Below are 57,671 nucleotides of genomic sequence, written 5' to 3' on the forward strand. Positions count from 1 at the left end.
CGGCCCGGACCGAAAAAATTGTAATCTCTTACAGCTCTCGTCCCTCTAAAGGACTCCTGCTGCGCTACATGATCATATATCTTAAAGAACTTCTCTCGCCGCCGCTTCGCGCTTTGGCATTTATATCGATACAGCTAAACGCCGTATGGATCCTCTCTTTTTTTAACCCCTTTCGGGTTGGCAAAGGTAAGGAAGTTTCACGAAAACAAAAAATATTTTTCCCAAAATTTCCGCCCCGGGTAACCGGTTTGCCTGGCCTCCCTCGCGGAGTGGTGCAAAGGTAGAAACTTTACATATTCTATCCAAACGTCTTTCTATTTTTCACAACCTCAAATGCACAATTAACTGATTAACTGCAATATATTTTTTCAAAATATTACTGCAACATCCTTCGTTATATTACTTATTAAATACCCAATATTTTTGCATCAAAAAATTAAAGCCAAGCGACACAAAAATCTCTACTGCAATTTTCGAGTAATAGGGATTTGCGGAAAGATGACCTACCAAAAAAAATATACCTGTTGATTTCAGAAATATACTACCTATAACAACTACCACAAATTTTGCCAACTGCTTACCAACAGGTGCATTGGTCTTCTCAAAAGTCCAATACCTGTTAACTGTAAAATTGAGCACCGCCCCTAAAGAGCCACTAAGAATGTTCGATATATAAGGTGTAAAACCTAAGATTTGTATACCAAACGTGTAAATCGAAAAGTCGAATAGACCTCCAAGAAAAGCAGACACCTGCGCTTTCCCGAAGGAAAGAAAAAAGCCACATATTTTCGCGCTACGCTTCTTCCTCATTTAGAGAAACCTCCTTGTTCTTTTTTTCCGCCCAATCTCGCTCATCCCCCATATTCAACAATTTTTTGGTATCTACACAATTAATAACAAACAGCGCAATACAAATCATGATCACCAAATAATTAATGCTTCCGACAAAAAGAACTTCACTCAACAATACGGCGCATATAATAACACGAATCTCCGTGGGCCCCAATAATCCTGCATCAATAGTGTATTTATCCGTTATACGATACCGCAGTTGCGAAATAATCATTGCCCAGCCGTATAAAGCGACAAGCGCAAAACCTGAATACTTAAAATCGCCAGAAGCATAAAACACATATCCCAACCCTATCATCACGGTACTGATCCAGTCCATGACGATATCTAATGCGAAGCCATACCACTTACGCGATTTATTTCGATAGTACGCGATACGGCCATCCAACGAGTCTCCAAACCATTGTACAAAAAAACCTATAATTCCCAGCAGCAACCACGGACGAGCGACATATTCAGCCAACAGAAAACTTCCTAGTATCATAAATGATCCGAAGAGTCCGATGCCTGTTAAACCGTCTGACGAAATCCAATTTGGAACGCGTGGAACAAAATAAGAAATCAATTTTTGCTCCGAAGAGCTTAAAATATTTGTTCTCTTCCGATCTTGGAAAAGCTTTTTATTTATTTTTTGACTCATGTTGCCGTCTTTAAAACCAATTATTTTGTTTATACCACCGTAAACTATCCGTCAGCCCTCTATTCAAATCATATACCGGCCGGTAGCCCAACACTGTCTCCGCATGACTGATATCACAGGCCCAATTCTCTGCCGTCAACTCTCCCAGACGTTCCGGATAAATAACCGGTGTTTTCACAGAGTTGCTATATAACCACTGGGAGACATGTGCTACACTCTTGACTATAGCATAGGGAACGTGGACACGGACCAGCTTTTTACGAAATGTCTGCTTAAATATTTCCGCCATCTCGTAACGGGAATAAACATTTCCATCCGAAATATTAAAAATATCCAGTATTGTTTGCGAAGAAACGCAGGCTCGCAATAAAATCTCCACCAAATCTTTCACGTACACGAAAGAAAGCTTTTGTGGAGCTCTCCCAACATAGGCATCAATCCCCTTATTCATGGTATTGAAAAGAATAAACAAGTCTTTCTCTCGTGGACCGTAGACTGCCGTAGGACGAATAATAGAAATCGGTTTATCCGCAAACTTTCCACGGATCATCTTTTCTGCCTCCCGTTTACTACGACCATACATCGTCACGGGGCGATAAGGTGTGGATTCGGTTATCGGACCATCCAGGTAAGATACTGGTCCAATAGCGGCCAGACTGCTCACATACACCAGTCGTTGAGGAGGATTGGGAGATTGAAAGGCTGCTTGCAGTAGCCTTTCCGTTACACCTACGTTTGCATCCATCATTTCAACTTCTGATTTTGCCTTTGTCATTGCTGCTGCATGAATAACATAATCATACTTTTCAGAAGCGAATAATGTTGCCCACGAATTTATCTGATTAAAATCGGGATAAACGAATTTCCCAACAAAGGGGTTAATATCTGTAATCTGACTTGATCTCCGCACCGCAGCGTGAATTTCATAACCGGCTTCATATGCTGCCGACACTAAATGAAACCCCACAAAACCACTTGCTCCGGTTACTAAAATCTTTTTCATTACCTTATTTTATTCTATCGGCTAATGCGTGTCCAGTTGTGGGAACAACATATTCATGTCGATTTTTCATACAGACGATAGCGCTTATAGAAGTCTGCATTAATTTGCTCAATGGCATGGTTCATCATATAATTGTCGTCTAACATCCACGAACACTCTGCAGCTTCTATCCCCGATGGGATTGCATTTTTTATAATACGGCCATACAGGCAAGCTTCTATTCCCAATTTTCTATATCCTTCTATAACCCCTAGCATTAAAACCCGAATCATTTTGATCTTTTTCAGGCCAAAAAGCAATTTAAAGATACCAAATGGCAAGAGCCTACCCTTTTTTATACCAATCAAAATTTCGTTAATATTCGGAATCCCCAAAGCAAAACCGACAATCTCCTCTCCTCGTTCTGCTACAATACAATATTTGGGATCCACAATCATTTTCAACTCTTTAGCGGTATAATCAAACTCCTCATCCGTCATGGGAACAAAGCCCAAATTTTTGTCCCAAGCTTTATTATACACCGCTTTTATTTTCTTCGCCTCGTTCGCGAAATCTTTTAAATTGATTTGGCGCAACACAATGCCGGATCTCTTTAATCTTTCTTCTAATCTTTCCAAAAGAAGCACGGAACGTCGATTGGCTGTTTCGGTTCTTACAAGATAAGCACGTAAATCTACTTTCTTACTGTAACCAGCACGCTCCATCAGCTCTAAATAATACGGAGGGTTATAAGGCATCATGACCATAGGTGGTTTATCAAATCCATCCACCAGAAGCCCACAAGTGTCATTCGTTGTGAGATTAATGGGACCTACGATACGAGTACCTCCTTTGGATTTAACCCATTCAGCAGCCGTATCCAACAAATTATTCGCCACTTCTTGGTCATTAATGGATTCAAAGAAACCAAATTGCCCTTCCGTTACGTCATTGAATGTATTATGGTTGGTATTCCATATAGCCAAAACGCGACCAACCATCTGCCCGTCTTTATAGGCAAGAAAGGGTTGCGCAGAAGAATGCTTATAAAAAGGATGTTTATCTGGAGAGAGTATGTCCCGCTGTCCTAAAAACAACTCCGGTACGTAATTTGGATCATTTGCATACAAATTATGCGGCAAGTCGATAAATTGCGCAATTTGCTTTTTCGATTGGACAGGAACTATCTTTACCATTCCCTTAATTTATGAAAGACTCAACCTCTAGCGTCTTGAACACTTTAGACATCTTATCAACAGCCTCGTCAATTTGATCAAAAGTATGCGTCGCCATTAAGGAGAAACGTATAAGCGACTCCTCAGCAGGTACCGCCGGCGCAACAACCGGATTAACAAAGACACCATTATCCTGAAGTAATTTAGTCACATAGTACGTTTTATCATTGTTACGGATAAAAATCGGCAAAATCGGACTTTCAGTCTCTCCTAGATCGAAACCTTGGTCAAGCAAAAGTTGCTTTGCATACGCTGTATTTGCCCACAATCTTTCGATATGTTCAGGTTCTGTCTCGATAATTTCCAATGCTTTTAATGTAGATGCTACTGAAGCAGGTGTCATGCTGGCACTAAACATCAATGAACGTGCACGGTGCTTTAAATATTCAATAGTGTCCGCATCCGCAGCTACAAAACCACCCAATGACGCCAACGATTTACTGAATGTTCCCATAATCAGATCGACTTTGTCCGTCAAACCGAAATGAGATGCCGTACCTGCACCTCTCTCTCCTATCACCCCCAAGCTATGCGCATCATCACATAAAATAGCCGCATCAAACTCATCGGCCACAGCAACTAATTCGGGCAACTTTACAATATCTCCCTCCATACTGAAAATACCGTCTGTCGCAATTAGTTTGAAGCTGTCTTCCGGAAGTCTTGCGATCTTACCACGCAAATCCTCCATATCATTATGGGCATATTTAATAACTTTAGAAAACGACAACCTGCTTCCATCGATAATAGATGCATGATTTCTGTCATCCAATAATATATAATCATTCCGTCCCGTCAGACACGAGAGCGGTCCTAAATTAGATTGAAAGCCGGTGCTAAATAATATAGCTGCCTCCTTACCTACATAGGCTGCCAGTTTTTCCTCCAATTCCACGTGGATATCCAATGTTCCATTTAAAAAACGGGATCCAGCACAACCAGTGCCATATTTTTCCAACGCGTCCTGCGCAGCCTTTATGATCCTCGTATCTGTTGTCAACCCTAAATAAGAGTTTGAGCCGAACATCAACACACGTTTGCCATCAATCAAAACCTCTGTATCCTGTTTTGACTGAATCGGTCTAAAATAAGCATAGAGATTATTAGACTTAATGGGCTCTAGTTCACTTTTTAGGAACTTAGATGTTCTTTCACTTAACTTTCCCTTACTCATGTTGTAGGTGTTTGTATTATATGTGACATAATTTCTTAATCCAACCTAACTTACCTTTTGACTATTTATATTCAATCGTCAAAAATAAATTAAAAAAACGAAAATATACAATTTCCTTTCCAATCAAGCTGTTAACCACCATGTTATTAATTGGCACCCCCTTTCAGAATCTTTTTTGCATACTTTCCGTCCAAAAAAATCGGAGCAAACATACAAAATTCTCCCGATTCCCTACCATGGAAAAACCATATAAATATCATAAAATTAAATTATTGTTAAGATATTAGCAACAGTTTATCGCGAAAAGTTCTATAAACCTATAAAATCATTATTTTTGCGTCTAAATCAATTTGGAATGGCTATATCGGCAAATATAAATATCAAAAATAAACGCGCATCTTTCGAGTACCACTTATTAGATAAATATGTGGCCGGAATATGTTTATTGGGTACAGAAATTAAATCTATTCGAGAAGGCAAAGCGAATATCAACGATAGTTTCTGTTCTTTCTTCGAGGATGGTCTATACATTCGAAACATGCATATTGCCGAGTATTCGTTTGGTTCTTTCTATAATCACGAGGCAAAAAGAGATCGTCAGCTTTTGTTGAGTAAAAAGGAACTGAAAAAACTAAAAGAAAAAGGCGAGGAAAAAGGTTTCACCATCGTCCCCTTACGTATTTTTATCAACGAAAGGGGCTATGCAAAAGTAGAAATCGCTTTAGCGCAAGGTAAAAAAGATTTCGATAAACGGGAGACCATCAAAGAGCGTGAAAGCAAAAGGGAATTAGACCGTGCAATGAAAAGGTAATGAGATGTTGTTACTCCAAATCCAATCCTTGTACAACGGGAATAGGCTGTTTGTTATCGTCCAACGCCACAAGGGTAAACATTCCCTGAATAGCCAGTTCCCGACCTTCTTCATACATCTTTTCCAAAAAAACTTCTACTTTTACTTTGACACTTGTCCGCCCTACGCTATGTACACGTGCAATAGCCTCGATAATACTTCCGTTTGGTATAGCTTTCTCAAAGTCAATCCGATCCGTTGACACTGTCACCAGACGCTTGCGACAAAACCGCGTTGCCGCCATAAACGACACTTCATCCATAATCGCCATGGCCTTCCCGCCAAATAACGTATCGTGGTGATTTGTCAAAAAAGGAAACACAGTCGTACATAGCCGTGTTTCTGATTCTTCTATTCTTTCTTCTAATGTCATTTTTAGAGTGATTCGTACCTAGGATTCCACGTCAATTCCAATACCTTTCAGCAATAATGATGCATTGAAAATGGTACAGCGTCCATGTTTTAATTTATAATCAAAAAGCATTTCGCCTTCTTCTACACGAATATCAAAATGGTAGTTTTGTACCTTACCTACATTTTCCTCTTCCAATGACGCCAATTGTAAATCGTGCGTCGCCACCATTCCTTTACCTTCCATTGCAATCAATTTACGGATAATGGCTCGGGACCCAAGGTATTTATCCACCGAGTTAGTTCCACGCAACATCTCATCGATAAGAAAAAAGCTATTTTTATCCTCCTTCACAGTATCCAAAATAAACTTCATTCTATCCAATTCTGCTTTAAAAGTAGAAGTACTCTCATTTAAAGAATCTCTTATCCGCATATAGGAAATAAGGTTATATATAGGCAATTTAAATCTCGCGGCACATGTTACTGCTCCGGCGTAAGCCAAAACCGCGTTAATGCCGATGGTTCGAAGAAACGTACTTTTGCCTGCCATATTTGACCCCGTAATCAAAGCAATACGGTGGTGCGCGTTATTATAGTCATTCGCTATAGATTGGCCTGAGGGAATCAGAGGGTGTGAAATTTCCATTGCTAAAATTTTATCTGCTGCTGTATCGCTTAGCAATTCGGGGTTAGCCCAAGAAGGATGGTTACGCTTTAATATAGCCAATGAATTTAGCGCTTCAAATCCTGCAATAACATCAAAGGCTTCCAAAATATCTGCTTCGTATCTCGATTTCCATTGTACAATCTTCATGACATATTTAAAGTCCCACAGCAAGATTATATTGAGGATCGCACCCATGAGCATATTATTTCGCGCATCTAGATTATTGATGAGTGTTGACAGTTCCCGAAAGGCAGTAGAAAGCGGCTTGCCTCCAATACCTAATTGTTGTTGCAAACGTTGGTTTTCTGCCGCTTCAAATGTTTTTTCTTCAATCAATGTCAATCCTTCCGCATAGGCTGCCAAAATTTGTCCGACTTTATCTATCCTGCTAGAAAACAACCCGACTTTGCCAGCCAATCCCAGCGTCCAAAACAAATGTATTAATCCCAATAACGACAATCCCGTCCATATAGGCGTCACTAGCAGCGAAAATAATACGCCCGAAATTAAGACATAAGGAGCGGCAGGCACGTACAAACGCATAAATACATTACCAAATGCTAAACTAGATCCTTCAAAATAGCGTAACAAAAAAGATTTGACTTCTATCTTCTGATGGATATTAAATAGGAGTTTCGACTGGAAGTTCTGGCTCCAATCTAGATCCTCGGCTATTTCGGCTACCGCTTTTTGTCTACCTTCTATCTCCTGTTTCGTGGCCGTACCTTGCAGCCAACCCGCTAATTTAGCAATGCCCAGAGCTGTCGCACATCGATTGATCAACGAAAACAAAGAGAATTGGCCAAAAACATCTAAATCTGATGTATAGGGATGGCGACCATCTTCAAAGTTTGTACCATCGCTATAAAGTGTCTGACGGGTATTCCGCAACCTTATTTCATTTTCATTAACCTTTAGAAAAGCCTCCGCATCGGCATGTTGTTTTTCCAATTTACTCTGCCTTCTTATTAGAAACGCAAATAGGAATACAATAACTAAAACAGCTAATAATAACAACAACAGATTTTCCTGTTGAATCAGATAAAATAATAAACCACCGCCTCCAATTATGACAAATAAACGGGCAAAACTATTTTGATTTATCGATTTATGCAAACGCTGGATTTCGTCCTTCGCCCGTTGAATGCGTTCTTGATATTTGTTATAGATCATTCTTATTAATACTTCTTACCACTTACCAAGCCTGGTCTCCTACGAGTGGAACAAAACGGAATGTATCCAGTTCTATACGCTCAAAATCATTTTCTCCTACTCGCAAGATCGTTACCATTTTTTGGAATTTCTCATCGCCTACCGGAATAACCAATAGCCCTCCGTATTTCAATTGTTTCAGCATCACTTCGGGTACAAAAGGCGCCCCAGCAGTTACAATAATTTTATCGTAGGGTGCGTGCTCAGCAATACCTCGTGAGCCATCCCCCAAGAAAAAATGTGGTTTATATCCCATGTAAGGCAACACCTGAATGGTTCGACCGTATAAACTTTCCTGGCGCTCAATAGTGTATACGTCTGCCCCTAATTCCATCAAAATACAAGTTTGATAACCCGATCCGGTTCCGATCTCTAATATTTTGTCTCCTTTTTTAACGTGGAGCAACTCGGATTGATAAGCAACGGTATACGGTTGAGAGATAGTTTGACCATCACCAATTGGAAACGCAATATCTCGATAGGCCTGATTCCAGAAGGTCTCATCAAAGAAAAAGTGACGAGGCACTTTTCCAATAGCCTGCAATACCCGCTTATCCTCTATTCCCCGTTTTTCCAGATGTTTTACGAGTTGTTTCCTCGCGCCTCTTTCCCGATAGTTGTCTACAAACTTATAAGCCATTATACCCCAAAAATACCATTGTTAATAGACATTTCATCTATTTATTTTTCTTTTTAATGGCTGATGAGAGCTCGAATAAATAATCATTCCCTTATATGTTAATGCTATTTACATCTCGGTTTCGTGTATTAAAGTACAAAATGTTTTAGTTCAATACGATAAAAAAATGTAGTTTCGTTATATTGCATTTGTTATTTCCACTTTTGCGGTCAAAAGTGGAGCAAAACTCGTCGCTTCAAATGTTTTACATGTGTGGGATAGTACTAAAAATAATTTTGTACAGTTTTAAAACATTTGGATGCGACATTTTATGTCAAAGGTGGGCCGGTGTTCTTAACACTTAAATACTGTAAAAACACAATTAAAAATGAAAAAACTGTATTTCTTTATTCTTTTATCCATCAGTGCGGTATCTATTACTTTTGCGCAAAGCGTAAAAGGCGACCGCAACGGCGACGGTATTGTCAAAATTTTAGCGATAGGCAATAGTTTCTCCGAAGATGCCATCGAAAATTACCTGTACGATCTGGCAACCAGTACTGATAAAAAAACAATCATTGCCAATCTGTATATCGGCGGAGCTCCGTTGTCGTTACATCTAAAGAATGTTAACGAGGATGCGAACAAATATCGTTATCGTAAAACTGGGCTGGATGGAAAGAAAAATACCACACAGGACGTCAGTATATCCCACACACTAAGCGATGAAAACTGGGATTATATAAGTTTCCAACAGGCCAGCCCACTTTCAGGAAAATACGATGTGATCATGGAAAGCTTACCGGAGCTTGTAAACTATGTGCGAGAAAAGGTAAATCCTGAAACGCAATTTGTTTATCACCAGACATGGGCTTATCAACATGACTCCGATCATAAAGGTTTCGCAAACTATAATCGTGATCAGCTCACCATGTACAAAGCGATTGCTGAAGTTTCTAAAAAAGTATCCAAACTCGACAAGTTTAAATACATCATTCCTGCGGGTACAGCTATCCAAAATGCACGTACCAGCTCCATGGGCGATACTTTTACCCGTGACGGCTATCACCTCCAATTAGATTACGGTCGTTTTACCGCTGCTTGTACTTGGTATGAGAAGATTTTTGGAGAAGATGTACGCAAAAACTCCTATAAGCCGGAAAAGGTAACGGAGCTACAGTCAAAAATAGCGAAAGAAGCTGCACATAAGGCGGTTAAGAAACCGTATAAAGTTTCTAAGGTGAAAATGTAAAAGTAAGCCGAAGGGAAAAATAAAAACTAAGTCATCTGATATCCGAACGCTTTCGGTCTGACCATCGTTTCCCGATACAACCTACCGAAGCGATCGGTGACTTTTATCTCCAACGTACTCATAGGCGACGATGCTTTTACTTTAAACATATGTGCGGATTTGGTCGTTACAAAGTCTGCTGTTGGTACAGCATTCACGTTGAGCCGCTGCGCCGAATAGGAAACAATATGTAACGGATCCAGAACAGAGACTCGCGTAACTGCTAGAGTTTGTCCATTTTCCGTGACTTCTATTTGCCAGTTTTTATCATAGTTCCAGACATTGATTAATACCTCATTGTTTGCGTTTTCCGCAGCGTATTCTGCGGCGTAGGTATTCCATGCGGAGCCTGTATAATTTGGTGCGAAGATCTCCTTCGTGATATGGCACTTATTTAGGTCATACGCTCTGAATTGATAATCCGCCGGGTGACCGATGCCTTTGTATGTCCATTTTAAATCGCTCCCATCCATTTCCCATATAGCGTAGCCTCCCGGTGTACCATCTTTGCATATATGATTCTGGGCTGCATAACTAGGGTGTCCTGTCCACCACCATGTCGCACAGACCGCAGCCGTATTATGTTCCATAATAGCAGGTGTAGCATCCCGTTCGATATTATAGTTGATATGCGTATGTCCAGTCAGCACGTGCACTTTCGTAAATCCAGTTAGCGTATCGACAAATTCCTGCGCATTGCTAAGGCGGTAGCCCGTCGTCTCGTTTCCACCGGACAATCCTGGATTTGAATGGAGCTGTATATGCATCGAAATCACGAGCGGTGCATTCTTATCCGATATCGTCGCTAAATCTTTTTTTAACCAAGCGATTTGATCGGCAACAACCTTTGCATTGTAGTTTCGGTTATTGGTATTGAGATATTCAATGTTGTCCAGTACGACATAGTGTACTTTTCCGATATTAAACGAATAATAAGTAGGTCCGATGACATCCCGGAATCTGTCTTCGGCTCCCCAATCGGCAACAAAATTCGGGTCGTTATCGTGATTGCCCATCGTGTTGAACACCATCGTATTAATTTTATTCATTTCTGTAAGATACTGCGGAAGGCCAAAACCGAAATCGTCCCAGTAGGTTTCCCATGTCATATCACCTAGCGTCAGGGCATACACTTTAGTACCCGTATTCTTATATGCATCAATAGTTTGATTGACATCTTTCAAGAGGCCCTGTTGAAACTGATCCACATCTCTTGTATTACTTCTATTGGCCAGATGCATATCGCCCAACACCATAAGAACGTGCTTGTCGTTATTTACAGCTGTCAACTCAAAATCTCTAGTTTCTACCACATTGGCCGCTTGGTTAAGCCGTTGAAAAAACTGTGGTGCTTTTCCAGTTGTAGCTACCTCATAGTTACCCGGAATAGATACGAAAACATATTTCCCTTTTTTGGCTGAAGGCAGATAATAAATACCGTTTTCGTCGGTTTTCGTTACTTCAAAGCCATCAGACACGACCACGTTGGGAAGACCGACACCGGCAGCATAGACGGATCCTTTTATGGTCATACCTTCTTTGTCAGGAATATGGGCGTTAAAGTATATATTGATCACTGTCGAGCCTAATATGGACGACTGTGCACCACGTTTTACAGTCACCCTATACGTGTTTCCAGAGATTAAAGCTTCCGGCAAGGCAATAGTCATATTATTATCCGTGACCGCCTTCGCATCAACCGTATGTCTGTTGGTCAAATATTCGAATATAATCTGATCTCCTTCCGCAAATCCCCTACCTTGAATAACCAGATCCGCTCCCTTATTGGTATCAATGCGAGCAGGTATAACAGCACCCATAATAGCCAGTTTGCCATCAACATTTCTATCGGGATCGGGAGTTGGTTGGGGATCGGGTTGCGGCGAAGATTTTGAGCAACTATATAAACTAAATGTTAATCCAAGACCGGTAATAAAGGAGTTCTGGATAAAAGTACGGCGAGTATAATGGCGGCTTTTTTTCATATTTAAGGGAAAAATTGTGTCGTTAAATAATCTAATTGCTCGAGATTTAAACCTCGAGCAGTTAGATTATGTAATATTCAGATTAATTATCTTTTTTTAACGGTGACGATAATATCATCCAAGAATATACGGTTTCTATTAATTGGTGCACCGGTCGCTTCACGCAAATCTAAAGCTCCACCCAAGAAGCGAATTTGTGTCTCAGCGGTAGCACCTGTGATCACAAAAGATCGCTCTGTTTCCTTTGCTTTCCAGATATCTGTACAGTTTGGATCTGCGGAATAATCTGGCCAGTTGTTGATGTTAAATTCATCCACACTGACTGCTCCCGGACCAATCACATTCACATACAAACGTGTATCATCTTTTGTACCGCCTGCGGTCATATATGGTACAGCTTTAAATCTGACTTCTAAATTTTTCGTACCTTCTACCTCATTTAACTTAGGCGAAATAAAATCAGATCCATAATTCGTCTTGCCAAGCTTCACAAAACCCTGACGTGCATATGTTGATGTAATGCCATCTGCGGACGGTGAAGTTGTCCAACCTCGTGCTTTTTGTTCGATAGTCCAGTTGTCTATTCTTGTTTCACCGCCTGTAGTATAGAAAATAGGACTTCCATAACTTAACCAATCAAAATACTCCTCTAAAACCACTATCACATTTTCTTGCGTGATAAGCAATGACTCTGTTTGTAACACATCGTCAAGATAAAAGTTTAGGTTAACAGCCCGAACATCCCCGGGGTTTATATCCACACTCAATTGAATAGGCGTATCTCCCGTTCCTTGCATCGGTTCAATTTGAATCCAGTCGGCGTCTTCATCTGACAACTCAGCTCTCCATGCCCCTGTAGCACGTATTACACGACGTTCTGTAAGACCAGTTTCCGGGATTTGCAACCCCGTCTCAGCACCTTCAATATAAATAAACCTATGCCCTTCTCCAGCCTCTCCGCCAGTAGCCGCTGTCTGCTGAATTTTGAGCACATCATTTTGTAACTGTCCGTCGACAGCAAAAAACAAGGTTGTCGTACGTACTTCTGAGGTGGTGTTCTTAGACACGGTCACCGTGAAAGTACCGTCTCCGTTCCCTTCTGCCGGATCGATTTTTAACCATCTTTCTTTGCGCAAGGGTTCGATCTTCCAATTTCCATTAGCCTGAAAAGTAAATGTTTCTGAAGATCCTTGCTCAGGAATTGTAAGCGTTTCAGGGTTATCTTTCAGCTCAAATGTTCCCCTTTGATCATCGTCTTTCGTGCAGGACACGGACAATATAATAAAAAGTATACAAAAGGTATAGATTACCTTAGATAGGTTCCCTACATTGTAATAGTTAGTTGCGCTCATGAATTCAATATATTTTTATCTTATCTGCATTTCTACCCGTTCTTTTATCACCTGTGTGATACCGTCCAAGGTATACTCGTACGATAGCAGGAATACGTTTGTTTTTCTTCCAAAAGCTTCTTCGACCAGAAAAACATTCGGATACTTCGGGTCATTATCTAATTGGACAATCTCTATATCCTTATACGGTTTGATCGTCACCTTGTTAAACTCGTCCACTTCCAATATGACGGATTTTTTATTGATTTCCGCTACCTTGGACTCATACAGTTCGTTGCCTGCAACCATCCGTACACTATTATAAGTCAGCGGAAAAAGTTGTTTATTTGCCGCAACGGGTATCTCGCCGTCTTTTATCCCAGTCATCGTATACCTAGAATTCGTCACCTGCGAGGCATACTCGTTCTCAAAAGACACCTGATAAAGCATGGTATTTTTATTGGGATTGATTTCCACACCCGAAATATCGGAGACTTTTAAACCGATAAAATACGTCGAATCGGGTGACAGGCCTTCCGGACGTAGCTTTATCATGGTTCGTCCCGTACGCTCGCCTGCTTTAATCACTATCTTATCGTCAAGAAGCTCATATTTGTCCGCCGGTACCAGTTTGGCATACAAATCCTCTGCGGCATCAAAATTAGACCAATTGTATTCTTCCAAAGGCTCAGGATCTTCCTGCAATCCGATTACCATATCCTGTTCAGGAGCATGCGTACCACCGACAGACGCGACGACATAACCGATAATTTCGTCTCCGGTCAACTTTACGACCTCCTGAAAAACATTGTAACTGTCACTGCTGATCAAAGAGACTTCATTTTTATACATCTCTTTCTCGAAAACTTCATTGTCCTTACAGGCCGTAAACATCGCCATGAGTGCAAGGATTGCTATATATCTTCTTTTCATTTCTTTCTTCGTCTTATTCTAATTATAGCCCGGATTTTGGTCGACCGAAGGCAAGTTTCTCAATTCGTCTTGTGGTAAGGGTACCCAATTCGCTCGCTTATTGACTTCTCTGGTCAGGAAAGAGGAAGTTCCTGGAATGACACGTCTGTAATACGCCTCTTTGGTAGCACCGTCGGGATTCATTCCCATGATGGGCTCACGTTCAGTCTCCTCATATATACCCCACCGACGCACATCATAAAAACGTCTATTTTCCCATAAAAACTCAACCATGCGCTCTCGTTCGATTTGTTTCTGCACTTCCGTTTGACTGGCTAGCTGGCTGACTGATAAGCCCGGCAGCCCTGCACGATAACGAATCAGATTAAATGCATTTTTAATCTCGTCTGTATTTCGACTCAAAGTATACGATTTTTCATCCAGCTGCACAGTATGGGTACCAGTTAGGTTATTGAGCGCTTCCGCATACGACAATAGGATTTCTGCGTACCGGATCATCGCGTAGAATTTAGGTAGTTGTCGCGCTCCGGTACCATTTTTAGCGTCGTAGGGGTGAACCCATTTCTTAATCACATATCCTGTTATCGGGTAATTCGGGGAACTCGCACTTACGCCACCACGTCCATCCAGATCCTGAAAATAGTACTTGGCCGTGTGATTGTATAGTGTTGTGGAGGACAGCGCCTGCCATACGGCCTCGTTGAATCCTACAGAGGCGTAAAAACGCATCTCCCGGTTGGCATACATCTTAAACACACCCGCATTGAGGGGATAACCAGAAAAGCTTCTCGATTGTTCGGTAAAGAGGTCATTAAACGTACTGCCGGAAGGAAGATCGGCAACGGTTTCAAAATAGGCATCTCCACGTGCTTCATGTATAGTTCGTCCGTCCTCCATCAAGTAAGCGTCTACGACTTTTTGCGTAACACAGAAGCGTCCCCAGCCACCAAGCGTTGGTGGAAGCGCGCCTTGATTTAGATCCGAATTGATATACGGAGCACTTTTCCCCCAGATAATCTCTGGATTAATCGCGGCAACAGATTCACCGGTAAAAATATCCGAATAAGACCTAAATGCGTCTATACCGGACGCCCCACTAGGATAAGGCTTATAAAAGTCGAGATCCGAGGTAATATTTGCTGGCAGAACAGGTGTTTTTTCATCTGCCGGAACCGTATAAAGCTTATATTGCCCCATGTCCATCACCCGTTTGGCAGCTGCAGCGGCTACAGCCCAACGGGTTTCGTCGTATTGTTGAGAAACATAGTGAACCCCGTCGGTCTTGCGTGTCCAGTTACCGAAGTACGAACGGGCCGCAGCGCCACCATTATACAATGGACTAGCGTGTATCAGGCGCAAACGGGCGACCAGCGCAAGTGCTGCGCCTTTGGTAGGACGTCCAAAGTTCAAAAGCCCCACATCCGCCGGCATCAATTGTGCCGCTTTTTCCAATTCTCCACAGGTATAATCCATCGCCTCGTCGTAGGTCGCCCGCGGACGGTCATAATATTCCATGGTCTCGTTCGTGTTAAGTACTTCATCACCCACCAATATCGGTGGGCCGTAATCCACTAAAATATTGTAGTAGGCATAAGCTCGTATGAAACGCGTGTACCCTTCTATTCGTTGGCGGTCTATAGTAGTCATGTCCTCAGGCCGTTCAAGGTTCTGCAAAATGAGGTTACATTTTCGGATAATTATATAATATTTGCCCCATTGGTTGAGTCCTCCAAATTTGGTTGGGTTAATGTTTCCGGTAGCAAAATCCATCCCATAATATATGTTGGTCGTTCCTGCACCGGTCAGCCCGTTGAAGGCCTCATCCGTTGCCATAGGTCCAGGTGTATAATTGCTCCGAATCGTTCTCGCTTCGTCATTGAACTCCGCAGCAGCCCCCCACATATAGGCTTCCATATTGCGGATATTGTTGAATGCCTCGTCGATATTAAATTCATCGTCAAAGTATTCGTCGATATTCAGATAATCCTTGCAGGATGTCGCCATAACGATCAATTGGACGACGATAACTGCTTTCACTATTTTATTTATGATTGATGTTCTCATATCCTTCATTCTATCTGTATTAAAAATTGATATACGCTTGTAATGAATATGTGGACGGTATCGGATACTTACGTCCGTTCCACGCAGCTTGTTCCGGATCAAATATTTTCACATTATCCCATATATAGAGATTATTTCCTACAAATTGCAAATCCATAGATGTAACCCCGATACGTTTCAACAATGCCGGACTGACACGGTAACTCAGTGTGATCTCCTGCAATCGTATATAGCGGGCGTCGTCTTGCCAAAATGAGGACAGCTGCGTATTGTTATTATTTTTACCATATTGCAATCGTGGGAAACGGGCGTCCGGATTTTCTGCCAACGAAAGATCTATGCCCTGTTGCAACGCGTATTCACGTGGAATCCAACGATTTGCAGGATCGTTCGCCAACGTGATCACATTACCTTCAGTACCGTTATAAAAAGGCATATACCCCATACCGTTAATCTCTGTCACACCTTTATAAGTTTTAGGCATGCCTACATAGTAGAATGGCGTTCTTCCGGTTCCTTTGAATAGCACACCTAACGACAGATTTTTGTAACGAAACTCTCCACCAAAACCATACATTAGCAATGGATAATCACTATGGGTCAAAGGCACTTTATCCAGCGTATTGATTACACCATCACCGTTAACATCTTTGTATTTGATATCGCCTGGCATAACCGTACCGAAGGTCTGCTGAGGACTGTATTTAACGTCGTCTTCGTCCTTAAACAGCCCTAAGGCTTGATAGCCACGGATGGAGCCATACGGAAAGCCATTGTATTCCAGGTACGGATATTCCATATAAGACTGTTCCCAATTTTGCACGATGTTTTTAGAATAAGTGAAATTACCCCGTACCGTAAAACCGAAGTCAGGCGTAACTTGCATATTGTAGCTGATATTTCCATCCGCACCCGTGCTTTTCATTCGACCGACATTGGCATAGGGATTGGTGACAACTCCCACATATTTGGGAACCTGTACACGCTGCTGGAAGATGCCATTACGTTGGTCTTGAAAGAAATCAATGACAAAATCTATTTTATTATTGAAGAGTTTACCCTCAATTCCCAGATTAGACTTGATCGCTCTTTCCCAAGCGAGATTATCCGCTCCAATACGAGTTTCCGTAATGGTTTCTATACCGCTGACTCCCCATACAGAACTGAACCCTTGATCGGCTTTCGTCAAGTAAGGAAAACGAACATCGTTAATGATACGGTCGTTACCCACTGTACCATAGGATGCCCGGATCTTGAAGTAATTTAGCCAAGGCGCCTTTTCTTGCATAAATTCATAACTTGTGGGCACCCAACCCAATGCAACCGAAGGGAAAAAGCCGTACTGCCTGCCCGGCTGAAAGTTTTCGGAGCCGGTGTATCCAAAGTTCACATCCAATAAGTAGGTATCGCGGAAACCATAAGTTAGCCTACTGGACACCCCTTGATAACGCAAAGGAATAGCGGTTAAATTGTTGACTGCATCTTGGGTGTTTTTGGCATCACTAACATAATAATAAATTAATGCAGACGTGCGGTGGTCGTAACCGAATTTCTGGTCATAATTGATCATGGATTCGAAGTGGTACTTGCGGTACTGTCTTGTGTCCTTACCATAAATAGCAGCACTTTCCTGCACCGTTTCTTTCATGATGAGCGACCCGTCATAATCCCGACCCATTGCCTGATAGAGAGCTGGCTGTACCCATCTACGCTCAAAAAATCTACTGTGGATATCGTAGGCTCCTTGTACACGGAATTTGAGTCCATCAAGAATAGGAGAAAGATCCTGGTCTAAAGAAAGGGTCGTTTTTCCTTTATACCATTGTTCAGAGGCTTTTCCGGTACGGTTAATCAAGACATAGGGCGACGATCCTGCTCCACTTCCCATGGCGGGCAACATCCCATTAGTATATTGTGTGGGGATAGCAAGGGGTGTGAGCCCTGATTGTGCAGCCCATATATAATCCGTATTGGATACCCCGGGTTGATTCAATTGGGATAGATAGCCATCTGATCCTAGGTATACTTTTGTAGTCGGGGTAAGGTTGATATCCAAGTTGATCCGATAGTTATAGGTATTGAAACCTACATTTGAGCTGTACGGACTGCCTTTATCCACTTTGTAAGCAGCCGTTTCACTGTTACCACCCAAGCTCAGAAAATAACGGGCAACCTCAGATCCTCCGCGTCCGCTGACATAATAGCTTTGGCGCCAAAAGCTATTGTTAAGAATTTCATCTTGCCAGCTGACATCCGGATACATATCAGGATCTAGGCCGTTCTGGATGATACCTAACTCCGTGTCAGTATAAACGGGTGACTCGTTCCGAGCAAAAGCTGCTTCATTAGCCAATTGCGCATAATCATAAGCACGCAGGTACTGTGGCAGTCGATTAAGACGGGAAAGCGTCGTGTTGGCACGTCCGGTAATCTGTATACGGTCGACCGTACCTCTCTTGGTTGTGACTAATACCACGCCGTTTGCCCCACGCACACCATATACAGCAGTCGCTGACGCATCTTTCAGTATGGAGAAGCTTTCTACATCAGCCGGGTCGATCGTATTCAGGTCACCTTCCAGTCCATCGATCAAAACCAACGCACTGTTATTGGCACCAAAGGTCCCGATACCCCGTACCCAAAAGTCTGCAATATTCTGTCCGGGTTCACCGCTGGTCTGCATGGAAATCACGCCAGCTGCCCGTCCACCAAGCAAGTTGGCAATAGAAGGTGCAGGAGATTGCAAATCCTTGACATCCACTGTCGTAATTGCTCCAACAGAACTGATTTTCCGTTGTTGCGCTCCCAGACCGACCACAACGACTTCTTCGATAGCATCTCCCTTTTCGAAGAGCGAGATGGTCAAATTGGTGTTCGATTCCGTAGCTAAATGTTCAACAGGATTATATCCTACATAGCTGAATACAACTCTATCACCATACACGGCTTGAATACTAAATTTTCCATTGTCATCGGTGGATGTACCTGCCGCAGATTTGTCTTTGAGATAAATGGACACATTGGATAGTGGCTCACCATTTTCGTTGATGACGGTACCACCAATCGTTAATTCTTTTGGTTGCTGTGCAAAGGTTGCCGTGAGCCATAGGAATGGCAGCATGCACAAAACATACATGATTCTCATTATTATAGTAGGCTTTATTATTCGATAACTAGTTTACGAATCCGTGAATTGCCAAAGTCAGCAATATATATATCTCCTTGTTCATTGACAGCAACCCCCCAAGGGTTGTTAAACATAGACTCAATGGGGCCTCCGTCTCGGTAACCGGATACACCCGGCTGTCCGGCTACTGTGGTAACAATACCATCTGCCGATACCATCCTGATACAATGGTTACCATAGTCTGCCACGAACATGTTTCCGTCGTTATCAAACTTGATATCTTTTGGGTAGTTAAATACCGCGTCTTCGAGCGGTCCATCGCGATGACCACTCCCACCTGTCGCATTGACTCGTCTAAAACCTTTATCAATATGTTCGGGACGCAAATCCAACACCATAAGTCCCTGTCTGAATTCATTCGGACTGGCATTCGAATGGAGCGTCATCCAAAGTTCCCAAGGCTTCTTAGGGTTAATGCCCTGTCCGTATTGCGATCCATACGGCCACTTTGATCCCGCCGTATTTGATCCCTTATGTACGACGGTCGCTTCGTAAGTATCAGGATGAATTCTGACCACACTACCGTCACGGGATCGTGTATAGAGATAACCATCATACGGAGAGAAAGAGACAAAGTTCATATACTGGTCGCCGGTTGGAATTCCGTGATTACCTGCAAATGAGGCATTGCGTTGTCGGGGATACCAGCCCTCTCTGGGGTCAAAGGAGAAAAATACTTCGACAACCGACTCATGGGAAACGGTCATCATACCGGTGGTACGATCCACCGTGATACCGTTGGCATACGGATATGGACTACTCGCAGCCAGATACATGGAAGTCACGAGATTTTCTGCTTCGCTAACACGGCCCACGCCAAATTTTTCATCACCGACACCATCTCGCCAGGTCATGAATAAGTTACCTTCAGCGTCCAATTCCAGATATTTCGCACATACATGAGCCTGATCAAGCGTTCCAGGAACAAACTCTCTATCACCAGAACCTGTCACGGTAGTAACCTGGGCTTGAGGTGTATAATTAAAATGCTGATCATAGGCAACCGAATCCTCACCAATCACAACGGATATGCTTGGGTTTTCCCCCGGAAGACGTGGTACAATGGCGTAGATACGATTACCGCTGGAAGACACAATCGCCGCTTTTTTATTGTTGAAATAAACCTTAATCTGATTGTGGTCAGTTCCAAAATTCTCTCCGTCCAAGAGAATTTTATCTCGCGCACCACCTTCTACTGGATAAAAGGAAGTCAGCGTAATCGGTCTGGAAGGATCGTAGTCCCTACCTACCGAAGCCGCTTCTTCGTCTTTACATGATGTGGAGCATAAAATTAGCGCAGTAAAAAAAGCTAAAGTTCGCACTTGCCGTAATGCGTTTCCCTTCATAATTTTCATAACATCTACTTGATTTGTCAGTGTATAAACACAATCGTTTTTCTTTCGACAAAAGTAGAGTCACATTATTAACTTACGATTAATTTAACATCAACGATTAGTTAGCTTTTGTTGCTTTCGAGCAATTAGATAAGGATAGAAATCTTATCACAAAAAAAGAGACGCAATACAGGTTTCTTTACAAAAGTTAGTGAACCAAAGATAAAGAATCGACTATCTTTTTTACAGATCGTTCAAAATCAAAAAGTCCATCCCGTTCCTTATTGATGAAGTCGTTATCTTCTAAACGGCCAACCACTTCCTCCATCTCCTGATAAGAATCATAGACCATTTGTTTAAACGGATTTTGATAATCCTTCGAACGCGAGCTTTCAATCTCCGCAAAAATCCAACGGCGCGTCTCCATCGCTTCCTCTATAAGATCCATCATAAATTTTGCATCCCAAGACGATGGACCTCTACCTGTTACCTCCGCGAGTGAAGCAACTGCATGTTTAAACTTATCTTCTATATACAGATCGCTCCAGGCATGATAACGCGCATGCGCATCCTTCCACGATAAAATCTTATTATGGCGAATGTCCGCTAATAAGGTATCCAATTTTGTTTTTGGAACCAACTGCCCGCCAATGTTTTCAAATTGACTACGTGTTATAGGAAAGGAACTGACAAGCGTGTGTAAATCGGTAAAGGACCTACTTTCCATCAACTCAATAATCTGTTTAACAGCATAATACCGAATCATGCGCCGATACGTGTTATACGCTTCTTTTGGTTTAGCTAGTACCACCTTTCGTCTGGAGAATTCGACGTTATCTAATAAAATATCTTTTCCTGTAAGTTTTTCATCAGACAATAAGATACTTTTGCCAACGGCTTGTATATCCGACACAACGTCCTCATGGATATATGCTTTACCTACTGCCTTTTCGATTTCTATCAACGCGTCAAACATCTCATTCACCGTATCTGGCGCCAATATATCATATTCAATATATTGGTTTTTGAATTTCCGTTTGTCACGTGACTGGAATTTGGAAGTGTTGCGCATCATGGCATACATATTATACAAAAACCAGTACGCCGGCAAAACAATCAGCCGATTGGTATCTGCTTCATTGCTTACTAAACAGAAAGGAAATCGGACATTCAATTCATGCAAGAAATCTCCTTTTACGATAAGCGTATAGGACGCAAAATATGAATTGTGTTTTAGGCTTACGCATAAACCTGGCCAAAATCCACGTCCGGCAATAATTTCGCCATCCGCTGCCCGTGAATTATGATTAGATCCCACCGTAGCGCCCGCCGCCATATTACTCTGCCCCTTGACGAGTGCTGCGCAAAGGAAAGAGTTGTTATGGTGTTGTTCATGCGCTGGAAAAATCAACGAATTTAACACCTCACAACAAGAAATAGTGGAATTGTCTCCTAAAAATGAATTAATTAATCGCGCACCGTACTTCAGCTGGGAGTTAGAGGAAAGGATAAAACGAACGGCCTTTACACCATAGAAAATACGACATCCATATCCAATAATCCCATTTACCAGTTCGCAGCCCTCGCCTATTTGGGTATATGATTCTGCCGAAGAGTTAATCGTGAGGTTTTTCAGCTTATTCACACCTTTCACATAAGCATGTGAGCCCATTTTTATATCTTTAATGGTATGTGTATTCTTGATCACCGAATGATGACCGATTTCACTATAAAAGCCGTGATGGGATGAGAATTGAGCCTCCATCATTTCCTGAAAACGATGTTGCAATTCCTGATCATCTCGATAGCGGGACCATAGATAAACATCACCAGCCTGCATACCATCAAAAGGCAATACCGAACGTCCACCATTCTCATTACAAAGCTCCAAACGAATCCGACGTTCTTCTACATCGCCCGTTTTTAGAATACCATTCCCAAATTTCGCGCTACTGCTGGTTTCCATTTCATTGATATTGGCTAACATTACTTCATCACCAATAATAAAATGAGCCATATAACGTACATTATGAACAGCTACCGTACATCCAAAATCACTGCTGATAATGGTAGAATTGTATATGCCACAGGGTAAACGAAGATCTCGAAAATTAAGATAAACGTCGTCCATGTCACCTATACGCACTAATCCGTAAAATTTAGAATGCTGAATTTGTTCGGGAAGAAACTTATCGGTAACCAAAACATGATCCCAATTATTGGAATAGTTGTCATTTCTGACTAGAATTTTAATCTCTTCTTGCGTTAGATTTCGGAATTTTCCGTGCTCAGGGAACTGCTGATTACGAAAATAATATTCGTCATTATGTTGCAGGTAGGCCTTGGGGATAAAATGGTATCCCAGATCGGCCAGCTTTTCTTTAATTATCTTTGACATACTTTCCTATTCAACGGTTACCGATTTCGCCAAATTTCTTGGTTTATCTACATCTAACCCTCTATTTATACCGATATGGTATGACAATAGTTGTAAAGGAATAACCGATAAAATAGGTGCGATTATTTCATGTACTTGTGGAACAAACATCACATCATCCGCCATGCCTGCGGCGACCTCATCACCTTGTGACACTACAGCAAGGACTTTCCCTTTCCTCGCTTTAATTTCCTGAATATTGCTAATAATCTTTTCGTGATAACTGTCTTTCGTGGCAACAAAAACAACGGGCAGTTGTTCATCAACTAATGCAATGGGTCCATGTTTCATCTCCGCTGCAGGGTATCCCTCTGCATGGATATAAGAAACTTCTTTCAGCTTTAAAGCACCTTCCAATGCAATCGGGAAGTTATAGCCTCTTCCTAAATAAAGGAAATCTTTTGCATCGTTATACTTTCTTGCTATATCTTGAATAACCGCATCCTGATCGTCTAGAATTTCCTTTACATGTTCGGGAACTTTCGCCAAATCCGCCAACAATCGATTGAACAATGTCGCCTCAATAGTACCCTTTAATTGCGCAACTTTCAGTGCGATCAAATAAAGTACCGCCAATTGAGCGGTAAATGCTTTAGTGCTCGCCACTCCTATTTCAGGTCCGGCATGTGTATAAGCTCCTGCATCGGATATGCGAGCGATGGACGACCCCACCACGTTGACTAGCCCGAAAATGGTAGCACCCTGCTTTTTCGCATTCTCCAATGCAACCAATGTATCCGCTGTTTCGCCACTTTGGGAAATGGCGATGATGACATCTTGATTGGTGATAATAGGGTTTCTGTACCGAAACTCGGAAGCATACTCCACCTCTACGTTAATACGGCATAGTTCTTCAATCACATATTCTGCCAATAAACCCGCATGCCAACTTGTTCCGCAAGCAACTATAATAATCCGGTTTGCTTTTAATAGTTTGTCCGCAATCTTGTCCACGCCACTTAATGTAATAGACTGATGTTCAGCATCCATACGACCACGCAAAGAATCAAAAATAGTCTGTGGTTGTTCAAATATTTCTTTCAGCATAAAATGGTCGAAACCGCCTTTTTCGATAGCCGCTAATTCAATATCCAACTTCTGTACAAAAGGTGTAATGCGTTCGTTCCCTAGATTTTTTAGAATCAACTCATCCGGACGTACAATGGCTAATTCGTAATCATTAATATAGACAACCTCCTTTGTATAGGCCAACATTGGCGAAGCATCAGATCCTAGATAGTGCGCATTCTCTCCTATCCCTATAACTAATGGACTTCCTTTGCGCGCAGCAATAATAGTATCCGGCAAATCTTTATCTAACAATAAAATCACATAAGCCCCTACGACTCTCTTCAATGCGATTCGTACAGCTTCTTCCAATGAACACTCGTTGTTAATTTTAATATCTTCAATGAAATTGACCAGAACTTCCGAATCGGTATCGCTTTTGAATGTATAGCCTTTTTGAAGGAGTTCGCTTTTTAGTTGTGCGTAGTTTTCAATTATACCATTATGTATCATGGCAATATTTCCAGAGTTGGAAGAATGTGGATGGGCATTCCTGTCGGACGGTTCGCCGTGCGTTGCCCAACGTGTGTGTCCAATCCCTATCGTCGCTTGAATATTTTTTCCGTACACAGACCCCTCTAACGCCGATACTTTACCTTCTTTTTTGTAAACTTCAATTGAATTTCCAGTATGTAGAGCCACACCTGCGCTGTCGTAGCCTCTGTATTCTAATTTTTTTAACCCGTCTATAAGTACCGGATATGCCAGGTTGCTACCGACGTAACCAACGATTCCACACATAATTTTTATTTTATTTAAAGATGGTGAAACTTGCATGATTGCCACATTCATAAAAAATATGAACGATCCCTGCAGGTTTCAATAGTTTTATTTTAAATAGGTCGTAAATATAAAAAAATTACCAATGCAATCGATTGATTAACGATTTTTTAACCTAGAATACCTGCTTCTGTGTCAGCGTTTATTGTTCAATTTTTTTCTTTAGCGCACGCATAAACTTTTTCACAACGGCATTAGCGGCATTGAAACCATTTGTTCCATTCGGACTTGCTTTATATTCGGAAGATTCCCATAAAACATCCCCTCCTTTATCCATGATTTGAGCGACCAAACGATAAGATGTTCCTCCCCATGATGTAAGTGTCACCCCTTTCGAGGTTTTAATATCGACTTCCAATATAAAGTCAGCTTCGTCTTTAATCGATTTTAGTTCCCAATAGGACCAATCTTTTAGATCTCCGATAAGTTTGTCCGTTGCTTGGATCGCATCTTCATTTTTCGACACACCTGCTACGTAAATTTTGCTGCCTTTTTTTGGGGTTGTTAACGATGACTGTGAAACTCCTATATGGGGTAATATTAGAAGAATAATAACCAGAACGAATAAATTCTTTTTCATAATAATGCATATTAATGTTTATATTCAAAATTAGGATATCACGAACATCCTATCAATCCACGAAAACCATGATTATAATCATCTCACCTCATGCTTAGCACTTTCCGAAAACTGGTTACTACATTTCCTTATTCAACTTCGAGTGTTTATAACCATATACGAAATAAAGTACCAGCCCCACGGCTAACCATATCAAAAATATAATCCAATTACTCGCACCGAGCTGGCTCATTAGATAAAGATTGATCAGAATTCCAGTAACGGGCAGCAAAGAAAACCTATACATAAAACCCATCACGGCCAATATGAACCACACTATCCAGAAAATGACCAACAATGATTTATGCTCTATCATCTCTTGCCATGACATTTCTCTCCATTCCTGTAGTGCATCCTGTCCATAGTGATAAAGGATAATCCAGGCAATAACAAATCCCAGCCCAATTAAATACTTACCGTTTATATAAGGCACTCTGAATTTCGATTTAGACGATAATCCGGTATAATCCATATACAGCACGCCAGCACAAACTAGGATAAACGCGAAGAACGTCCCCACACTAGTCAAATCAACGAAAAAGTCCATTTTAAAAAATAAGGATGGCACCGCTACCACGACACCTGTTACAATTGTTGCAAACGAAGGTGTTTTATACTTCGGGTGTACACGAGAAAATCTTTTCCATAGCAAGCCATCACGACTCATCGTCATCCATATTCTCGGTTGTGCTAATTGATACACGACCAATGCACTTGTGATAGCTACAACAGAGGTAACCGACACAATACCCGCCATGTGATCAAAGCCGACATACTTAAACACAAATGCCAAGGGATCTTTCACATTCAATTCGGTATAGTTTACCATACCCGTCAAAACCAGGGTAATGGCTACATATAATATCGTACATATTATCAAACATAGAATCATTGCCCGGGGCAAATCACGTTGCGGATTTTTACACTCTTCTGCTGTTGTAGATATGGAATCGAATCCAATAAAAGCAAAGAATACGGCTGCTACCGACCCCATTACCCCCGAAACGCCATTAGGCATAAAAGGTGTCCAGTTTTCCGGCTTAATAAAGAAAATACCGCCGGCAATAACCAATAAAATAATTCCTACTTTAACCGCAACCATAATATTACTTGCCCGCTGCGACTCTTTAATGCCAACGTATACCAACCAAGTCACTAGCACGGTAATCAAACCCGCAGGTAAATCAAAAATAATGGGTACATCTCCGACCCGAGGAGCGGACAGATAAGCATGTAGTCCGACTTTATCTGAAGCACTGAGGGCGTTCATCCCTACGGAAACGAACTTTTCATGCGCATCCGTAGCATATCCGGGAGCCATCGTCAACCATTTTGGAATATGGAAACCGAAGCCCTCCAGCATTGACACAAAATATTGAGACCAAGAAATGGCGACTACGGTATTAGACACGGCATATTCTAAAACCAATGCCCATCCGATAATCCAGGCAAAGAGCTCTCCAAAGGTGACATAAGCATAGGTATACGCGCTGCCGGATACCGGAACAGTACTCGCAAATTGGGCATATGCGAGTGCCGTAAACACGCAGGCAAAGGCTACAAAAATAAAAAGTAAGGAAATTGCGGGCCCTCCCTCGTAGCTAGCCAATCCAATGGTACTAAATATTCCTGCACCTACAATAGCCGCAATCCCAAGCGAAACTAAATCACGAACGCCCAATACTTTGGCAAGTCCTGTTCCCTGTTGAGCATCTGCGACTATGCGGTCGACACTCTTCTTTCGGAAAAGTTTATTCATCATAGCTGCAAAAGTAATCTAAACTATTTTATCTTGTATTTCCTGAAAGATATCCATATAATTCAGAAGAGACTGTTCTTTATATAATCGTAGGCATTCCGTTAATCGATCATAATCCTCGGCGTTATTTTCAAACGTCCAAACACGTTTACATATATTGAAAAGTGCATAAGAAAGATTGCTTATATCTGCATAGTCCAAAACATAGCGTGACGTCACAAATCGGTCGTAAAACTCCAAAAAACGCACTGTATCTATCTCCCCGATCGTCTGTAAATATTTTTCGATAGTTGCTTTCTGGACTTGTTCCAAATGTTCGTATAGTCTATTGGGATTGACATGTGTATGATCTATTAGCAAATGGTCTAGCAAAAGCTCCAGCGAGATATGGGCTAAAAAGGATGCACGTATGGGAAGATGCGCCACCACGGTATCCAATTTGCGCCGCAATGCATGTGTGTGTTCCAGGAAAAAATTAGAGGTATGAAAAAGTCTATCGACCTCTACATGCCTGTACCAACCTTCCGATACCGACATCGTTTTGGGATGGATAAACAGCACCTCTTCAAACCGCTGCGGATGAAAATTGTATCCCTTATCCACATTCTTCAGCAAATCCGGAAGTAATGCCCCCAGTATCCTTTCGGAATGTGGGCTATAGCGTTCAAAATAATAATGCGACAAAAAATTCACGAACCCAAACTTCTTATTTATTTATCGTAAGATACGGCTTAATCTCGTATCTTTGCAATCTTAATTAAAAAAATTTAACCACAAAAAAGATGAGCTTTGTAGAAGAACTACGTTGGAGAGGGATGTTACAAGATATCATGCCTGGAACAGAAGATTTACTGAATAAAGAAAAAGTTTCTGGCTATATCGGCTTCGACCCAACAGGAGATTCACTGCATGTGGGACATTTAACACAGATTATGACCCTCATCCACTTTCAAAATGCGGGGCACAAGCCTGTTGCATTGGTAGGTGGAGCTACTGGGATGATTGGCGACCCCTCATTTAAGTCTGCTGAACGAAACCTGTTAGATGAAGCCACATTACAGTACAATGTTACTAGTTTAAAAACACAGCTTGCCAAATTCCTACATTTTGGGGATGCGGACAACGATGCGAAAATGGTTAATAATTATGATTGGTTTAAGGATTTTAAATTTTTGGATTTTATCCGCGACGTGGGCAAGCTGATTACAGTCAATTATATGATGGCGAAAGACTCTGTAAAAAAACGCCTAGAGGGCGACAATGGTCTTTCCTTTACGGAGTTTACCTACCAACTTATACAAGGATACGATTTTTATTATCTGTGGAAACACCATAATTGTAAGGTGCAGATGGGTGGATCAGACCAATGGGGGAATATCGTAACCGGTAGTGAAATCATCCGTCGTCAAGATCAGGGAACAGCATATGCTATTACGACACAATTGATTAAAAAAGCAGACGGACAAAAGTTTGGCAAAACCGAGTCCGGAGCAGTTTGGTTAGATCCTAAGAAAACATCTCCCTATAAGTTTTATCAGTTTTGGCTGAACACTACAGATGACGATGCCAAAAACTGGGTCAAGATCTTCACGTTAAAAACAAAAGAAGAAATTGACGCCATCATTGCAGAACACGATGTTGCCCCGCATACCCGTGCGGTGCAAAAAGCATTGGCGAAGGATATCACGATACGTACGCACTCGGAAAAAGACTATGAAACAGCCGTCAAAACATCCGAATTTCTATTCGGAAACGGGTCTCTAGAATTCTTGGCGGAACTGGATCATGATAGTGTATTGGAGGTTTTCGACGGCGTCCCGCAATTTGAAATTAACAGAGATCAGCTTACCCCCGGCATCAACGTGCTGGATTTTCTGGCAAGCCATACACAAGTTTTCCCATCAAAAGGCGAAGCCCGAAAAATGTTACAAGGTGGTGGTGTGGCCATCAACAAAGAGAAAATCAATGATATTGAATTAACGATTGACACTACACACTTAATTAATGACAGGTACATCGTGGCGCAGCGTGGCAAGAAAAACTATTTTTTGGTTATTGTCACGTAACAGGGAGATAGCATTTCCTTTATTTTTCCTAAGTTTGTAACTAGGAAAGGTAGCTGATTTTCATGTCAAACAAAGGAAATACATTTAAAAATTCCGGCAATGCAAGCAACAAACGTGCTCCGCGTACCACAGGGAATGTTTCATATAATAAGAAAAAACGGTTTAACTCGTTTGAGAACATCAATTTTTCAGAAGGACAGCGCAAAGCACTGAAAATACTGGGCATATTCTTACTATTTGCTTCTTTCATCATGGCTGTTTCGTTTGTTTCCTATCTTTTCACATGGAAACAAGACCAAAGTTATATAACAGAAACAAATGGCGGATGGTCAACGCTGTTTCGGAGTGTCGATGAAATAGCAGATGAGGCTGTAGAACTTCCCGTCGTTGAAAATAAACTAGGAAAACTAGGGGCATTACTCGCCAATCAATTTATTTACGAATGGTTTGGAATAGCCTCTTTCCTTTTCGCATTTATTCTATTTGTAGTGGGGTATAAACTCCTCTATCGAAAATCCCTTTTACCGGTATGGAAAACGATCATCTATTCAGCAACGGCTATCATTTATCTATCCGTAACGCTTGGGTTTTTACAGGATTTTCTGACGGACTCCCCCCATATATTGGAAGGAAAGTTCGGCTATTGGACAAACCAGCTGTTAAAAATCCAGATAGGTAGTACTGGGATCGCTGCCCTTTTGGCATTTGCCTATTTAGCCATACTCATTCTTATTTACAATTTAGATTTGAAATGGACTTGGTCACCGAAAAAGACGGATGAAGATGTAGAAGAAGACGAGGAAGATAATTTTGATACGTTTGCAACCAAATCAAATCCTATTTCCAATGTTTCTCGCAATACCGCTCCCCGTCCGTTAGCGGTTGAAGAAAAGGAAGAACCGCTAGATGAGGCATTTATTCCTCATACCCCCTTAACATTAAACGTGCCCGGAGAGAATCACAAAGATAATGACGGGGAGATTACTTTTACCGTAGATACGCCAGTGGTTATAGATGAGACCATACATAACGAACGAGAGCCTTCTTCCGAAGGTCCTGCACTTAGTGTAGAGAAAGTGGTGGAAGAAAAAGCTATTACTGCAAATGATCTAGTCGCCGAATTCGGCGAATATGATCCCAAACTAGATCTTTCAGGCTATCAATATCCAACGCTCGATTTGCTAAAGGAATATGGAAGCGGCAAAATCACCATTAATCAACAAGAGTTGGAAGCCAATAAAAACCGTATTGTCGAAACGCTCCGTAATTATAGTATTGAGATTGAACATATTAAAGCCACAATCGGCCCAACGGTAACATTATATGAAATCATACCCAAACCAGGTGTACGCATCTCCAAAATCAAAAATCTGGAAGACGACATTGCATTGAGCCTTGCAGCACTAGGCATACGCATTATCGCACCTATGCCTGGCAAAGGAACTATAGGTATCGAGGTACCTAACAGTTCGCCAGAAATGGTATCCATGCGTTCTGTTCTAGCTACAGAGAAGTTCCAAAAAACGGAGATGGATTTACCTATTGCGCTTGGTAAAACAATATCAAATGAGGTATATATAGCCGATTTGGCAAAAATGCCTCACTTATTGGTAGCTGGTGCCACAGGACAAGGTAAATCGGTTGGTATCAATGCAATTCTAACTTCTTTACTATATAAGAAACACCCAGCCGAGCTAAAATTTGTCATGGTTGATCCTAAAAAGGTGGAACTTTCTCTTTTCAAAACGATAGAGCGTCACTTCTTGGCAAAACTACCGAATGAAGACGAGGCGATCATTACCGACACAAAAAAGGTCATCAACACGCTCAATTCCCTTTGTATCGAGATGGACCAACGTTACGACCTGTTAAAGAATGCAGCAGTACGTAACTTAAAAGAGTATAATGCAAAATTTGTCAACCGTCGATTAAACCCTGAAGAGGGTCATCGATTCTTACCTTATATCGTTCTGGTAGTTGATGAGTTTGCAGATTTGATGATGACAGCAGGTAAAGAAGTGGAAACGCCGATTGCACGTCTCGCTCAGTTAGCACGAGCTGTAGGAATACATTTGGTTATTGCGACGCAACGACCATCGGTAAATATTATTACCGGTACGATCAAAGCAAACTTCCCGGCACGTTTAGCCTTCCGGGTATTGTCAAAAGTTGATTCTCGGACCATTTTGGACGCGGGGGGTGCTGACCAACTGATCGGTCGTGGGGATATGCTCTTGGCAACAGGAAGTGATTTAACACGTATCCAATGTGCCTTTGTAGACACACCGGAAGTAGAGCAAATCTCGGAGTTTATCGGAAATCAACGTGGCTATCCATCTGCTTTTATGCTGCCCGAATACGTCGATGAAAATGGAGAAGGAAGTGGCGGAATGGAATTTGATTCGAGCGATCGCGATCAACTTTTCGAAGAGGCTGCGCGACTGATTGTCATGCATCAACAAGGTTCAACGTCATTGATTCAACGTAAATTAAAGCTAGGCTACAACAGAGCGGGACGAATAATCGATCAATTGGAGGCTGCCGGTATTGTAGGCCCTTTTGAGGGAAGCAAAGCACGCGAAGTACTTTATCCCGACGAATATTCGCTAGAACAGTATCTGGAAACGTTAAGAAACAACGAATAAGATGGAGAAGAAAATAATAGTTCTGATGGCTTTCATTTGTACATCACTAATAGCATTCACACAAACGGATACCCAAGCAAAAAAGTTATTGGAAGAAGTATCTGCAAAATATGATGCGTATCAGACCATACAGTCTGACTTTAGTTTTTCCGTACAGCAAGCACAAGGAGGAAACCATGTGGATAAGGGCACGCTGTTCCTGAACAAACCAAAAAATCAGTTCCGAATAGCTTTAAGCGAGCAAGATATCATAAATGACGGCAAAAGTACTTGGTCTATTCTGAAAGAAGATCAAGAGGTACAAGTCAGTGACGCAGACAATAACACAGAAAGTATTGGTCCTAATAATCTTTTTACTTTCTATAAAAAGGGATTTATTTATAAAAGTAAAAAAGACGAAATGCTAGGCAAGGACCTGCTGAATGTTATAGAATTAACACCTACTGACACGAAGACGAATTATGCTAAAATCACCCTACGGATAAATAAAAACAAACATATCCATGATGTTGCAGTAGTCGATAAATCAGGAGCTCGATACATCTATAAGATTAACACACTATATGTAAATCATCAAATTCCAAGAGCAACGTTTACATTTCATACCGCAGATTATCCCAATTATGAGATAGTTGACCTTAGATGAGATAACAATGGCGAAGACGACACTTAAAAGTTTAGCCCAGGCATTAAATATGTCTGTTTCTACGGTATCAAAAGCGCTAAATGATAGTTACGAAATTAGTGAGGTAACGAAAAGAACGGTACAGGAGTTTGCAAAAAAGCACAACTATCAACCCAATGTACATGCTAAATTCCTTAAAACAGGAAAAACAAATACGATTGGTGTTGTTCTGCCGAAAATGACTGGATCCTTCGAAGCACAAATTATTGCGGGTATGCAAAAAGCGGCTACTGCTCATCATTATAGGACAATCATTATGAATACCATGGAAAATGAAGAACTGGAAAAACTGGCTCTTCAATCCATGTTAGACAAATCGGTGGATGGGATTCTTTTCTGCCCCATTCATGAAGAGTCAAATATCGATCTGGCAAAGCAAATCCTTAAAACAACACCTGTTGTCATCTTTGACCGGACACATTATCCGATAGAAACCCATAAAGTAGGTGTGCTGAATGCCGAAGGGATGTATAATGCATGCAAACACCTCATAGATATAGACCGACGGAAAATTGCTATATTCTGTGGAGCGCATCAGGGTATCACTACCAAACGACTATCCGGATACATAGAAGCTCATCACGATTTTCAGATCCCCGTCACGCCGGAGTATATCGTACATTGCAATGTGAAAAGCTTGGTAGATTTACAAGATGACCTGGAAAAACATGTAAAAAGCCTATTGCAATTGCCCGAACCTCCGAATGCCATTGTCGGTGTTGCCGATACCATCACCACACATTTATTGGGCATTTTAGCTAAATTGGATATAAAAGTACCGGAAACCCTTGCCGTCATCGGCTTTGCAAACACCGATCTGGTTCTTTCACTGAACCCATCCTTAAGCACCATTCGACAACCCACAACGGAAATAGGCGAGATTTCTGTCCATAAATTGGTGGAAATTATGCAAAAAAAGAATCGAAGCCAAATCGAGTGGGAAGACATTAAGCTGCCCACCTCCATTCAGCTTCGACGCTCTACTATTGGATAATAGCTGAGAGCTATAGGCCATAAGCAATAAGATTTTGCCGCAAGCCTATTGTTTATAACCTAAAGCTGTCTAACAATACCCAATTCCAACCCTCTTAATTCTGCTAGTCCTCTTAATCGACCAATGGCAGAATACCCCGGATTGGTAATTTTATGCAGATCATCCAACATTTGATGTCCGTGATCTGGTCTAAACGGAATAGGTTTTTCCCGTTTTTGGTTCTCTGCAGCCAACTCCTTCATAACGGCATACATATCCACATCACCATCCAAATGGTCGGCCTCATAGAAACTTCCTAAGGCGTCTTTCTTAACATTACGTAAATGCACAAAATTCACCCGGTGTTGTACCTGTTTAAATATTTGTACTAAATCGTTGTCAGGTCCTGCACCTAATGAACCCGTGCAAAAACAGACCCCATTAAACGGTTTGTCTACCGTTGTTATAATATATTCAAAATCTGCCAAATTGCCGGCAATTCTTGGAAGTCCTAAAATGGGATACGGGGGATCATCTGGATGAATGGTCATTTTTATACCATATTTCTCACAAACGTCTGCAATAGAAGAAAGAAAATAAGTTAAATTTTCCCGCAGTCCCTCGAAGCCAATCTTTGCATAAATATCAATACTGCGTTGTAAATCTTCCAGTGATGGATCTTTCTCTCCTGGGATACCCATTAATACATTAGAAAGCAAGAATTTCTTTGCCTCTTCGTCAAAAGTAGCGTAACGGCTCTCCGCTTTCTCTACAATTTCTGCTGAATACGATGATCTGGCATTAGGACGTTCTAAAATAAAGATATCAAAGATCGCCAAATCAATCCAATCGAAATAGAGTGCTTTAGATCCATCATGCATCACTTTATCTAATTGCGTACGCGTCCAATCGAGTACCGGCATAAAGTTATAACATACCGTTTTAATTCCACATTCCGCTAAATTAGTCAGTGTTTGACGATAATTATCTAAATAAAAATCGACTTGCTCCGAACGCGTTTTGATAGCTTCATGTACAGTCACGCTTTCCACTACCGACCACACCAGTCCTGCTTCCTCTATTATTCTCTTCCGCTCCAAAATATCTTCTTTAGGCCATACATCACCGTGTGGAATATGATGCAATGCGGATACAATACCTGTTGCACCTGCCTGCTTTACATCCTGTAAGGATACCGGGTCATTGGGTCCGTACCAACGCCACGTCTGTTCTAAAAATCGTTTATTCATAATATTAAAACCTAAACTCCACACCAGCTATTAAAACCGCCATCTACAAAGATCGTTTCGCCAGAAACAAAAGCCGAAGCATCGCTTAGCAGATACACCAACGTGCCTTCCAATTCTGATGGATCCCCTAGGCGGGAGAAAGGCGTACCTTTTACAAATTTATCTGCTCTGTCCGTATAACTACCATCAGAATTGGTCAACAAATTACGGTTTTGCTCCGTAAGAAATACGCCGGGGGCTATAGCATTTACACGTATCTTGTCACCATAACGCAACGCCAATTCGGTTGCCATCCATTTCGTAAAACCGTCTACGCCGTGTTTTGCTACGGTATAGCCTAAAACACGTGTAATAGGCAAACTCGCGGCCAACGATGATATATTGATAATAGATCCTTTTCCCTGCTTGGCAATAACCTCTCCAAAGACAAGTGTTGGAATAATCGTACCATATAGATTCAATTCGATTGCCTTAATAGTATCCCCTATTTTGTTTCCAAATAGATCGTCATCTGGCCCAATGGTAGCGCCCGGAATATTTCCTCCCGCCGCATTCACCAATCCGTCTATGGTACTCCATTTACTCAAAATTTGTTCTTTTGCTTTACGGACAGAATCTTCATCCATTACATCTGCGACCACTGCTAAGGCTTCAGCACCCAATGTCTGCACCATTTTCACCCGCTCGTCTGCTTTCTCCTGGCTTCTTCCGATAATACAGACTTTAGCCCCTGCTTCTGCTAAAGCTTTGACAAACGCTTTTCCCAGAATACCTGTACCGCCGGTTACCAAGATAACTTTTCCTTTTAATGAGAATCTCTCTAAAATATTCATGTTATTATAGTCCTAAGTTTATAACATTCAATGATAGCTATTTTTTAGTCATTCTCAAGTATTTACCGCAGGTTTATTCACGATAACGATTTCGCTTGTACTTATAAAGATAAATACGACCATGTAACGGCAACGATTTCGCAAACAACACTATAAAGTTTAAAAAAATAACCCTAATTTAACGACCAAAATAAATTATTCATGAACCTTATATTATCCTTCGGCGAAATATTAATCCGGCAACAAAGTTTGGGCGACACATTTTTTGATAAAAACAACAATCGTTTGGAAATCTTTCCAGGAGGCTCGGAAGCCAATGTAGCCGCTTCACTGGCACAAATGGGCGATAACGTAGCTTACTGTAGTGCATTACCAGAAAATGCTTTATCAGATGAAATCTTAGCAATTCTTAATAATTTGGGCGTGCATACCCAGAAAGCCCTTCGCACAGGCGATCGATTAGGCACTTACATGTTGATGTCGGCAAATGGACTTTCTAAGGGAGAGGTTATCTACGATAGAAAGTACTCCAGTTTTAGCCAGTTAACTATAGAGGATGTCGATATAGATAAGTTATTTGAGAACGTTTCTTGGCTTCATTGGACAGCACTTACACCTGCCCTTAACCAAAATATGGCGGATCTGATAGCTCGTCTGCTTCAAGAGGCATCCAACCGCAATATTACGATATCGGTAGACTTGAATTATAGAAATCGTTTATGGCAATACGGGAAAGAACCCATAGATATCATGCCGCAATTGGTGGCGTACTGTGATGTGATTATGGGTAACATATGGGCTGCAAATAAGATGCTCGGTACAGCCGTTGACGAATCTTTTGATAGAAATACATCACGAGAAACATATCTAGCTGCTGCTGCTGCATCTGCGAAGGAAATTTTTCAAAAATATCCTAAATGTAAACACATCGCTTATACTTTTCGTTTTATGGACAGTCCGAGTCACAACCTGTTTTACGGAACGTATCATACGCCAACGGAAGATGTCAGCTCCAATGTTATGGAAACTTTTGACGTCATTGATCGCATTGGTAGTGGAGATGCATTTATGGGTGGATACATTCATGCCCTTGTCAACAACATGACAACGCAAGAGGTTATTGATACAGCTACGGGCGCAGGCTTTCAAAAGCTATTTGTAAAAGGAGATTTTGGTAACGGAAAGATAAAGTAAAAAGATAAACAATAAAAAAGGCAGCAAAAATTTTTGCTGCCTTTTTTATTGTTTATATCAGAACGATTAGTCCTCTTCTTTCGAGGCCAATAACTGATCGTATTCTTCACGCGAACCAACAATAATATTGCTATACTCGCGTAAACCAGTTCCTGATGGGATCAAGTGACCAACAATTACGTTTTCTTTCAAACCTAACAAGTCGTCACGTTTACCTGCAATAGCAGCCTCGTTTAAGACTTTAGTTGTTTCCTGGAACGACGCAGCTGAAATGAATGACTTCGTTCCCAATGAAGCACGGGTAATACCCTGCAATAATGGACTTGAAGTTGCAGAAATAGCATCACGAACTTCTACTGTTTTCAAATCTTGACGACGTAAGCTTGAATTTTCCTCACGAAGTTTACGCATGGTTACAATTTGACCAGCTTTCAACTCCTTCGAATCTCCCGCATCAACGACAACTTTTTTATCAAACAAGGAGTCGTTTTCTTCCATGAAATCCCATTTGTTAACCGCTTCTTTTTCTAAGAAACGTGTATCGCCTGGGTCTTCGATATTCACTTTCTGCATCATTTGATGAACGATGGTCTCAAAGTGCTTATCGTTGATTTTCACCCCTTGTAAGCGATAAACTTCTTGAATACCATTTACGATATACTCTTGAACTGCCGCTGGGCCTTTAATAGAAAGGATATCCGATGGCGAAATAGAACCATCTGACAATGGCATACCTGCCTTTACAAAGTCATTATCTTGTACTAAGATATGCTTAGAAAGTGGCACCAAGTATTTCTTAATCTGTCCATCTCTGGATTCGATCGAAATTTCACGATTACCACGTTTCACACCGCCAAGCGTAACCACACCATCAATTTCGGTAACAACAGCCGGATTCGATGGATTACGTGCCTCAAACAACTCCGTTACACGAGGAAGACCTCCTGTAATATCGCGTGTTTTTCCTGTCGCACGAGGAATCTTCGCTAAGATTGTACCCTCTTTGATTTTTTGTCCATTTTGAACAGAGACGTGTGCTCCTACTGGAATATTATATGAGCGCAGGGTATCTCCTGCCAAGTCTGCAATCTTAATCGTTGGGTTTTTCGTTTTATCACGTGTCTCGATAATAACCTTCTCCTTGTGTCCGGTTTGTTCATCCGATTCATCACGGAACGTAACTCCTTCAATAATAGCTTCGAACTCAATTTTACCTGGGAATTCAGAGATAATTACCGCGTTATATGGATCCCAGTCAGCCAATACTTTACCTTTTTCTACCTTATCACCTTCGTTCACATATACATTAGCACCGTAAGGAATAATCTGGGTATATAGTACTTTTCTATCATCACTTACGATACGGAGCTCTCCAGAACGACCGATAGCAATTTGATAAGGTCCTTCCTCACCTTCTTTAGCTACGGAGCGAACATTTTCAAACTCAATCATACCGTCGTATTTTGCAACGATACTAGATTCTGCCGCGATATTCGACGCCGTACCCCCCACGTGGAATGTCCGTAATGTCAACTGTGTACCAGGCTCACCTACAGATTGGGCTGCAATAACACCGACAGCTTCACCCATTTGAACACGTTTACCCGAGGCTAGATTTCGTCCATAACAAGCTGTACAAACACCACGTTTAGCTTCGCATGTCAATACTGAACGAATTTCGACTCCTTCAATACCAGCTTCTTCTATCGCTGTTGCTATATCTTCGGTAATATCTTCATCTGCAGCAACAATTAACGCCCCAGTTTCCGGATGATATACGTCATTTAACGGTGTACGTCCTAGGATACGATCATATAATGGCTCTACAATATCATCATTTTCTTTAAGTGCTGTTTTGTATAGACCACGTAATGTATTACAATCTTCTTCCACTACGATCATATCTTGCGCAACGTCGTGCAAACGACGAGTCAAGTAACCCGCATCGGCTGTTTTCAATGCCGTATCGGCAAGACCTTTACGCGCACCGTGGGTAGAAATAAAGTACTCCAATACCGATAGACCTTCTTTGAAGTTCGATAAAATCGGGTTTTCGATAATCTCTCCTCCCGAGGTACCAGACTTCTGTGGTTTCGCCATCAGACCACGCATACCACACAACTGACGGATCTGTTCTTTCGAACCACGGGCACCGGAATCCAACATCATATAAACAGAGTTAAATCCTTGGTTATCGTTAGAAAGAATGTCCATCACGTATGCCGTCAATCTATTGTTGATACGTGTCCAGATATCGATAATTTGATTGTAGCGTTCGTTGTTGGTAATGAAACCCATGTTATAATTGTTCATTACTTCTTCAACTTCATTGGTCGCTTGTCCAATCAAATCCGCTTTAGCAGCCGGAATATTCAAATCTTGCAAGTTGAATGACAAACCACCTTTAAAGGCCGTTTGGAATCCTAACTCTTTCATATCATCCAAGAACTGTGCTGCACGAGCCATACCCGTACTCTTCACAATATCCCCAATGATATTACGCAATGACTTCTTGGTCAACAGTTCGTTGACATAACCCATCTCGTCAGGTACGATCTGATTAAAAATAACCCGGCCAACCGTAGTCTCGATGAGACCTTCAACGATTTGTCCGTCTTTATTTCTTGTTTTTGTTTTTACTTTAATGAAAGCGTGCAGGTCAATTTGATTCTCATTCAGGGCAATAATCACCTCTTCCGGAGAATAAAATGTCATGCCCTCGCCTCTCACTTTATGATCTTCTGTAGATTTCCGGCCTTTTGTAATATAATAAAGACCCAATACCATATCTTGAGATGGTACAGTTACCGGAGAACCATTTGCAGGGTTAAGGATGTTGTGCGAGGCCAACATCAATATCTGGGCTTCCAAAATAGCTGCATTACCTAAAGGTAAGTGAACCGCCATCTGGTCACCGTCAAAGTCGGCGTTAAACGCCGTACATACCAATGGATGTAACTGGATTGCTTTACCCTCTACCAACGTAGGTTGGAAAGCTTGGATACCCAAACGGTGGAGTGTAGGCGCACGGTTGAGCAATACCGGGTGTCCTTTCAATACATTTTCTAGAATATCCCACACGACCGGATCCTTGCGATCAACGATTTTTTTAGCTGATTTAACCGTTTTTACAATACCTCTTTCAATCATCTTGCGAATGATGAACGGTTTGTAAAGCTCCGCAGCCATATCTTTAGGAAGACCACACTCGTGTAATTTCAAATGCGGACCAACGACGATTACGGAACGAGCCGAGTAATCCACACGTTTACCCAATAAGTTTTGACGGAAACGTCCTTGTTTACCTTTCAAAATATCAGATAACGATTTCAATGCGCGGTTACCTTCTGTTTTCACCGCATTCACTTTACGCGAGTTATCGAATAAAGAGTCTACCGCTTCCTGAAGCATACGTTTTTCATTCCGTAAGATTACTTCTGGTGCTTTGATTTCAATCAAACGCTTCAAACGGTTGTTACGGATAATCACACGACGATACAAGTCGTTCAAATCAGACGTTGCAAAGCGTCCACCGTCCAACGGCACCAATGGGCGCAATTCTGGTGGAATAATCGGAACGATTTTCACGATCATCCATTCCGGACGGTTTTCAATACGGGTGTTCGCACCACGGAAAGCTTCTACAACATGAAGACGTTTCAACGCTTCATTTTTACGTTGTTGCGAAGTTTCGTTAGCAGCTTGGTGACGTAAATCGTACGATAATTGATCTAAATCGATACGTTTCAAAAGTTCCTCCATCGCCTCAGCACCCATCTTCGCGATGAATTTCTGTGGATCGGTATCATCTAAATATTGGTTTTCTTTTGGTAAGGTATCCAAAATATCCAGATACTCTTCCTCCGTTAAGAAATCCATGTATGAAATACCATCTTCTTCTTTGATACCTGGTTGAATAACCACATATCTTTCGTAGTAGATGATCATATCCAATTTCTTGGTCGGAAGTCCCAATAAATAGCCGATTTTGTTAGGAAGAGAACGGAAATACCAAATGTGTGCTACAGGAACAACCAAATTGATGTGCCCCATGCGTTCACGACGTACTTTTTTCTCCGTTACTTCCACACCACAACGGTCACACACGATACCCTTATAACGAATACGCTTGTATTTACCACAGTGGCATTCGTAGTCCTTTACCGGACCAAAAATACGCTCACAGAATAAACCATCACGCTCAGGTTTGTAGGTACGATAGTTGATCGTCTCTGGCTTCGTAACCTCACCGCTAGAACGCTCCAAAATCGTTTCCGGAGAAGCCAAGCTGATCGTAATCGAAGTGAAGTTACTTTTAATTTTATTATCTTTTTTATAAGACATACGTTGTATAACTTAAAGATGTATGTAAGACCTATCGCATTAAAAAACAGATAGGTCTAAATTTTATTAATCCAATGTGATATCTAATCCTAAACCACGTAACTCATGTACCAATACGTTGAACGATTCTGGTACAGATGGCGTCGGAAGGTTGTTACCTTTCACGATAGCCTCGTACGTTTTCGCACGGCCAACAACATCATCTGATTTCACGGTTAAGATCTCTTGTAGGATATTTGACGCACCAAATGCTTCCAATGCCCATACCTCCATCTCACCAAAACGCTGACCACCAAATTGTGCTTTACCACCTAATGGTTGTTGCGTAATCAACGAGTACGGTCCGATAGAACGCGCGTGCATTTTATCATCTACCATGTGTCCTAATTTCAACATGTAGATAACCCCAACTGTAGTCGGTTGGTCAAAACGCTCACCTGTCAAACCATTGTATAGGTAGGTTCTACCAGACATCGGTAATTTAGCTTTAGCGATCCACTCTTCCACTTCGTCCATTTCCGCTCCGTCAAAAATTGGCGTTGCAAATTTGGTCCCGAGTTTTTGACCTGCCCATCCCAGAACAGTTTCGTAAATCTGTCCTAAGTTCATCCGCGAAGGTACCCCTAATGGATTCAACACGATGTCTACTGGCGTACCATCTTCTAAGAATGGCATATCCTCATCACGAACGATACGGGCAACGATACCTTTGTTACCGTGGCGCCCTGCCATCTTATCTCCCACTTTCAATTTACGTTTCTTAGCCACGTAAACTTTCGCCATTTGAACGATACCGGATGGTAATTCGTCTCCGACAGAGATCGCAAACTTCTCTCTTTTGAAAGCACCAAGTTCTTCATTGATCTTGATGTTGTAAAAGTGAAGAGCTAACTTGATCAATTCATTCTTGTCTTCGTCTGTCGTCCATCCCGTTGGATTAATATGTGCATAATCCAAATCCATTAAGATTTTCTGCGTGAATTTAGCCCCTTTCGGTACCAACAACTCTTTATACACATTATATACCCCTTGGCTGGTTTTGCCATTCACAACAGTGAATAACTTCTCTACCAAACGATCTTTCAGTATTTTTACTGCTTTATCGTGTGCGACTTCTAATTTGTCTAATGCTTTTCTTTCCGCCTCTTTAGACATTTTTTTCGCACGGGAGAATAGCTTCGTATCAATAACCACCCCTTTCAAAGAAGGTGATGCTTTCAATGACGCATCTTTCACATCACCAGCTTTGTCACCAAAGATAGCACGTAATAACTTCTCCTCCGGAGAAGGATCAGATTCGCCTTTCGGAGTGATTTTACCAATTAAGATATCACCTCCATTAACCTCAGCACCAACACGGATAATACCATTTTCATCCAAATCTTTTGTTGCCTCTTCCGATACGTTCGGGATATCGGATGTCAATTCCTCTTCACCGCGTTTCGTATCACGAACTTCCAACTCGAACTCTTCAATATGTAAAGAAGTGAATAAGTCTTCCGATACAACACGTTCTGAAATTACGATCGCATCCTCAAAGTTGTATCCCTGCCAAGGCATGAAAGCCACTTTCAAGTTACGACCAAGTGCCAATTCCCCATTCTCTGTTGCATAACCTTCACATAGTACCTGACCTTTGGTTACCTTCTGTCCTTTCGTAACGATTGGCTTCAAGTTGATACAGGTATTCTGGTTGGTTTTCTTAAACTTCGTGAGTGTATATGTTTTGATATCATTATCAAACGACACCAAACGGTCGTTATCGTTACGCTCGTAACGAATTTTAATCTCGTTTGCATCTACATATTCGACCACACCATCACCTTCTGCGTTGATCAATGTGCGGGAATCGGATGCTACACGAGCTTCCAAACCTGTACCCACGATAGGTGCTTGTGGTTTCAATAAAGGAACAGCTTGACGCTGCATGTTCGATCCCATCAACGCACGGTTAGCATCATCATGCTCCAGGAATGGAATCAATGAGGCTGCTATTGACGTAATCTGGTTTGGTGCAACGTCCATATAATCCAATTTCTCTGGTTCGATAATCGGGAAGTCACCTTCGTATCTCGCCTTTACCTTCGGATCTTCAAAGTTACCTTGATCATCATATTGTGCATTTGCCTGCGCAATCGTTTTATCATCTTCATCTTCTGCTGACAAATATACTACGGGCTCATCAACCACGACTTTACCATCTCTAACTTGACGGTAAGGAGTCTCAATGAAACCTAAGTTGTTGATTTTCGCGTGTACAGCTAAAGAAGAAATCAAACCGATGTTCGGACCTTCTGGGGTTTCGATCGTACACAGACGACCATAGTGTGTGTAATGAACGTCACGTACTTCAAAACCTGCACGTTCACGCGATAGACCACCCGGACCTAAAGCTGATAAACGACGCTTGTGCGTAATCTCCGCCAATGGGTTAGTTTGATCCATAAATTGCGACAACTGGTTCGTTCCGAAGAACGAGTTGATAACAGACGACAATGTACGTGCATTGATCAAATCTGTTGGTGTAAACACCTCGTTGTCACGGATATTCATCCGCTCGCGGATGGTACGCGCCATACGGGAAAGGCCAACCCCAAATTGTGCATATAATTGCTCACCTACCGTACGAACACGACGATTGGATAAGTGGTCAATATCATCCACTTCAGCTTTGGAGTTAATCAAGTTGATCAGATACTTCACGATGGCAATGATGTCCTGTCGTGTCAATACTTTCGTATCATCCGCTGTATCTAATCCTAATTTACGGTTAATGCGGTAACGCCCCACATCGCCCAAATCATAACGTTTATCCGAAAAGAACAAACGATCGATAATACCACGTGCTGTTTCCTCATCTGGTGGTTCTGCGTTACGCAGCTGACGATAGATGTGTTCTACAGCCTCTTTTTCAGAGTTTGAGGTATCTTTCTGTAAAGTATTATATATAATCGAGTAGTCCGCATTGTTAGCGCCATCTTCTTTGGCAAGAATAATAGATTTTACCCCTGCATCGATGATCATTTCAATGTGATCCTCCTCTAAAACAGTTTCACGTTCTAAGATAATTTCATTCCGATCGATAGACACCACCTCTCCTGTATCCTCGTCCACAAAATCTTCGATCCATTTTTTCAATACCCTAGCCGCTAAGCGACGGCCAACATATTTCTTAAGACCAGATTTACTTACTTTTACTTCATCTGCAAGATCAAATAGCTCCAAGATATCCTTATCGGAATCGTAGCCGATCGCACGTAACAAAGTAGTAACTGGGAATTTCTTTTTACGGTCGATATAAGCGTACATCACGTTGTTTACGTCTGTCGCAAATTCGATCCAAGATCCTTTAAAAGGAATTACCCTTGCAGAATAAAGTTTCGTACCATTTGTGTGTCTACTCTGACCAAAGAACACGCCGGGAGAACGGTGCAATTGGGACACGATGACACGCTCCGCACCATTGATAACAAAGGTACCTTTCGGCGTCATATAAGGAATCGTTCCCAAATATACATCCTGTACAATGGTTTCGAAATCCTCGTGTTCTTCATCATTACAAGATAACTTCAACTTTGCTTTGAGTGGAACACTATACGTCAATCCACGCTCAATACACTCCTGTATATCGTAACGAGGAGGATCGATGAAATAATCCAAAAACTCTAGTACAAAGATGTTTCTTGAATCAGAAATAGGGAAGTTTTCCGAGAAAACCTTGAACAGCCCTTCCTGATGGCGGTTGTCAGAAGTAGTTTCTAATTGAAAAAACTCCTTGAAAGATTGCAATTGCACATCCAAGAAATCCGGATAATCGATAACCTTCTTACTTGTAGCAAAATTTACTCTTTCGTTTTGAATATTATTGTTTGCCAAGGGAATAAGTATTTTAGTTTAAAAAAACTGAGCCAATTATGCTGTAATCATGTATTTATCAGATGTCAGCATCCATCTGATGCATGTAATAATATAAATAGGAATAGACTCTGCCAATATATTGGCAGAGTCTAAACCTTTAAGGTGCTTATCTATGGTGAGATTACTTGATCTCAACAACAGCTCCAGCTTCTTCTAATTGTTTTTTCAACGCTTCAGCTTCGTCTTTTGAAACACCAGTTTTCAATTCCTTAGGAGCACCGTCCACTAAATCTTTAGCTTCTTTCAATCCTAAACCAGCTAAGTCTTTCACCAATTTAACGACTGCTAATTTCTGACCACCAGCTTCTTTCAAGATAACGTCGAATGAAGTTTTCTCTTCAGCAGCAGCAGCGCCACCTTCAGCAGGAGCAGCAGCAACTGCAACAGCAGCAGCAGCAGGCTCGATACCGTACTCGTCTTTTAGGATATCAGCTAATTCCTTAACTTCTTTTACTGTTAAGTTAACCAACTGTTCAGCAAGTTGTTTTAAATCTGCCATTTTATTTTGAATTTTTGAATGTACTTAATATAAATTGTTAATTAAAAATACACGAACATTTTATAAGAGTTGTTCGTTAACCTCTTTCTTCTAAAGCTTTTACCAAACCTGAAATTGTATTTCCACCTGATTGAAGTGCGGAAATAACATTCTTCGCAGGAGACTGAAGCAATGCGATAACGTCCGCGATAAGTTCTTCCTTAGATTTAAGGGTAACTAAAGCATTCAATTGATCATCACCAACAAAAGCAGTCTCTTGGATATAAGCCGCTTTCAAAACGGGCTTATCACCTTCTTTACGCAATTGCTTGATCAATTTCGCTGGCGCATTTCCTGATTCAGAGAACATCAACGTAGAAGCACCTTTAAGTACACTGCGCAATTCTTCCGAATCAATACCTGCCTCCACAAGTGCCTTCTCGATCAAGGAGTTTTTAGCTACTTGAATAGCTATTCCTTGCTCAAAGCCTTTGCGGCGAATATTATTTACTTTTTCAACAGATAAATCAGCAGTATCCGTAATATAAAAATTACCGTAAGATTTAATCTGCTCGGCCAAAGCTTGAACAATTGCTTGTTTTTCTTCTTTTCTCATGATTAAATTCCTGCTACTGATTTAGTCTCCACATGAATACTAGGACTCATGGTTGAAGAGATGTGAATACTCCTAAAGTATGTTCCTTTAGCAGCGGAAGGTTTAAGACGCGCAAGAGTTTGTAACACCTCTAATGCGTTGTCATAAATCTTATCTGCATCGAACGACGCTTTACCCACTGAAGTATGGATGATACCTGTCTTGTCGACTTTGAAATCAATTTTACCACCTTTAACTTCCGTTACAGCTTTCCCTACTTCCGTAGTCACTGTTCCAGTTTTAGGGTTAGGCATCAAGTTTCTAGGACCTAGAATACGCCCTAATTTACCCACTTTTGCCATAACGCTAGGCATAGTAATAATGATATCAACGTCAGTCCAACCACCTTCGATTTTGCTGATATAATCATCAAGACCTACGTAATCCGCGCCTGCTGCTTTAGCTTCTTCTTCCTTATCAGGAGTACACAATACTAAAACACGTACGGTCTTACCAGTTCCGTGAGGTAATGTAGCGATACCACGAACCATTTGGTTTGCTTTACGGGGATCCACGCCTAAACGAACGTCGATATCCACAGAAGCGTCAAATTTCGTCGCAGTAATCTCTTTAACCAAAGCTGCTGCTTCTTTTAAAGAGTACGCTTTACCAGCTTCAATTTTGGATAGTGCCGCTTTTTGATTTTTTGTTAATCTAGCCACTTTCTTAAACTGATTTCGTTAATTAATTGTTCCAAGGAGCGCTACCAGAAACGGTAATGCCCATACTACGTGCTGTTCCAGCCACCATTTTCATAGCAGACTCTACAGTAAATGCATTCAAATCAGGCATTTTATCTTTGGCGATCGCCTCAACCTGCTCCCACGTAATGGAAGCTACTTTTTTACGGTTAGGCTCACCCGACCCACTTTTCAGTTTAGCTGCATCTTTTAACTGAACAGCTACTGGAGGAGTCTTGATGATAAAATCAAATGATTTGTCGCTGTAAACTGTAATGACAACAGGTAATACTTGACCTGGTTTGTCTTGCGTACGAGCGTTAAATTGCTTACAGAAGTCCATAATGTTTACTCCTTTAGCACCCAATGCAGGTCCTACCGGAGGAGATGGATTCGCAGCACCGCCCTTTACTTGTAATTTTACTAACGCACTGACTTCTTTTGCCATTTTGTTTTGAATTTAATTGTTAAATGTTTGTTAGTAAGGTGGAAGCATTATAACGTAACATTTATGTTTTCGATAGTTACATATAAACTATATAACCAAACGAGGTGCAAAGATAATAAGAAGTTTTGGAATAAAAAAACCAAAAATAAAATATATATAATAGCAGAACGGTAACCTTGTTGGGTTACCGTTCTGCTATTATTTTTTCGATTACTCTTTTTCTACCTGCATATAGTTAAGCTCAAGCGGTGTTTTACGCCCGAATACTTTAACCATAACAGTAAGTTTCTTTTTATCTTCATGAACCTCTTCGATTTCTCCGGTAAAGCCATTAAATGGCCCATCGTTTACTTTCACGGTTTCCCCTACATAATACGGAACGTTCATACTTTCGCCTTGTTCCGCCATCTCGTCTACCTTACCTAAGATTCGGTTCACTTCGGCTGGGCGTAAAGGGATAGCATTCCCTGCTTTATCGCCTAAAAACCCAATGACGCTATTCAAGTTCTTGATCGCGTGCTCAATCTCTCCGTCCAATGCGGCTTCGATCAAAACATATCCAGGGTAATAGTTACGTTCTTTTGCAACTTTCTTCCCATCGCGCATTTGGTAATATTTTTCCATTGGAATCAACACCTGAGGCACTAAGTGTTGAATACCTAAGCGGTTTACCTCAGCCTCCACGTACTGCTTTACCTTCTTCTCTTTTCCACTAACGGCACGAACTACATACCATTTTAACGATTGATCTGCCATAAAATTTTTAATGATAAAATTTAGGAAGTAATTCCGTACAATAACTCCAATAGATTACTTGAAGCTTTATCCATCACAAATATTAACAACGCAATAATGACAGACGCTACAAGTACCACTACAGCCGAGTTTTGCAATTGCGCCCAAGTAGGCCAAGTTACCTTCTCTGTAACCTCGACATAGGAGCTTTTAAAAAAATCAAGTACTTTAGCCATTTTTAGTTTACCTAAATTATTTTAGCAGGGGTACCAGGATTCGAACCCAGACCAACGGTTTTGGAGACCGCTATACTAACCATTATACTATACCCCTTGGTTTTTTTTGATGACGCAAATATAGCGTTTCAACACTATTAGCGCAAATATTATTTACCTTTTTTTCTACTTTATTACCATTGTCTATACGTAGAAAAAAACAAGCTAACCAGCCTTAGCCAATTAGCTTGTTTTATTATGTTAAAATAATCTTAAAAGATTACGCAACAATTTCAGTTACCTGACCAGCACCTACTGTTCTACCACCTTCACGGATAGCGAAACGTAGACCTTTTTCCATAGCAATAGCATTGATCAATTTCACAGAGATTGTAACGTTATCACCTGGCATAACCATTTCAGTACCTTCTGGCAACGAGATTTCTCCTGTTACGTCAGTCGTACGGAAATAGAATTGAGGACGGTATTTGTTGAAGAATGGCGTGTGACGTCCACCTTCAGCTTTTGACAACACGTAAACCTCAGCTTTGAAGTCTGTGTGAGGAGTTACTGTACCTGGTTTACAGATTACCATACCACGACGGATATCTGTTTTTTCAATACCACGCAACAATAAACCTACGTTATCACCCGCTTCACCATAATCCAAAATCTTACGGAACATCTCTACTCCTGTTACTGTAGATTTCAAGTTCTCAGCACCCATACCTAAGATTTCAACTGGATCACCCGAGTTGATTACACCTCTTTCGATACGACCAGTAGCAACTGTACCACGACCAGTGATAGAGAAAACGTCCTCGATTGGCATCAAGAAAGGAAGGTCGGTCAAACGTGGAGGAATTGGAATATAGTTATCTACAGCATCCATTAATTCCATAATTTTATCAACCCACTCTGTTTCACCATTCAATGCACCTAGAGCCGATCCTTTGACCACAGGGATATCATCACCTGGGAATTCGTAGAATGACAATAGCTCACGAACTTCCATTTCAACAAGCTCTAACAACTCTTCGTCGTCAACTAAGTCAACTTTATTCAAGAATACTACTAACGCAGGAACACCTACCTGGCGAGCCAACAAGATGTGCTCACGAGTTTGAGGCATAGGACCATCAGTCGCAGCAACTACGATGATAGCACCATCCATCTGTGCAGCACCGGTAACCATGTTTTTCACATAGTCAGCGTGACCTGGACAGTCAACGTGCGCATAGTGACGGTTCGCTGTTTGGTATTCTACGTGTGCCGTATTGATTGTAATACCACGCTCTTTTTCTTCAGGAGCAGAGTCAATTGAATCAAATGAACGAGCCTCTGAAAAACCTTTGTCAGCCAATACTTTAGTGATAGCAGCTGTGGTAGTTGTTTTACCGTGGTCAACGTGACCGATTGTACCGATATTTAAGTGCGGTTTACTCCGGTCAAATTTCTCTTTTGCCATGTTTATGCGAATTAGTAATTATAAAATGTTTCTTAATTAAATCCTTTACAAAAGTAATAAACTTTCATATTTTTTGAGCCAAAGATGGGATTTGAACCCACGACCTCTTCCTTACCAAGGAAGTGCTCTACCCCTGAGCTACTTCGGCTTATCAAAAGCCTATCTACAGATGATAGCCTCTACCTATTTGGACAATTCATCAAAAAGACAGAGACTTAAATCAAACTTTAAAAATGAGCGGAAGACGGGCCTCGAACCCGCAACCTATAGCTTGGAAGGCTATCGCTCTACCAATTGAGCTACTTCCGCTGATTGATTCTAGATGATCCATACCGATTCATTGATTGAACCAGCATGTAACATACTAAAATCGGGTGGTGGAGGGAGAAGGATTCGAACCTTCGAAGCCGAAGCAACGGATTTACAGTCCGTCCCATTTGACCGCTCTGGAACCCCTCCAAACCTGCAAATAAATTTGCATTTAGAGCCTCTTATCGGGATCGAACCAATGACCTACTGATTACAAGTCAGTTGCTCTACCAGCTGAGCTAAAGAGGCAATATTTTAATTTTAAAAAACTCTCCAAAGAACACCTACCTTTTCAGATAGCGAGTGCAAAAATCCAACTTAATTTTGATATTTGCAAGTTTTTTAAAAACTTTTTTACTGTGTTAAAGAACGTCAATCATCAGCCTCAAATAACCTCTAGTCCATTCGATTTTGATGAGGCAAAGATAGCGACTCCATCCAAACTACAAAAATATTTTAAAAAAAAAAACCAGCGTTTGCACCATATACTTGATACGCAAGGAAATAATTTACATCTTGCACCGCATTTTCAAGACTGTTACTTATGTTGATAAAACTAAATCCGTATTTCGGAAATATCTTGTTATGGACTTTATTGTTCATGACTTCTTTTTTTTCACCAGCTTATGCACAAGAACAGACGCTTATCCAGAAAATGGTAAAAAAATTCCTCTCTGCAGAAAGTGACTCTACACGTGGCGCCAGTTTGATTGTGCTGCCTGCCTTGGGATACGCCCAAGAAACCGGCGTGGAGTACGGCATTGCTGGAACATATAATTTCTACTTGGATAAAGCTGACCCACACAGCCGAACGTCTAACATAACACTTATGGGAACGCTTACTACTAAAAAACAGAAAAACATCAAACTGCTGACCGATATATGGACCAAAGACAATAATTACCATATTTTAACCGAACTACGGTATCGGGATTGGCCCTTTAATTTCTATGGCCTCGGGTCAGATACCTGGTTGGCCGATGAGGATTTTTTGGAACATCAACTCACACGGGCGAAGGTCGATCTAGAAAAAAAAATTGTCCCCAAATGGTATGCCGGTGTAAATGTGGAATATGAAAATTTTAGGTTTAACGATCGTGAACCTGGGGGTGTTTTTGAGCAACCCGAAGTATTAGGAAGAAAGGGTGGCCAGTATTTAGCCCTGGGCGTATCGTCTCTGTACGACACGCGAAACAACACCACTTATACGACAAATGGCTTCTACTCCCGCATAAAATATGCGTATGCCCCCAGTTTTTGGGATGCCGACAATTTCGTAGGAAGTCAAGTCGAAGCTGATGTTAGAGGATTTCACGCCCTTTCGCCAGAGCTAACACTTGCCGGGCAAGTGCTTTACCGCAGTACCTTCGGGGAAAACGTTCCATTTTATGCCTATCGCGATCTTGGAGGCGACATGACCATGCGTGGTTACTATCTGGGACGATATAAAGACAAGAACTATGCTACTGCACAACTTGAATTACGATATCGGTTTATACCCCGGCTGGGTGTTGTCGGGTTTGGCGGGACGGGTAGCACCTTCTCCCGACAGCACGATTTACGTTTAGTACCAAGCTTCGGTGGAGGTATCCGTTATTTCTTTAGCTTAGAACATAACAGCACCGTTCGGTTTGATTATGCTTTTGGTGAAAAAAGACCGGGCGAAAAGAGACAGACGGGATTTTATTTAAGTATCAGCGAGGCTTTTTAACGTTCACTTCCAAAACGGATAACGTAGCTGAAAATTTTCTTTCCGTTGTTCTTTACGGTACATCAATATGCCAAAATGAAATAAATTGATCGATACCACAACGTCTGCACTTTGCACCAGTTGCTGCCATATACGTTTTGTTTTGCGGGTTCGAAAAGGTTCATGTACGATGATCACCTTTCCTTGACAAACAGCTTTTTTTATCTTATCGGCAGAAGTGCTCCGTAAATCCGTAAACAGCGCCTCAGCATGATCAGATTGCCCCAAATACCCCAGTTCCTTCACATCCATATGGGTCAATATAGCTAAAAGCAAGCTTCTATATGTAGGATTAAAATCTGATGAAACTGTCACCGTATCGGTTTTCAAACGCGAAACATTATAAATAACATGTGAAGCCAAATCATACACAAAAGGGGAATGCGTACCATGCCGGCTATTGGAAACAAAAAAATGTCGTATCAGATCCCAGTAGTAGCGCATGCCACAAAGGTAATATTTCGTATGAAGATGTTAGCATTTTGCAGCAAGTTACGTTACAAACTGCAATGAAAACGTACTTCCTTTTCCTTCTTCACTTTCCACAAAGAGGTTTCCTTTGTGCAGAAGCATAATCTGCTTACTAAGGGTTAGTCCTACCCCACTGCCCGATTTCTTGGTCGTGAAAAATGGTGTAAATATCTGCTCCTGAATATCGGGAGACATCCCTCGCCCGTTATCTTGAATTTTGATAACCACGTGGTCATCTCTTTTCAACCCCGCTATACTGATATAGGGCTCAGCACAATCTTTAACCGCTTCCATCGCGTTGAGCAACAGATTAATCAAAGCCTGTTCCACTAAGTTAATATCCGCGCGAAGAAACAAACGTGTATCCTTCAAAATGATATCCAAATCGATTTTTTTTTGCAGCAGTGTAGGTTCAAGCAACTGATATATACTTTCGAACAGCACCTTTAACTGTATATCTACAAAATTAGGTTGATCTACCTTATTGATCAGCCGATAACTCTTAGCGAATTGTAAAAGCCCCTCACTGCGTCGTTTTATAGTATAGATGCCAAGTTTAACGTCTTCTGTATCTTCCTCACCATATCCTTCTTCTAATCGAGCGTGCAACGTTTCTGCTAGCGAGCTGATGGGCGCAATCGAATTCATAATTTCATGCGTCAATACCCGTAATAATTTATGCCAAGCCTTGGTTTCCGTTTCGTCTATCGCTTCATTTATATTTTGATAAACGACAATCCGAAATGTTCCTTCCTGCGTAGAAAAAGTAGAACCATGCATCAGCAATTTAATCTTTCCGATAGCAAAGCTCACCGATTCGACCTGTTGCTTTCCGAGCTTCATATGGATTGTTTTTTCATACAAATCTGGATGACGTTTCATCAAACCACGGATATTTCCAATGTGCGGCGTTCGAAAGAGTTGTTTAAACGCATCATTGATCCACATCACTTTTCCGGTATTCTCCTGGTAGAAAATAATAGCAGAATCCAACATATTAAGAACCTTATTAAGATACTGATGCTGGATTTCCTTGTCCATGCTGATACGTTTATACACATCGTTAATAGCATTGAATGCTGCGAACAATCTGCCCTCAACGGATTTCGGATGTCTGATGACAAATCGTCGGGTAAAATCTCTATAGCGTACTGCCTCAGCGAAATCGAGTACTTCTTCGACTAATTTTCGCTGTTTACCCAACCACCGAAACGCGAGCATAAAAAGCACTATAAAGCTTATCGTAGCAGGCAAATACCATTTCTGAAAGAATAGGTAAGCTGTCCCTACCGCGACTGATATTAAGAACAATGTGTTCCAGAAGAAGAAATCCCGCAGTCGCCCCATGTTATCAGATATTATATTTCTCCATACGCCTATACAAAGCCGCGCGCGTCAATCCCAACTCACGCGCTGCTTTGCTGATATTGCCATTATAACGTTCGATTGCAGATTGAATGGCATGACGCTCCATCTCCTCTAGACTCTGATTAGCATAAGCAGGCTCACGCAATATACTGCTTTCCTGGACCGCCTGCTCAATTGGAGAAAATAAAATGTCGTTATCCTGTATACTGCGTTGCTCCGCCATAATAACGGCGCGCTCGATACTATATTGAAGTTCGCGGACATTACCTGGGAAATGGTAGGTTTTTAGTTTTTGGATAGCATTGCGCTCAAAACCCTCCATATGCTTATGATATTTTCGGTTATAGAAGTCCAGAAAGTGATTTGCCAATAACACAATATCCTCTCCCCGTTCTCTTAACGGTGGCACCTGTATCTCGACCGTGTTAATACGGTATATCAAATCTTTACGAAATCTACTTTCGTCCGCCAATGCTTTTAAAGGAACATTGGTAGCGCTCAACAAGCGGATGTCTACCGAGATAGGCTGATAGGAACCTAACGGCACGACCTGTCGATTTTGCAGAACACTCAATAGTTTTGCTTGCTGCTGTAGATTTATATTACCTATTTCGTCCAAAAACAACGTACCACCGTTTGCCGCCTCAAAACGTCCCTGTCTATCTTCTCTAGCGTCCGTAAAAGCACCTTTCTTGTAACCAAACAGCTCGCTTTCAAAAAGTGTTTCGGTCAATGCACCAACATCCACTTTAATATAGCCTTGTTTTTTTCGTAAAGAACGTTGGTGCAAAGCCTGCGCAATCAAGTCTTTTCCTGTTCCGTTCTCACCCAATATTAAAATATTGGCATCCGTTGGCGCGACTTTATCTATCTTATACTGCAGATCTTCCATAATCGCCGAACGGCCAATCAAATCGTTGTCTTGACGAATCGCCGGCAAGATCGTTTGCTCGCGTCCTTTTATTGGCTTAGTTTCCTCGAAAATGGTCTCCAATGTCTGCAACAGATGTTCATTCTGCCAAGGCTTTACAATAAAATCAGAAGCTCCCTGTTTGAGTGATCGCACGGCAAGGTCGACCGCACCATACGCTGTAATCATCACCACCTTAACATGCGGATACCTGCTTTTGATTTTCCCCAACCAAAACAACCCCTCGTTACCCGTATTGATAGCGCTCTTAAAATTCATATCTAACAACACCAAATCAATAACGTTCCGTTCCAACGTACGAAGGATATTTTCAGGATTGGACTCGACTATGACTTGCTTTACTTTCGGTCTTAGTAAAATGCGAACGGCCGTTAGCAAATCCTGGTCGTCATCAACGACTAAAATGGAAGTTTTTTTCATCACAAACCTATGGTAACCTATCTTTTTACATTACAAATCTAATGTTCCTGCGTAATAATCATTGATATATTTTTGCATTATCCACGCGTATTGTTTAATCACCAACGCATTTCTAGTATTGTCCAGCTTGTTTTTTGCCGTTAGAAATACCACAGAGTTACTATTTCCGGCATCAAAATGCACTTGTGCTATGCGAAAAGCTTCTTGATAGCTTTGCGCTTGTTCGCGTAGGTTATTCACATTTTCTCGCAATGTTTTCATACTAAACACCGCTTTCGCCGTTTGTTCCCGTAAAGCGTTTTCTTGGATTTCCCGTTCCCATTTTACCTCATCCAAATCTAATTTTGCCAATTTCACTTGTGTTCTTACCCTCATTTTGCTAAAAATCGGAATGCGTAAGCTCAACGAAATACCTTTTGCGGGGTAGTTTCTAAACTGTTGCCAATAATTAAACCCAGACTCATCAATACTCGAGAAACGAGACTGAATGGAAGCTGACAATGATAGAGATGGGTAATAATCAGATTTTATCATTTTTACTTGTTGCTGAGCTTCCTTGATACGCCAATCCAACGCCTTAAATTGTGGTAAGACATTCATCGCTGTATGATATAGCTGAGCATCGGAATAACGTTTCTGATCAATAGAGAATGGTAATGGTTCGAGTTCTGGCAATTCATCAACAGCGCGGTTCAGTAAAGCCGCTAAACGCAATCGCCGATCGTACAACGCTTGTTTGTTTGTCTCCAATAGATTTTGATCGGTACGTAATTGCCCTTTTAGGTCATAGAAGTCTCCGGGATCAGCCGCCCCCTCCCGCTGCATAATCTCCATACGATCTATATTTTCCTGCGTTACAGCCAATTGTCCCTCCGTCTGCCTTAACATATCCTGTGCCGTCAATACCAATACGTACGCTTCTATTACATCCAATTTCAATTCATTCACCGCCCCTTCAAATTCAAATTTTCCGGCTTCCAAGGCACTCGCCCTACGCCGGATGTCATGCAAAATTTGGAATCCATTGAATAGGGGTGCATTAAGATAAAGCGACTGCCCCCCGGAGAAAAAGCTCGTGTTCACAAATTGATTGGTCGTAGCATTAACGCTTCTTCCTTCATTGTATCCATGGTTTATATTTCCTTCCAAAGATGGTAATCGATTATAGCGCGCTTGTTTATAATTTATCTGATGTCGATATACATTTAATTCCGTCTGTTTCAATGTTGGGTTATTCTCGACTGCCAATCGCACGCATTCGGCTAGAGACAAATTGCTGTACGTTTGTCCCATTACCGAAATGGCACTACTATAAGTAATTATAAACACAACAATAAGGATAGCACAATTCTTCATTCACAAAATTTTCCTTATCCTTTCCATAGCGCATGCCAAAAACATAACAACTTATAATAGAATACAATATGAAAGAGACAAATAGCCACGTGTCCGCTATCGAACAGTTGTTGTTCACCAACGAACATGAACCGAGTCCTTCATTTTTTTGTCTTGACACAAAAAAACGAAGCAAAAAAAAGTCAAGACTGGCTAGGTTCCGCTACCTTTACTTGTCCATTCCTAAACAGAATGAAACTCCCTTCGGTCAAACAGCATTCTGTTTTTAACGGAATAGCCGGCGTAAAACTGGCCGCGGAACAATGCTAGGTCGTTTTACTCCGCGAAAGCGCGAAGCAATATAAATTGCATAGATTACGCATTGCAGTATCCCTTCCTTAACACTAAAGGTCGCCTCAAAAGCTTTGGCAAATGTAGAAATACCAATTTTGCACTATCTCCAATGCCAAAGGTTTTCAGCGACGAGATTTATGGATTCGTGTTTGTTTTAGTATCCATGAGCTCGCTTCGCTCGGTTTTGGTTCTTTTTTACGGAAAAAAAGAACATACAAGTATTATTTCCGATTATTAAATAACAATTTCCTTTTGCGTTACATTTTGTTTGGAATGTTTCTAAATAACCCCCATCTTTACAGCAGTTTAAAATCATTCTAAATAATGTCATAAACAAAAATACACTTTTCTATTTCTCTCTCTATTTCTACTGGCTTCCCTGCTCTCCTCAATTAGCATGGGAGCCGTAGAAATTTTCTTTTTACATACACTTGCATTCCCTGTTCGCCACCGAACAGCAGACTGTTCGGATATGAACACCTTTCATCAAACAAACAAATTAAAAAACTGTAAATAAACATCTTATAATATTGGCATAGCATTGTATAGGTAAAAACTACACAAACATAATTTCTAATTTTTTAAATGGACAGGCCAATACAACAGAAGAAATGGAATAGTAAACGGATTTTAACACTCGTGGGTGTTGTTGGAATTATCACCTTGATAGGAGCCAGTTATTATTTCACCAGTGGAAACAGCCGTTTGAATGTTGATGCCGACCGCATCAGTATCGTCGAGGTCAAAGAGGGCACCTTTCAAGAATTTATTCC

Annotated in this window: 44 protein-coding genes and 5 tRNA genes (1 of these 49 running past the window's edge); 10 read left to right on the forward strand and 39 right to left on the reverse strand. The window is 41.3% G+C overall.

The annotated features are described in order from the left end of the window. On the forward strand, positions 1-284 hold a 284-nt coding region (locus tag EWE74_RS21240; RefSeq protein ID WP_206365301.1), incomplete at its 5' end, for a hypothetical protein. A 115-nt stretch (positions 285-399) separates the two neighbouring features. Here EWE74_RS21240 and EWE74_RS18490 read toward each other — a convergent pair. From EWE74_RS18490 to spt, 5 genes are read right to left on the reverse strand one after another with little or no spacing between them, the layout of a single operon-like run. Continuing rightward, positions 400-810 carry a GtrA family protein gene (locus EWE74_RS18490; protein WP_130143153.1) on the reverse strand — a complete coding sequence of 137 codons (411 nt, stop codon included), beginning with the start codon at positions 808-810 and terminating at the stop codon, positions 400-402. Continuing rightward, positions 794-1,492, reverse strand: coding sequence for a CDP-alcohol phosphatidyltransferase family protein (locus EWE74_RS18495; RefSeq protein ID WP_130143154.1), 699 nt, complete (start codon positions 1,490-1,492; stop codon positions 794-796). The genes EWE74_RS18490 and EWE74_RS18495 overlap by 17 nt, the downstream gene beginning before the upstream one ends. A 10-nt stretch (positions 1,493-1,502) precedes the next feature. Next, a complete protein-coding gene (locus EWE74_RS18500) occupies positions 1,503-2,495 on the reverse strand; it encodes an NAD-dependent epimerase/dehydratase family protein (RefSeq protein WP_130143155.1) in 993 nt (330 codons plus the stop codon). A gap of 53 nt (positions 2,496-2,548) precedes the next feature. Beyond that, entirely contained in the window at positions 2,549-3,670 is a 1,122-nt protein-coding gene (locus EWE74_RS18505; protein WP_130143156.1) for a hypothetical protein, read from the reverse strand. A gap of 4 nt (positions 3,671-3,674) precedes the next feature. Then, positions 3,675-4,883, reverse strand: coding sequence for a serine palmitoyltransferase (gene spt, locus EWE74_RS18510; RefSeq protein ID WP_130143157.1), 1,209 nt, complete (start codon positions 4,881-4,883; stop codon positions 3,675-3,677). Positions 4,884-5,238: 355 nt separating this feature from the next. Here spt and smpB point away from each other — a divergent pair, with 355 nt between their 5' ends. After that, positions 5,239-5,694 carry an SsrA-binding protein SmpB gene (smpB, locus tag EWE74_RS18515; protein ID WP_130143158.1) on the forward strand — a complete coding sequence of 152 codons (456 nt, stop codon included), beginning with the start codon at positions 5,239-5,241 and terminating at the stop codon, positions 5,692-5,694. 10 nt (positions 5,695-5,704) lie between these two features. Here the strand turns inward: smpB and EWE74_RS18520 are convergent, their stop codons facing one another. The 3 genes from EWE74_RS18520 to EWE74_RS18530 are packed head-to-tail and all read right to left on the reverse strand — an operon-like array spanning position 5,705 to position 8,606. Next, on the reverse strand, positions 5,705-6,106 hold the full coding sequence (locus EWE74_RS18520; RefSeq protein WP_130143159.1) for an acyl-CoA thioesterase: 402 nt from the start codon (positions 6,104-6,106) through the stop codon (positions 5,705-5,707). 18 nt (positions 6,107-6,124) lie between these two features. Further along, the gene (locus EWE74_RS18525) at positions 6,125-7,927 is read right to left on the reverse strand and encodes a MutS-related protein (RefSeq protein ID WP_130143160.1); all 1,803 of its coding nucleotides are present in this window, start codon (positions 7,925-7,927) and stop codon (positions 6,125-6,127) included. A gap of 22 nt (positions 7,928-7,949) precedes the next feature. Continuing rightward, positions 7,950-8,606: a protein-L-isoaspartate(D-aspartate) O-methyltransferase gene (locus EWE74_RS18530; RefSeq protein ID WP_130143161.1), complete on the reverse strand. Its 657-nt coding sequence runs from the start codon at positions 8,604-8,606 to the stop codon at positions 7,950-7,952. Positions 8,607-8,973: 367 nt separating this feature from the next. On the opposite strand from EWE74_RS18530, the gene EWE74_RS18535 reads away from it, so the two are divergent. Then, complete coding sequence (locus EWE74_RS18535; protein ID WP_130143162.1) at positions 8,974-9,837, forward strand: DUF4886 domain-containing protein; 864 nt, start codon at positions 8,974-8,976, stop codon at positions 9,835-9,837. Positions 9,838-9,863: 26 nt separating this feature from the next. On the opposite strand, the gene EWE74_RS18540 is transcribed toward EWE74_RS18535, so the two are convergent. The 11 genes from EWE74_RS18540 to EWE74_RS18590 all read right to left on the reverse strand — a co-directional run bounded on the left by EWE74_RS18540 (position 9,864) and on the right by EWE74_RS18590 (position 28,066). Then, the gene (locus tag EWE74_RS18540) at positions 9,864-11,861 is read right to left on the reverse strand and encodes a calcineurin-like phosphoesterase C-terminal domain-containing protein (RefSeq protein ID WP_130143163.1); all 1,998 of its coding nucleotides are present in this window, start codon (positions 11,859-11,861) and stop codon (positions 9,864-9,866) included. A gap of 86 nt (positions 11,862-11,947) precedes the next feature. Beyond that, the gene (locus tag EWE74_RS18545) at positions 11,948-13,213 is read right to left on the reverse strand and encodes a BACON domain-containing protein (protein WP_130143164.1); all 1,266 of its coding nucleotides are present in this window, start codon (positions 13,211-13,213) and stop codon (positions 11,948-11,950) included. A gap of 15 nt (positions 13,214-13,228) precedes the next feature. Further along, a complete protein-coding gene (locus EWE74_RS18550) occupies positions 13,229-14,125 on the reverse strand; it encodes a BT_3044 domain-containing protein (protein WP_130143165.1) in 897 nt (298 codons plus the stop codon). A gap of 18 nt (positions 14,126-14,143) precedes the next feature. Then, positions 14,144-16,189: a RagB/SusD family nutrient uptake outer membrane protein gene (locus EWE74_RS18555; protein WP_130143166.1), complete on the reverse strand. Its 2,046-nt coding sequence runs from the start codon at positions 16,187-16,189 to the stop codon at positions 14,144-14,146. A 19-nt stretch (positions 16,190-16,208) separates the two neighbouring features. Beyond that, complete coding sequence (locus tag EWE74_RS18560) at positions 16,209-19,325, reverse strand: SusC/RagA family TonB-linked outer membrane protein (RefSeq protein WP_239018718.1); 3,117 nt, start codon at positions 19,323-19,325, stop codon at positions 16,209-16,211. Between the two features lie 26 nt (positions 19,326-19,351). Then, positions 19,352-20,731, reverse strand: coding sequence for an IPT/TIG domain-containing protein (locus EWE74_RS18565; RefSeq protein WP_239018719.1), 1,380 nt, complete (start codon positions 20,729-20,731; stop codon positions 19,352-19,354). A 187-nt stretch (positions 20,732-20,918) separates the two neighbouring features. Further along, a complete protein-coding gene (locus tag EWE74_RS18570; RefSeq protein ID WP_130143169.1) occupies positions 20,919-23,108 on the reverse strand; it encodes a DUF4954 family protein in 2,190 nt (729 codons plus the stop codon). A gap of 6 nt (positions 23,109-23,114) precedes the next feature. Then, positions 23,115-24,956, reverse strand: coding sequence for a glutamine--fructose-6-phosphate transaminase (isomerizing) (glmS, locus tag EWE74_RS18575; protein ID WP_130143170.1), 1,842 nt, complete (start codon positions 24,954-24,956; stop codon positions 23,115-23,117). 181 nt (positions 24,957-25,137) lie between these two features. Next, positions 25,138-25,575, reverse strand: coding sequence for a hypothetical protein (locus EWE74_RS18580; protein ID WP_130143171.1), 438 nt, complete (start codon positions 25,573-25,575; stop codon positions 25,138-25,140). A 118-nt stretch (positions 25,576-25,693) separates the two neighbouring features. Then, a complete protein-coding gene (locus tag EWE74_RS18585) occupies positions 25,694-27,376 on the reverse strand; it encodes an amino acid permease (RefSeq protein WP_130143172.1) in 1,683 nt (560 codons plus the stop codon). Positions 27,377-27,391: 15 nt separating this feature from the next. Beyond that, the gene (locus tag EWE74_RS18590; RefSeq protein WP_130143173.1) at positions 27,392-28,066 is read right to left on the reverse strand and encodes an ACP phosphodiesterase; all 675 of its coding nucleotides are present in this window, start codon (positions 28,064-28,066) and stop codon (positions 27,392-27,394) included. Between the two features lie 89 nt (positions 28,067-28,155). Here EWE74_RS18590 and tyrS point away from each other — a divergent pair, with 89 nt between their 5' ends. The 4 genes from tyrS (at position 28,156) to EWE74_RS18610 (ending at position 33,763) form a co-directional block, all read left to right on the forward strand. Continuing rightward, positions 28,156-29,439, forward strand: a complete 1,284-nt coding sequence (tyrS, locus tag EWE74_RS18595) for a tyrosine--tRNA ligase (protein WP_130143174.1) — start codon at positions 28,156-28,158, stop codon at positions 29,437-29,439. A gap of 62 nt (positions 29,440-29,501) precedes the next feature. Continuing rightward, complete coding sequence (locus tag EWE74_RS18600; RefSeq protein ID WP_130143175.1) at positions 29,502-32,084, forward strand: FtsK/SpoIIIE family DNA translocase; 2,583 nt, start codon at positions 29,502-29,504, stop codon at positions 32,082-32,084. A gap of 1 nt (position 32,085) precedes the next feature. Then, positions 32,086-32,730 carry a LolA family protein gene (locus EWE74_RS18605; protein WP_130143176.1) on the forward strand — a complete coding sequence of 215 codons (645 nt, stop codon included), beginning with the start codon at positions 32,086-32,088 and terminating at the stop codon, positions 32,728-32,730. A gap of 7 nt (positions 32,731-32,737) precedes the next feature. Next, entirely contained in the window at positions 32,738-33,763 is a 1,026-nt protein-coding gene (locus EWE74_RS18610; RefSeq protein WP_130143177.1) for a LacI family DNA-binding transcriptional regulator, read from the forward strand. 59 nt (positions 33,764-33,822) lie between these two features. Here EWE74_RS18610 and uxuA read toward each other — a convergent pair whose 3' ends face one another. Both uxuA and EWE74_RS18620 read right to left on the reverse strand, forming a co-directional pair. Then, entirely contained in the window at positions 33,823-34,992 is a 1,170-nt protein-coding gene (uxuA, locus tag EWE74_RS18615) for a mannonate dehydratase (RefSeq protein WP_130143178.1), read from the reverse strand. Positions 34,993-35,003: 11 nt separating this feature from the next. Beyond that, complete coding sequence (locus EWE74_RS18620) at positions 35,004-35,825, reverse strand: SDR family oxidoreductase (protein ID WP_130143179.1); 822 nt, start codon at positions 35,823-35,825, stop codon at positions 35,004-35,006. A gap of 201 nt (positions 35,826-36,026) precedes the next feature. Here EWE74_RS18620 and EWE74_RS18625 point away from each other — a divergent pair, with 201 nt between their 5' ends. Continuing rightward, entirely contained in the window at positions 36,027-37,019 is a 993-nt protein-coding gene (locus tag EWE74_RS18625) for a sugar kinase (protein WP_130143180.1), read from the forward strand. A gap of 66 nt (positions 37,020-37,085) precedes the next feature. Here the strand turns inward: EWE74_RS18625 and rpoC are convergent, their stop codons facing one another. The 14 genes from rpoC to EWE74_RS18695 form a co-directional block, all read right to left on the reverse strand. Continuing rightward, complete coding sequence (gene rpoC / locus EWE74_RS18630; RefSeq protein ID WP_130143181.1) at positions 37,086-41,363, reverse strand: DNA-directed RNA polymerase subunit beta'; 4,278 nt, start codon at positions 41,361-41,363, stop codon at positions 37,086-37,088. Between the two features lie 66 nt (positions 41,364-41,429). Further along, positions 41,430-45,239 (reverse strand): DNA-directed RNA polymerase subunit beta, encoded by a 3,810-nt coding sequence (rpoB, locus tag EWE74_RS18635; RefSeq protein WP_130143182.1) that lies wholly within the window; start codon positions 45,237-45,239, stop codon positions 41,430-41,432. A gap of 163 nt (positions 45,240-45,402) precedes the next feature. Continuing rightward, positions 45,403-45,780 carry a 50S ribosomal protein L7/L12 gene (rplL, locus tag EWE74_RS18640; RefSeq protein WP_003011668.1) on the reverse strand — a complete coding sequence of 126 codons (378 nt, stop codon included), beginning with the start codon at positions 45,778-45,780 and terminating at the stop codon, positions 45,403-45,405. A 76-nt stretch (positions 45,781-45,856) separates the two neighbouring features. Continuing rightward, positions 45,857-46,375: a 50S ribosomal protein L10 gene (gene rplJ / locus EWE74_RS18645; protein ID WP_130143183.1), complete on the reverse strand. Its 519-nt coding sequence runs from the start codon at positions 46,373-46,375 to the stop codon at positions 45,857-45,859. A 2-nt stretch (positions 46,376-46,377) separates the two neighbouring features. Further along, the gene (rplA, locus tag EWE74_RS18650; protein ID WP_130143184.1) at positions 46,378-47,076 is read right to left on the reverse strand and encodes a 50S ribosomal protein L1; all 699 of its coding nucleotides are present in this window, start codon (positions 47,074-47,076) and stop codon (positions 46,378-46,380) included. Between the two features lie 22 nt (positions 47,077-47,098). Beyond that, positions 47,099-47,542 (reverse strand): 50S ribosomal protein L11, encoded by a 444-nt coding sequence (gene rplK, locus EWE74_RS18655; protein ID WP_130143185.1) that lies wholly within the window; start codon positions 47,540-47,542, stop codon positions 47,099-47,101. 210 nt (positions 47,543-47,752) lie between these two features. Then, positions 47,753-48,298 (reverse strand): transcription termination/antitermination protein NusG, encoded by a 546-nt coding sequence (gene nusG / locus EWE74_RS18660; protein WP_130143186.1) that lies wholly within the window; start codon positions 48,296-48,298, stop codon positions 47,753-47,755. Between the two features lie 20 nt (positions 48,299-48,318). After that, positions 48,319-48,513 (reverse strand): preprotein translocase subunit SecE, encoded by a 195-nt coding sequence (gene secE / locus EWE74_RS18665; RefSeq protein WP_130143187.1) that lies wholly within the window; start codon positions 48,511-48,513, stop codon positions 48,319-48,321. A gap of 25 nt (positions 48,514-48,538) precedes the next feature. Further along, positions 48,539-48,610 (reverse strand) — tRNA-Trp (locus EWE74_RS18670). Between the two features lie 162 nt (positions 48,611-48,772). Then, complete coding sequence (gene tuf, locus EWE74_RS18675; protein WP_130143188.1) at positions 48,773-49,960, reverse strand: elongation factor Tu; 1,188 nt, start codon at positions 49,958-49,960, stop codon at positions 48,773-48,775. Positions 49,961-50,036: 76 nt separating this feature from the next. Further along, positions 50,037-50,108, reverse strand: a tRNA-Thr gene (locus EWE74_RS18680). A gap of 88 nt (positions 50,109-50,196) precedes the next feature. After that, a tRNA-Gly gene (locus EWE74_RS18685) sits at positions 50,197-50,269 on the reverse strand. 66 nt (positions 50,270-50,335) lie between these two features. Then, positions 50,336-50,419, reverse strand: a tRNA-Tyr gene (locus EWE74_RS18690). A gap of 26 nt (positions 50,420-50,445) precedes the next feature. Continuing rightward, positions 50,446-50,518: transfer RNA gene (locus EWE74_RS18695), tRNA-Thr, on the reverse strand. A gap of 295 nt (positions 50,519-50,813) precedes the next feature. On the opposite strand from EWE74_RS18695, the gene EWE74_RS18700 reads away from it, so the two are divergent. Further along, positions 50,814-51,980 (forward strand): BamA/TamA family outer membrane protein, encoded by a 1,167-nt coding sequence (locus EWE74_RS18700; protein ID WP_239018720.1) that lies wholly within the window; start codon positions 50,814-50,816, stop codon positions 51,978-51,980. Positions 51,981-51,983: 3 nt separating this feature from the next. Here EWE74_RS18700 and EWE74_RS18705 read toward each other — a convergent pair whose 3' ends face one another. From EWE74_RS18705 to EWE74_RS18720, 4 genes are read right to left on the reverse strand one after another with little or no spacing between them, the layout of a single operon-like run. Beyond that, entirely contained in the window at positions 51,984-52,463 is a 480-nt protein-coding gene (locus EWE74_RS18705) for a hypothetical protein (RefSeq protein ID WP_130143189.1), read from the reverse strand. Positions 52,464-52,511: 48 nt separating this feature from the next. After that, positions 52,512-53,837, reverse strand: a complete 1,326-nt coding sequence (locus EWE74_RS18710; protein ID WP_130143190.1) for a sensor histidine kinase — start codon at positions 53,835-53,837, stop codon at positions 52,512-52,514. A gap of 4 nt (positions 53,838-53,841) precedes the next feature. Then, on the reverse strand, positions 53,842-55,209 hold the full coding sequence (locus tag EWE74_RS18715) for a sigma-54-dependent transcriptional regulator (RefSeq protein ID WP_130143191.1): 1,368 nt from the start codon (positions 55,207-55,209) through the stop codon (positions 53,842-53,844). A 30-nt stretch (positions 55,210-55,239) separates the two neighbouring features. After that, entirely contained in the window at positions 55,240-56,565 is a 1,326-nt protein-coding gene (locus EWE74_RS18720; RefSeq protein WP_130143192.1) for a TolC family protein, read from the reverse strand. Positions 56,566-57,483: 918 nt separating this feature from the next. Here EWE74_RS18720 and EWE74_RS18725 point away from each other — a divergent pair. Further along, a protein-coding gene (locus EWE74_RS18725; RefSeq protein WP_130143193.1) for an efflux RND transporter periplasmic adaptor subunit crosses the window boundary here: on the forward strand, positions 57,484-57,671 show its 5' end (the start). 1,063 nt of this gene lie beyond the right edge of the window; 188 of the gene's 1,251 nt are visible here — the first part of the coding sequence; it begins with the start codon at positions 57,484-57,486; its stop codon lies off the right edge, out of view.

The organism is Sphingobacterium corticibacterium, assembly GCF_004208525.1.
Taxonomy (GTDB): domain Bacteria; phylum Bacteroidota; class Bacteroidia; order Sphingobacteriales; family Sphingobacteriaceae; genus Sphingobacterium; species Sphingobacterium corticibacterium.

What these genes read in the sequence shown, in the direction of transcription:
- EWE74_RS18545 (WP_130143164.1), bottom strand. Translation starts at nt 13,213, where the DNA reads ATGAGCGCAACTAACTATTACAATGTAGGGAACCTATCTAAGGTAATC.
- EWE74_RS18495 (WP_130143154.1), bottom strand. Translation starts at nt 1,492, where the DNA reads ATGAGTCAAAAAATAAATAAAAAGCTTTTCCAAGATCGGAAGAGAACA.
- tuf (WP_130143188.1), bottom strand. Translation starts at nt 49,960, where the DNA reads ATGGCAAAAGAGAAATTTGACCGGAGTAAACCGCACTTAAATATCGGT.
- EWE74_RS18700 (WP_239018720.1), top strand. Translation starts at nt 50,814, where the DNA reads ATGTTGATAAAACTAAATCCGTATTTCGGAAATATCTTGTTATGGACT.
- EWE74_RS18710 (WP_130143190.1), bottom strand. Translation starts at nt 53,837, where the DNA reads ATGGGGCGACTGCGGGATTTCTTCTTCTGGAACACATTGTTCTTAATA.
- EWE74_RS18600 (WP_130143175.1), top strand. Translation starts at nt 29,502, where the DNA reads ATGTCAAACAAAGGAAATACATTTAAAAATTCCGGCAATGCAAGCAAC.
- EWE74_RS18550 (WP_130143165.1), bottom strand. Translation starts at nt 14,125, where the DNA reads ATGAAAAGAAGATATATAGCAATCCTTGCACTCATGGCGATGTTTACG.
- rpoC (WP_130143181.1), bottom strand. Translation starts at nt 41,363, where the DNA reads ATGTCTTATAAAAAAGATAATAAAATTAAAAGTAACTTCACTTCGATT.
- EWE74_RS18720 (WP_130143192.1), bottom strand. Translation starts at nt 56,565, where the DNA reads ATGAAGAATTGTGCTATCCTTATTGTTGTGTTTATAATTACTTATAGT.
- EWE74_RS18625 (WP_130143180.1), top strand. Translation starts at nt 36,027, where the DNA reads ATGAACCTTATATTATCCTTCGGCGAAATATTAATCCGGCAACAAAGT.
- EWE74_RS18505 (WP_130143156.1), bottom strand. Translation starts at nt 3,670, where the DNA reads ATGGTAAAGATAGTTCCTGTCCAATCGAAAAAGCAAATTGCGCAATTT.
- EWE74_RS18525 (WP_130143160.1), bottom strand. Translation starts at nt 7,927, where the DNA reads ATGATCTATAACAAATATCAAGAACGCATTCAACGGGCGAAGGACGAA.
- EWE74_RS18715 (WP_130143191.1), bottom strand. Translation starts at nt 55,209, where the DNA reads ATGAAAAAAACTTCCATTTTAGTCGTTGATGACGACCAGGATTTGCTA.
- EWE74_RS18705 (WP_130143189.1), bottom strand. Translation starts at nt 52,463, where the DNA reads ATGCGCTACTACTGGGATCTGATACGACATTTTTTTGTTTCCAATAGC.
- rplK (WP_130143185.1), bottom strand. Translation starts at nt 47,542, where the DNA reads ATGGCAAAAGAAGTCAGTGCGTTAGTAAAATTACAAGTAAAGGGCGGT.
- spt (WP_130143157.1), bottom strand. Translation starts at nt 4,883, where the DNA reads ATGAGTAAGGGAAAGTTAAGTGAAAGAACATCTAAGTTCCTAAAAAGT.
- EWE74_RS18500 (WP_130143155.1), bottom strand. Translation starts at nt 2,495, where the DNA reads ATGAAAAAGATTTTAGTAACCGGAGCAAGTGGTTTTGTGGGGTTTCAT.
- tyrS (WP_130143174.1), top strand. Translation starts at nt 28,156, where the DNA reads ATGAGCTTTGTAGAAGAACTACGTTGGAGAGGGATGTTACAAGATATC.
- EWE74_RS18610 (WP_130143177.1), top strand. Translation starts at nt 32,738, where the DNA reads ATGGCGAAGACGACACTTAAAAGTTTAGCCCAGGCATTAAATATGTCT.
- smpB (WP_130143158.1), top strand. Translation starts at nt 5,239, where the DNA reads ATGGCTATATCGGCAAATATAAATATCAAAAATAAACGCGCATCTTTC.
- EWE74_RS18605 (WP_130143176.1), top strand. Translation starts at nt 32,086, where the DNA reads ATGGAGAAGAAAATAATAGTTCTGATGGCTTTCATTTGTACATCACTA.
- secE (WP_130143187.1), bottom strand. Translation starts at nt 48,513, where the DNA reads ATGGCTAAAGTACTTGATTTTTTTAAAAGCTCCTATGTCGAGGTTACA.
- nusG (WP_130143186.1), bottom strand. Translation starts at nt 48,298, where the DNA reads ATGGCAGATCAATCGTTAAAATGGTATGTAGTTCGTGCCGTTAGTGGA.
- EWE74_RS18560 (WP_239018718.1), bottom strand. Translation starts at nt 19,325, where the DNA reads ATGTATGTTTTGTGCATGCTGCCATTCCTATGGCTCACGGCAACCTTT.
- rplJ (WP_130143183.1), bottom strand. Translation starts at nt 46,375, where the DNA reads ATGAGAAAAGAAGAAAAACAAGCAATTGTTCAAGCTTTGGCCGAGCAG.
- EWE74_RS18490 (WP_130143153.1), bottom strand. Translation starts at nt 810, where the DNA reads ATGAGGAAGAAGCGTAGCGCGAAAATATGTGGCTTTTTTCTTTCCTTC.
- EWE74_RS18530 (WP_130143161.1), bottom strand. Translation starts at nt 8,606, where the DNA reads ATGGCTTATAAGTTTGTAGACAACTATCGGGAAAGAGGCGCGAGGAAA.
- glmS (WP_130143170.1), bottom strand. Translation starts at nt 24,956, where the DNA reads ATGTGTGGAATCGTTGGTTACGTCGGTAGCAACCTGGCATATCCGGTA.
- EWE74_RS18520 (WP_130143159.1), bottom strand. Translation starts at nt 6,106, where the DNA reads ATGACATTAGAAGAAAGAATAGAAGAATCAGAAACACGGCTATGTACG.
- EWE74_RS18540 (WP_130143163.1), bottom strand. Translation starts at nt 11,861, where the DNA reads ATGAAAAAAAGCCGCCATTATACTCGCCGTACTTTTATCCAGAACTCC.
- EWE74_RS18555 (WP_130143166.1), bottom strand. Translation starts at nt 16,189, where the DNA reads ATGAGAACATCAATCATAAATAAAATAGTGAAAGCAGTTATCGTCGTC.
- EWE74_RS18585 (WP_130143172.1), bottom strand. Translation starts at nt 27,376, where the DNA reads ATGATGAATAAACTTTTCCGAAAGAAGAGTGTCGACCGCATAGTCGCA.
- EWE74_RS18620 (WP_130143179.1), bottom strand. Translation starts at nt 35,825, where the DNA reads ATGAATATTTTAGAGAGATTCTCATTAAAAGGAAAAGTTATCTTGGTA.
- EWE74_RS18565 (WP_239018719.1), bottom strand. Translation starts at nt 20,731, where the DNA reads ATGAAAATTATGAAGGGAAACGCATTACGGCAAGTGCGAACTTTAGCT.
- rplL (WP_003011668.1), bottom strand. Translation starts at nt 45,780, where the DNA reads ATGGCAGATTTAAAACAACTTGCTGAACAGTTGGTTAACTTAACAGTA.
- EWE74_RS18535 (WP_130143162.1), top strand. Translation starts at nt 8,974, where the DNA reads ATGAAAAAACTGTATTTCTTTATTCTTTTATCCATCAGTGCGGTATCT.
- EWE74_RS18570 (WP_130143169.1), bottom strand. Translation starts at nt 23,108, where the DNA reads ATGTCAAAGATAATTAAAGAAAAGCTGGCCGATCTGGGATACCATTTT.
- uxuA (WP_130143178.1), bottom strand. Translation starts at nt 34,992, where the DNA reads ATGAATAAACGATTTTTAGAACAGACGTGGCGTTGGTACGGACCCAAT.
- EWE74_RS18580 (WP_130143171.1), bottom strand. Translation starts at nt 25,575, where the DNA reads ATGAAAAAGAATTTATTCGTTCTGGTTATTATTCTTCTAATATTACCC.